Source organism: Cetobacterium somerae ATCC BAA-474 (assembly GCF_000479045.1).
Lineage (GTDB): Bacteria > Fusobacteriota > Fusobacteriia > Fusobacteriales > Fusobacteriaceae > Cetobacterium_A > Cetobacterium_A somerae.
Genome location: NZ_KI518071.1, coordinates 1 through 57,671, shown reverse-complemented (window position 1 = coordinate 57,671; position 57,671 = coordinate 1). Strand labels below are relative to the sequence as shown.

Below are 57,671 nucleotides of genomic sequence, written 5' to 3'. Positions count from 1 at the left end.
AAGATATGAATTTTACAAACGTTGTTATGATAAATCTAAAAATGAAATTTGGAATAAATATTAGAGCAATTATTATTACTTAAACTATTACACAAAGGAGTGAAATTTTAAATGATAAAAAAAGATATCAAAATAGCACCATCAATTCTTTCAGCAGATTTTAGTCAATTAGGCAATGAAGTTATAGCAATTGACAAAGCTGGAGCCGACTATATACACATTGATGTTATGGATGGAATGTTTGTACCAAACATAACTTTTGGAGCACCTGTTATAAAAGCTATTAGAAATAAAACTAGTTTAGTTTTTGATGTTCACCTTATGATTGAAGCACCTGAAAGATATATTGAAGATTTTGTTAAAGCCGGTGCTGACATAATTGTTGTTCATGCTGAAGCTACAAAACATCTTCATAGAACTATTCAATTAATTAAGTCTTTTGGAGTTAAAGCTGGTGTATCTTTAAATCCTGCTACTCCTGTTGAAGCGATAAAATATGTTATCGATGATTTAGATATGGTTTTAGTTATGTCTGTTAATCCTGGATTTGGAGGACAAAAATTTATTGAAAATTCAATCCAAAAAATTCAAGAAGTTCGTAATTTAAATAATACTGTTGATATTCAAGTAGATGGTGGAATAACAAATGAAACAATTGGAAAATGTATAGATGCTGGAGCTAATATTTTTGTTGCTGGTTCTTATGTTTTCTCTGGTAATTATGAGGAGAGAATTAAATCTTTAAAGGAGAGATAATTATGAATAATATAAATAAAGTAAATGATGTATTAGAAAACTTTTACAAGCTTTTCTACGAAACAGAAGATTTAGCATTAAAAAGAGGTATTAAATGTATAACTCATACTGAGTTACACATAATTGAAGCCATTGGAAAAGAATCACTTAGTATGAATGAACTATCTGATAGACTTGGAATAACTATGGGAACTGCTACAGTTGCAATTACAAAACTAAGAGAAAAAGGATTCATTGATAGAGTTCGTTCTGATGCTGATAGAAGAAAAGTTTACGTTTCTCTATCTAAAAAAGGTATTGAAGCATTAAACTATCATAATACTTATCACAAAAATATAATTTCAACTATAACAGAAAATATTCCAGAAAAGGATTTAAATCATTTTACTGAAACTTTTGAATTGATTTTAAAAAATTTAAAAGATAAAACAGAATTTTTTAAGCCTCATTCTGTTACAGAGTTTCCTGTAGGAACTGTAGTATCTATCAATGAGGTTAAAGGAACACCTATTATACAGGATTATTTTGCTAATAATGGAATCGAGCATTACTCAACAGTTAAAATTGTAGAATCTGAAGAAAAAGATAAGGTAGCACTTGAAAAAGAGGATGGTTCTATTTTAAAAGTTAATCTTTTAGATGCAAAAAATCTTATTGCTATAAAGGTTGAAGAATAATGTTGTACCTTGATGGTATATCTTTAAATAAAATTAAAACTGAGCTAGAAACTTCTTTAAAAGGAAAAGGTGTGAATAAAGTGGTTCAAACTAGTTCTCTTGCTGTAAGTATTAATTTTGGGAAACAGAGATTTATACTCTCTTGTTTCCCTTCTCTTTCATTATGCTACCTATCAGATACAAAAGAGGATAATTTATTAGAAGAAAATAGTTCTTTTGCCTTAAACTTAAAAAAATATATTGTTGGCTCAACTTTAATATCTATTAATCAATTGGGATATGATAGAATTCTTATTTTTACTTTTTCTAAACTGAATGAACTTGGAGAAGTAAAAATCTATAATCTATATTTTGAGATGATGGGAAAGCACTCTAATCTTATTCTTACTACAAAAGAAAATAAAGTACTAGACTCTATAAAACGTTTTTCTATTGAAGAGAATCCAAGTAGAGTATTGTTCCCTGGAATTGATTATTCAACACCATCTCTTGAAAAAAAACTTTCTCCCTTAAACTTAAACGAGGAGGAGTTTCTTAAAGAGAAAAATGAAAAATCACTTCTTAAAAACATAGAAGGACTTGGAAAAACTCTCGCTAATTCACTTACATCATTTGAAAATCTAAAAAATATTTTAAAAGATAAAATAGCTCCTAAAATATTTTTTAATGAACATAATGAAATTATCTTAGCTACTGTTTTAAATATAGAGCCTAAAGAATATGATACTGTAATTACATATAGTTCATTCCAAGAGCTGATAAATTTTTATTTAAACAATCAAAATTTATCTAATACTTTTAAAATTTTAAAAGATAAACTTACATCTTGTATAAAAAAAGAGATTAAAAAATCTGAAAAAGTAATTATTTCTATAAAAAAAGATCTTGAAGAGAAAAAAAACTTTGATAGATACAGAGAGCTTGGAGATATATTAGCTGCCTCTTTATATTCTTTAAAAAAAGGCATGACTGAAGTAGAACTTTATGATTTCTATAATGATTGTATGTGCACAATTCCTTTAGATCCATTAGTTACACCTCAGATAAATTTAGAAAAAATATATAAAAAATACAATAAGTTAAAAAAAGGTATGGAATATAATCAAAAAAGATTAATTGAAATATCTGATAATTTAAAATATTTTTTAGGTGTTGAATCTTTTATTAATAATAGTGATTCTAAAGAAAATCTAAAGCTAATTGAAGAAGAGCTTTCTAGTCAAGGTTATTTAAAAGTTCCTTCTAAAACAAAACATAAAAAAAATATTAAAAAACAAGTTATTAAAACTTTTAATTTTGGAGAAATTACTATTGATGGTATTTTAGTTCGATATGGTCGAAATAATTTAGAAAATGATGCTCTAACAACTAAATATTCTCATAGAGAAGATATGTGGTTCCACTGTAAAGATATGCCTGGAACTCATGCTGTTGTGAACGCCAATGAATTATTATCTGAAAAGTCTATTTATGATATTGCTGTATTTTGTGGTCAACAATCAAAGTTACCTAAAGGAACTAAACTTACAGTAGATTACACACAAATTAAATATTTAAATAAACCTAAAGGAGCTAAACCTGGGTTTGTTACTTACAAAATTTTTAAATCAATTGTCGTTACTTTATAAAATATAATGGGAAAATTCTTAGTAAGAATTTTCCTATTTTTTTATTTTTTTCTCTACTTTTTGACCTATTTTTTGTTATAATAAAAAAAACAAAATTCTATTTTTCAGGAGTGGTTTATGAAACAAAAATTATTATTATTATTTTTTATTCTTTATATGACTGTTTTTAGCTCTACTTCATCTCTCTATAAATCATTGGAACTAAAAGATAAAATGAATTATAGTGTATTTAAGAATGCCGTAAAAGGGGCTTCTAAAATTAAAGGGAAAACCTTTCAGTTTTTAACAGTTATTGATTTTACTAAACCATCTACTGAACCAAGATTCTCAGTTATTGACTTAAAGAAAAAAAAGTTACTTTATTATACTTATGTTTCTCATGGAAAAAACAGTGGAAAAGTTCTTGCTACAAAATTCTCTAATGCACCTAACTCTTTCCAAAGTTCTCTTGGATTTTTTATTACTGATACAAAGCCATATTTTGGAAATTACGGTTATTCTTTAAGATTAAAAGGCCTAGAAAATCGTTTTAACTCTAATGCCTATGATCGAGCAATTGTCATACATGGCGCTGATTATGCATCTAAAAAATATATTGATCAAATGGGATTTTTAGGAAGAACTCTTGGATGCCCTGCTATTCCAACTGAACTATCTAAAGAGGTTATTGATCTTTTATCTGACAACTCGATAATTTTTATAGCTGGTGACGATACAAAATATCTAAAAGAAAGCACCTTTATAAATTAAAAAAGGAGAGAATATAATATTCTCTCCTTTTAATATTGATTAATTGTTTTTAACCAATTTTCTTCATTATTTAAAAACTTTTCCACTTCTAGTTCTCCACTCTTATTCATCTTAAAATTTACAACTCCATCAATTTGCTTTTCATTTACCAGAATAGAAAATTTATGAGTTACCCCTTTTAAATCAAACACTGCTTTTTTATTCTTCCCTATTTTTTTATCTTTTTCTCCAGAAATTTTTATCACTATATTTGTACTCATATCTTTATTTTTATAATTATTATTTACAATTAAAGTATGTTCTTGCCCTGTTGAATATAAAATCCAGCCAATTAAACATACAAGAGATAAAAATATCAATATGCTTAATTTTTTTCTCATATAGTTTCCCCCTTGCTATCAGAGATTTCATTTGCTCTTTCTACTCGTCTCTCTCGTTCTCTTCTCCATTCATGCATCACTAAAACTAAAGCTATTATTCCATACGATACAAACACTCTAAAATACTCTCCTATTTGAGCTGATCCCATCAATTCTTTTCCTGCCACAGGAGAAATAATAAACATCATATGAAATAAAATAATTCCCGTTATTGCATTTGGAATACTTGCTTTAACAGCCGATGCTCCTCCAATTAATAAAGCAGCAATAGAAAACATCCCTATTTGTTCATGACTATTGTAAGTATTCATAGTTCCTATATTTTGCAAATATATAATCTGTCCAAATCCTGCAAGCACCGTCGATATTACAATAGCTAAAACTCTTGTTCTATCTACATTTATTCCTGCCGCTCTAGCTATTTCAATATTTTGTCCCACTGCTCTCATATCTTGTCCTAACTTGGTTTTTCTAAACCAAACTATAAATATGCATAAAAGTCCTACTAACAAAAATGTTGCTACAGGTATTTTTTGTCCTAAAACATCTATTTCTAATAGGCTGTCTAATCCTCTTCTAATACCTTGCAAATCTATTGCATTTCTTATTCCACTTCCCCTTGAAAGTATCAATTTTGGATTTGATATCTTTATTATGCTTCCCATTCCATACAAAACAACTAATTGATAAATTCCATTCATAAATAATCCTAAAATCATGGAAGTTATCATCTCTTTTCCTTTAGATTTGTTTAATATATTTCCACTAAAATATCCCAATGCCATTGCTATAGGAGTTGATAAAATCATAGCTAAAAATACTCCTTGATATCCTATTATTCTATACTCTGTTATAAAAATAAGAGCTATTTGTCCAGCCATTGCTCCTAAAACAATACCAAAGTTTAACCCCATTCCAGCTATTATTGGTATTAACAACGATAGAACTAAGAATAAATTTCTATCTAATCTTAATATCATCTCTTGAATTAAGTATTGAGGAGTTAATTTAGATATTGGAATTATTGAAGAAATAAAGATTAAAATAAAAATTGGAACTATATTTTTTTGTAAAAAACTTTTTATTTTTTCCATTATCTCTCCCCTCCTTTTCTAGTTAATGCATAGATTATCATTCCATTTGATATTATAACCCTTATAGTTTCTGACATATCTGTTTTTATCAATCCACTTATTACTATTGGAGTCATTGTTATAACTCCTTGAAACAAAACAGTTCCAACAATAACATTAAATATAGAAGCTTTTCTCACTGAAGCTCCCCCAATTAAAATGGCTGCTATAGCGGGAAATGCCATATAAAAAGGTGCTAAATACAATTGTATAAATCCAAAACTTTGTTGGTAAACAATTATTCCAATTCCTGCTATCATAGTTGACATTATAACTGAATTTATTCTTGCTTTATTAATATCAACACCTATTGATCTAGCAAATTTTTCATTAGATCCAACAGCTTTCATGGCTAATCCATTTCTACTCTTAAAATATTCTTTTATTAAAAATGCCAATAATAAAAAGAATACTATCTCTCCAATATAACTAAAATTTCCTGACGAAGAAAATATTTTACCTAAAATTTTATTCCAATATCCTTCAACACTTATTGTTGTTCTTAATCCCTCTCCACCATATGCCCAAATCATATCAGGTTTTTTAAAAGGTAATACGAGCCACATAATACACATAAATGCAACTGATGAAAAACCAACATATGTTGCTATCATCATCTCTCCACCTTTAACTCTATTTAATATAGAACCATATCCATAACCAAATAGTATTGATATTGGTAATGATATCAATATTGCACCTAAAAATCCAAGTAGTCCAGTTAATCCTAGCTCTATACTTAAAACTGCTCCAAGCAATCCAGCTTCTACACCTAAAGGCATACCAAAGTTTAACCCTGTACCTCCTTGAATCATTGGAATAAGAGACAATACTAATATTATATTCATCCCTACCCTAATTAAAGTATCTTGAAAAGCTACTTTCAGATTAACTCCTACAAAAGGTGCTAGTGTATATAGAGAAAGTAGAAATAAAGCTATTATTATTCTCGGTAATCCTATCTCTTTTATTTTTTTTACTATATTCTCATTCATTTTTGTCCCCCTTAACTCCTGTCATTAATTTTCCAAATTCTAACAGGTCATCCTCTGGAGATAAAATACCTGCAATTTCACCCTCCGTTACAATTGCGATTCTGTCGCAAACTGATCTTAACTCTTCCAATTCTGATGAAGTTAAAATTATTGTCATTCCACTATTTCTATTATATTCTTTCAATGTTTCAAGAACAATTTTTTTTGCTCCAATATCAATTCCTCTTGTAGGTTCTGATATAAAAAGTATATCTGGGTTTATTGTAAAAGCTTTTGCTAAGCAGACCTTTTGTTGATTTCCACCACTTAGCTCTCCTACCCTTTGACTCCCGCTCATACATTTAATCTCTAATTTTTCAATGTAGTGTTGACTATTTTTATCTATTTCTTTTTCATCTATACTTTTTAATAATCCAAAATATCTTTCTTTTAAAAATTTATTTTTTATATATATTGATGGATAAGCTATATTCATACTTATCTTTTCTTCAAGTATAAGTCCCACTTCTTTTCTATCTTCAGATACAAAATACATCCCTTTTTCCAAAGGTATTTTAGGATTATTTAAATTTATTTTTTCATTTTTATATATAACTTCTCCCCCTGCTGGATAAAGCCCCATTACTCCATTCGCTATACCTACCTTTCCTTGACCAGCCATTCCTCCTAATCCTATTATCTCACCTTTTTGAACTTTTAAATTTATATTTTTAGCTTTTTCACCGGGCATATCTACCCATAACTTTTTCATTTCTAAAATAATTTCTGGATTACTCTCTTTTTTTTCTTCTTTTTTAGTTTTCTCTCCTATCTCTCTACCAATCATTAATTTTGTAATTTCATCTACGTTAGTTTCTGATGTTTCTAATTCACTCATCATAATACCATCTCTTAAAACTATAATCCTGTCTGAGACATCCATAATTTCATTTAACCTATGAGTTATAAATATAATTGCTATTCCTTCACTTGCCAACCTTTTCATTGTTTTTAATAAAATTTCAGCTTCTTTTTCTGTTAAAACTGCTGTTGGTTCGTCTAAAACTAATAACCTTACATTTTCTCTCTCTATTTCTCTTGCAATCTCTGTAAATTGCATATGTGCTACAGGCATCTCATTAACTTTAGTATCTACATTCAAATCAACTCCTAAATGTGATATTGCAACCTTTGCTCGTTCTCTATCTTTTTCAAAATCTATTTTACTTATTCTTTCTCCAAATATCTCTTTTACAAAAGATTTCTTTAAACTTTCTCTATTTAGAACTATATTCTCTGAAGCCTTAAATCCTGGAATTAAAGAAAATTCTTGATGAACCATTCCTATTCCCGCATTTAAAGCATCAAAAGAGCTTTTAAAATGTACTTTTTTACCTTGAAAAATCATCTCTCCGTTATATCCACCAGTTTCTTCTATTAGAGACATTCCAAAAATTATCTTCATTAAAGTAGATTTTCCTGCACCATTTTCTCCAACAAGACCTACTATTTCTCCCTCTTTTATTGTAAAATTTATATCTTTTAATACTGTGTTTTCTCCAAAACTCTTAGATACTCCTGACATTCTTAAAAGTTCTTTTTGCATTATATCACTCCCTTTTATACCTCTATCAAAAATTTTGACCACTAGTCAGGTAAAGTCTAGTGGTCAAAAATTTCAATTATTTTATTGAAAAATATTTTTCTGGCACTTCTAGTTCTGTCATTTTTAAATAACCTTTTCCTAAAACATATGTATCTTGGTATAACAAATAGAAATTCTCTCGCTCTACTCCTCTAACATCTACATAATTACTTCCATTCCACTGAGCTCCTGGAGTATTTTTTGCTAAAACTTCTTTTAAAGCATCAAAATCATCTATTTGAGCTTTTCCATCTAGTACTTCTTTTGCTAAATCAACTAAAGAAACTGTAACAGAGAAATTGTATGAATAAGCCCATGTTCCCATTCTTTTTGCTCCACCTTTTTCTCCCACAGTTTTTTCAACTTTTTCTAAAATCTTTGGCCAATTCCCTTTTTCATCCTCTGTAAATTGTATCCCTAAAGCTCCAGGGTATCCCATTGTAGGCGATGGTAAATCCGCCTCAACAAAGTATCCACCTTTCTCTGCAACTCTTTTTAATAAAGGCTCTGTATGAGCATCATTTGTTGCAAAAAAAGCTGTTTTATCTCCATATTTAGTTATCCAATTTGGAACTTGTTCTAAGATAAATTGTTGTGCTCCTGCTACTCCTACATCACTTACAGGATCTGGAGCTGTCATTTCAATAAACTCCATTCCTAAATCATTTGCAGCAACTTTCATTACATTTCTTCTTTTTGACAGAAGCTCATAGCTCATATGTCTAGGAAATGAAATATGCATAAACTTATCTGCTCCCATCTCTTTTGCTGCTTTTACTATTAAATAACCTCTTGCTATACTATCTGGATTCACAACTAAATCCGAAACTTCTCCAATCATTTCAGGATCTTCGTGTGGTGAATTTGCTAAAAGTAAAATATCTGGTCTTTTTTCTCTAATTCTTCTAAACGCTTCCACTGTTCCTGGAATTGCTTCTCCTACAACAATAGCTTTCATTTTAGGATCATCTGCTAAACTTACCATTTGAGAAATTGTCGTTTCCATCTCTTGCATAAAATTATCTGGATAAGTTACATGTACTATCTCTCCACCCTTATCTGCTGGTCCATATAATTTTATGGCCTCTTCAGCTCCTCTTAATCCATCTTCTGATTGAGAAACTGTCCCTGTTATTACTCCAATATGATATGGTGCTTGTCCCATACTAACTACTGATAATAAAAAACTCATTAAAATTAAAAAAATTTTTTTCATAAATCCTTATCCCTCCCTATAACTTTATTTTAATTTTTATTATTTGAATTAATATATTTTATATTATAGTTTTTTAAAAATATATTTTTATTATATATATATTAATATCATATATAGTTATTATTAATATAGATTCTAATTTTTCTTGTATACTATTTTTTTAGTATTTTTGTCTATTTTTTATTTTTACAAAAAATAAAAAAACTGCAATACTGCAGTTTTTTCTTACACTTTTATTTTGCTAAATCATATATTGCTTGAACATATATTTTTAACCAAGTATCTAATTTATCTAATTCTAAATACTCATTTTTTTGATGCATATTATCCTCTTGATCTTTTAATAAAGCTCCAAATGCAACTCCATTTGTTACAGCTCTAGCATACGTTCCGCCACCAATAGAAACTGGTTCTGCATCTACGTCACCTGTTATGTCTTTATATATATCCATTAATGTTGTCACTAAGAAGCTATCTTTAGGAACATATAGTGGATTCTTTGCTGACCTTACTGTAACATTTAAATTTTTAGTTTTTGCTCTTTTTTCTACTTGATCAATTACTTGTTCTTTTGTAAATGTAACTGGATATCTAATATCAAATCCAAACATTACATTTTTACCTTCACACTCAATTTTACCAATAGTTAATGTTAATACTCCAGATGGTTCATCTTCAAAATTAATTCCTAATCTCTCTCCTGAATATTCCATCTTTATATACTCATTGAAGAATTCTACTAAATTTTTTAGTTTTTCATCTTCTATTTTTAAAGTTGACAAGAAACTAAATAAAGCTGATATTGCATTATAACCATTTGCTGGTCTAGCTCCATGAGAAGCTTTTCCTAAAGAAACTATTTCTATTTTTTCATCTTTTTCAGTCGCTACTATCTTAAAATCTTTTCCTTCGTTATATTTTTCTAAATTTAAAAATATTTCATCTTTCATTGACAATGGAAATAACCCTATCGCAGAATCTGGAACTGAATTAAATGCTACTCCACCTTTTATTGAAAAATTTAATTCTTCTTGATACTCTTGACTCAGCATTAAGTGTAAAATTCCTTTTTCGGCATAAGTTACAGGAAATGATGAGTCTGGAGTAAATGCCATTGCTGGTTGTGGCATATTTAATTTTCCAAAATAATGGTTCATACATCCCCAGCCAGTTTCTTCATTAGCTCCCACTATCACTCTAACTTTTCTATTTAATTTAACTCCTGAATCTTTAATAGCTTTTAATGCATATAAGGCAGCAATTGTAGGACCTTTATCGTCTAAAACTCCTCTTCCATACATTTTTCCATCTACTATTTTTGCTTCATATGGTGGATGATCCCATCCTTTTCCCTCAGGTACAACATCCACATGTCCAAGAATCCCTATCATCTCTTCATCTGAACCTACACCAAAATCAATACACCAAAATCAATATGACCTGCATAATTATCAAAATTTTCAACTTCAAAACCTAATTTTTTTCCTAAATCTAACATATGCTCTAGAGCCTTTGCAGGTCCTTCTCCAAAAGGCATTCCTTCTAATGGTGCCTCTTGCACGCTTTTAATTCTAACTGACTCCTGAATTGATTTAACAACATCATCTTTGTAATTTAGTACAAACTCTTGTAAATTCAAAACTATTCACCTCTCCCCTTTACTTTTACATCATTTACATCTATTAATGTATCTCTATATTTAGTATAGAAATATCTTACATACTCATACTCAAAAGGACTTCCAGTCCCATAGTATCTAAAATTCTGATTTTCTTTTCTTGCATTAATTGCTCCCATCGTAGTAACTCCTGGGTTATTAACATCAAAACCAACAGGTTGATCATATGGATTTATCTCTGAAACACTTACTATTCCTGCTGCTTTCCCTGCTGTATCTCTAAGATTGGATGGTCCAAAACCAGGTAATACCAAGTATGGTCCATTTCCAACTCCATATTTTGCTAAAGTTAATCCAAAATCTTCGTATGTTTTTGGTAATTCCAAAGCAGATGCCACATCAAATAATCCTAAAATACCAATTGTTGAGTTTATTCCAAATCTAACAAAAGTTATTGTAGCTTTTCTTCCTTCAAATTGTAATATTGAATTTATAAACGTATTAATTTCTTGTAAATTTGAAAAGAAATTAGACACACCTTTTTGAACAAATTTTGGTGCTATAAATTCATAAGTATTAACAGCTGGAATTAAAACATATTTATCTAAATAATAATTAAAGTAGTATATTCTTCTGTTCAAAGGTTCTAACGGATCATAAACTTCTATAAATTTAGTTCCATTTATCTCCTTCTTTTCTACAACTTCACTTCTTATTCCTTCTGGTTCATATATAATCTCTTTTCCATTTCCTAATTTTAAGTATTCATTACTCTTTAAATGAGTATGTTGATTTAAGCTTTCTTTTTTTTCAAAATTTTTTTCAGAAATATCATTTTTGGTTTTTAAGGGAGAACAGCTAATAAAAAATATGCAACTTATCATTAAGCCTAACTTTTTATAATTCATTGTTGAACACCCCCTTCTCTAAAAACTCTAACATTTTATCCACATTAGTTTGATAAAACATGTTTCCACAATGTCCCCCATAAGGATATATCAAACTTCTTTCTTTAAATACATTTTTTATAAAACTTCTATCCTTATCAGATAAAATAAAATCATCTTCATTGGTTACTGCTACTATTTTATCTTCTTTCTCTAAATAACTTTTAATTATTCTCAAATCTCCATATTTTAAAACATCGTTAAAAGTTAAATCTCCACCTAATATTTTTAAATAATATGGATAAGCTAATTTATTTAAATAATCACTAAAGTTTGCAAAATTAATGCTTTCAAAATAAGGATACATTTTTGAAAACTTTCCCGGAGTTGTATTTGAATACACATGAGTACCATTTATTTGATCTACAATATAGTTTAAATCAATTGATGTTAAATTAAAAGCAAGTCCTATTAATCTTTCCATCTCTTTATTAGATAATTCTTGTTTTTCAAAAATTGAGTATATTCCTTCTTCTGTTATTTGTAAATCACTAGGTGAGATGTTCTTTTTTACTACTTCCATTACTTCATCAATAATTTCTACTATTTGCCCTTTATTTTCTATATTTTTTGATAACATATTATCTAAAGTAGTTGCTGAATAGTATAAATTAACAGATGGATTAACCATATAAACTCTTTTAAAATTAAAATCTTTTCCTTGAGAATCTAAATAAGATAAAATAGCTGAGTGCGTTGCTCCCATACTATATCCCATTAAATAAGTGTCTGTTATTTCAACTTTCTCCTCTTTTTTTACTTTTTCTAACATATCTCCCATAATATTATATAAATCTAAACCGTCCTGAATCAAAACTCCAGGTACCTGACTATTTGATACGTTTAATATAAAATTAGAATTAAACACTGACGTTACAGTTAGTACATGATATCCTGCATTGTAAAATATCTTTTGAAAGTTTTTTGTTCTTGTAGAGTTATATGCAGATCCTGTTCCTGATAAAACAAAAATTAAAGGAGCTTTCCCTTTTTGTTTACTTAAAGAAAAATTAAATCCTTTGTCAAACCACATATTTGCAGGTACTTTATTACTTCTTTCTAACATAATTTTGAATTCCTTAGTTGGCACTTCATTTGGTATTCCTTTTGCCATAATCTTAGAACTTCCAACTATTGTTGCCACATATGGATTTTTCATTGGAAATTTATACTCAGCAAAAATATTTACCGTTAGAATTAACATAAATATTACTCTCATACATCTTCTCATTATAAAAATTCCCCTCCTTAAAATAAGATTAAATAATTTTTTTCAGCTCTTCTAAAACTCCATTTTCATTGTTACTTTTTGCTATAAAATTTGATATTTTCTTTATTTCTTCATGTGCATTTTCCATTGCAAAACTATATTTACCCTTTTTTAGCATTTCTAAATCATTTAAATAATCTCCAAAAATCATAGTTTCTTCATAATTTACTCCCAACTCTTTTTGAAGAGCCTCTAATGCTATCCCTTTATTAGATTCCAAATGACTTATATCTAACCAAATTTCACCTGAAACAACAATTTGGCAATCTTTTTCATTTTCTATATAGGGATACACATTTCTTTCTGTTCCACTTAAGTCACAATAAGTAATTTTTATTATTTCATCATCTATAAAATCTAAAAGATTTGAAACAACTTTTCTTTCCTCATAATATTTTTCTACTTCTGTAACAAATTCTATTTCAGTCGATTCAATATATGCAGATTTCTTACCACATAATACCACATTTGTTGTAGGTATCTTTCTTCCTATTTCAACATATTTTTTTATTATCTCTTTAGATAATATTCTTGAATATATTTCTTTTTCTTTTTCTACAACATAACTCCCATTTTCAGCAATAAAAACTATTTTATTTTTTATCTTATCAAAATTTTTTCTTAAATTTTGATATTGCCTTCCACTAGCTACAACAAATTTAATACCCTTTTTCTCCATTTCTGAATGAATCTCCCAAAATTCATTTGAAAACTCTTTTTTATCATTTAAAAATGTTCCATCCATATCTGTAACAACTAGTTTTATCATCAAAATCTCTCCTAATACTTATTTATTGTCTAATCTATTTCTTACATCATATAAAATAATCCCTGTGGCCATAGCTACATTTAATGATTCTGCACTTCCGTAAATCGGAATTATTACTTTCTCATCACTTTTTAACAATATATTTTGAGAAATTCCATCACCTTCATTTCCAAATACAAATGCATTTTTTTCTTCTAATCTCATTTTTGTATATGGAATAGAATCTTTTTCTAAGGCTGTAGCTATTATTTTATACCCTTTCTCTTTCAATAGATGTATGGTATCTTCCTCTTCTAAATAGTAGATATTTATACTTAAAATTGATCCCATACTGCTTCTTACAGTTTTTTCATTGTAGCAATCTACGCTTCCCTTAGTTAAGATTATATCCTTAAATCCTGCTGCATCTGCTACTCTTATAATTGTTCCTAAATTTCCGGGATCTGCTACTCTATTTAAGACAACAATATTTTTATCTAAATAATCCAATTTTTGTTCTTTAGAATTATAGCAAATGATAACTCCTTGAGAATTTTCTTGTGAACTTAACTCTTTAAATAATTTTTCGCTTAAAATTATTTTTTTACATTGAAATTTTTCAGATAATTTTATACTTTCTTCTGAAACTCCCTCTTTAAATATTATTACTTTAGGAATCTCTTCAAATTCCAAAAATTTTCTTCCTTCTGCCAAAAATAATTTATCCAGTTCTCTATATTTTTTTGCTTTTAACTTTTTTAAACTCTTGAAAAGTTCATTGTCTTTACTTGTTATTATATCCAATATTATATCTCCTAAAACTAATTATATTTTACATAAGATTATACATTAATTTTGTCCTATTTTCTAGTTAAATAATCTTTAGCTGTAATTATTCTTGACTATCTTTAAAAAATATAATACAATTTTTAGCGGTTATATAATTTATATTTTAGGGAGGTTTAAGTGAAAAAAATAATAACTTTATTATCTTTAGTTTTCCTACTACTTTCATGTGGTAACGAAAAACAAAAAAATGAGAATGTTCTTTATCTTTATGGATGGGCTGATTATATTCCCACTAAAATTTATGAAGATTTTGAAAAAGAAACGGGTATTAAAGTAATTGAAGATATTTATTCATCAAATGAAGAGATGTTTGCTAAAATTAAGGCTGGAGGATCTGGATATGATATCTTAACACCTTCAACTGATTATGCTGAAATTTTAATGAATGATGGAATGCTTGAAAAACTTGATAAGTCTAAATTGCCATCATTAAATAATATAGATCCTATGGTATTTGAAAAGCTGCAGTACTTTGATTCTAATAATGATTATGCTTTTCCCTTTGCAATGGGTGCTACAACTATAGCAGTAAACACTAAATACGTTAAAGATTTTCCAAAAGATTTCACAATTTATAACAATGCTGAATATAAAGGAAAAATGACTTTACTAGATGATATGAGAGAGGTTATGACTTCTGCTTTAGGAACTTTAGGATATCCTCAAACAACTGAAGATGAAGCTGCTATATCTCAAGCTGCTAATCTTGTAAAAGAATGGAAAAAAAATATTGCCAAATTTGATTCTGAATCTTTTGGTAAAGGTTTTGCTAATGGTGATTTCTGGGTTGTACATTGCTATCCTGATAATGTTTTAAACGAATTAACTCCAGAACAGTTAGAAACAACTGAATTTATAATTCCGGAAAAAGGTGGTACAGCTTATATTGATTCGTTTGTTATCCCAAAAACTGCACCAAATAAAGAAGCTGCATATAAGTTTTTGGATTTTGTACAAAGACCTGAAAACTATAAGCTAATTGCAGAGCATTTAAGAATTCCATCTATAAATGTTCCTGCTAGAGAACTTATCACTGTTGAACCTCTATATTCAATAGATGATTTAAGACATACTGAAATTTTAAGAGATATTAAAAATACACTAGATCTTCAAAGTAAATATTGGCAAGAAATTCTTATTGATTAATATTAAAAGTCTAACTTAAATTTTTAAGTTAGACTTTTTTATTTCTTGTAACACTCTTATTTATAGTGTATAATTTTAGAAAAGAATACAATTAGGAGGACCCCCTATGAATTTTAATATTAGAAGAAATGAACTAGTTGAAATTTTCTCTGAATTTATTAATATTTTAAAAGATAATCCAATTAAACCGATTATTTCTGGTTTAAAAATAGAATCAAATAGTGGTAAAGTAACGTTTACAGGTACTAACCTTGACATTAACTATATAAAAACTATCTATTGCGAAACAATTGAAGATGGTGTAGTTATTTTTAAACCAAATTTAGCTTTAGAATATATTAAGCTTTTAGATGATGAAACTATTAATTTATCATCTAAAAATGATATTCTTTCTATTCATTTAGCTGAGTTTACTTTATTATATAACGATAATTTTCCTGAAAATTTAAAACTTCCACTTGTTGATGAAATTGCAAAAATTTCACCTCAAGAACTTTATAAAAGTTTTGAAAGAACAAAATTTTCGGTTGCTCCTTCAACAGAAAATTTAGCAATAAATTGTATTAGAACTCTTTTTAGAGAAGATAGAATCTCTTTTGTATCAACAGATTCATATAGATTAACTTATTTAAAAACGGATAACAAATCTCTTTTAGAAAAGGATTTTTCAATTCCTCTTGAATCTGTTAATATTTTGTGTAAATTAATCAAAGATTTAAATGAAGATATAACTATTGGTTCAAATGGTGAGAACCTTATTTTCTTATGGAAAAATACTTACTTCCTTACAAAAGTAACTACTCTTCCATTTCCTAATTTTGATGCTATCCTTTGTGGAAATAGTTTCAGTAAAGAGATGGAGTTTAATTACAATGATTTCAAAAGTGCTTTAAAAAAGGTTTTAACAGTGGCAAGAACTAGTAATGAATCAAAAAATGGCGCTATCTTAGAATTCAAAGGAAAAAAACTTTCTATTTCTGCCTCTTCTGGTAAAGCAAAAATTAATCAAAAAGTTGATATGATTAAAAATGGAGATGATTTTAAATGCTCTCTTAATATAAAATTCCTTTTTGAATTTGTTGAAAATTTAAATAATAATGTTTTTATTAAAGGAAATACTTCTTCAGCTATGTTTGAAATTACTGAAGGAGATAACAGTTCTTATAAATATATTTTAATGCCTCTTGCACTAAGAGACTAACACTCAATTTTAGGCGGTTTTTTATGATAAAAATTTACAAAAGTCATAATGATATTTTAGAAAAAAAACTTTTCTCAATTTCTGAAACACTTGAAGTTGAAAAATTAACTGAAAAAAATACATGGATTCATCTTTCAAATCCTACAGAGGAAGAGATTAGAGTTGTTACTAATAGCTTTGATATTCCTGAAGAACATATTCGAGCAGCTCTTGATGAAGAGGAAAAAGCTCGTTTGGAAATTGATGATGATATAATCTTAGTTATTATTGATGTTCCTATCCATGATGAGAATAATCGTTGTTCTTTCACTACTGTTCCACTTGGAATAATTTTATTGAAAGATCATATTTTAACCGTATCCACTGTCAAACTCTCTCTTATTGAAGAGTTTGTTCAAGGAAGAATTAAAAGTTTTTTTACATTTAAAAAAACAAGATTTATTTTACAAATGCTTTTTAGAAACTCTACATATTTCTTACTTTACCTAAAACAAATTGGAAGAATAAGTGATAACATCGAAAGGCAACTAAAAAATAATCTTAGAAACCAAGAACTTATGCTTCTTCTTGAATTGGAAAAAAGTTTGGTTTATTTTACTACATCTTTAAAATCAAATGAAGCCGTTCTTGAGAGAATGATGAGAACTGAAATTGTAAAAAGATATCCAGATGATTTAGAACTTCTTGAAGACGTTATAATAGAAACTAAACAAGCAATTGAAATGGCCAATATTTATTCAAGTATTCTAGGTAGTACTCGAGATGCTTTTTCTACTGTTATGTCAAATAACCTTAATATAGTAATGAAAAAACTTACTTCTATTACAATTGTGTTTGCTATTCCTACCGTTGTTTCTGGACTTTGGGGAATGAACGTAGGTGGAGTTCCTTTTGCTTCAGATACCTATGGTTTTCTTTGGGTTCTACTTGTAGCATTTGCTTGTGGAATTATAATAACATGGATTTTATTTAAAAAAGAACTATTTTAATTGAAAAGGCTCTGTTAATCAGAGCCTCTTTTATTACTTATTTTTTCTTATTTCTATTATTTTTTGTGCTAAATTTTCTTGAAGCTCCTCATATTTTAAAAAGCTATATTCAAATCTTCCTCTACCCTGAGTTAATGATTTTAAATCTATTGCATATTTTAATATCTCGCTTTCGGGAACTTCTACAATTAAAAGCTGCTCAGAGTAAGCTTTTGGTTCCATTCCTAAAATTCTTCCTCTTCTTTTATTCATATCTCCCATAATATCTCCTATATATTCATCAGGAGCTACTATTTCCATTTTTACAATTGGCTCTAATATGACACACTTAGCTGTCTCCATTCCTTTTCTAAAGGCTAATATGGCTGCTTGTTTAAATGATATTTCATTTGAATCTACAGGATGATAAGACCCATCATACAGTGTTGCCTTTATGTTTATTACTGGATAACCTGCTAATTTACCTTTATTTTTTGCTTCTAACAATCCCTTTTCTACTGCTGGAATGTAAGTTTTAGGAACTACTCCACCATGAATATTATCATAAAATCCAAACTCGTCACTATTAGGTTCGAACTTTATAAATACTTCTCCAAATTGTCCTGCTCCTCCTGATTGTTTTTTATGTCTACCTTGGGCTTCAACACTATTTTTAATTGTTTCTCTATAGGAAACTTCTGGTTCTTTCAATAAAGCATTCACACCAAATTTATTTTCAAGTTTATTAAGAAGTATATTCAGATGTTTTTCTCCTTGTCCACCAATTATTAGCTCTTTTGTTTCATAATTTCTTCCTATTGAAAAAGAGGGATCCTCATCCATTAACCTTTGAAGAGCTCCACTTAACTTATCATCATCACTTTTTTCTTTTGGAACAATGGACATATATAAACATGGCTTTGGAAACTCTATTACTTGATATAAAATGACATTATCTTTATCACATAGGGTATCTCCCGTCTGAGCCTCTTGAATCTTTGTCATAGCACCTATATCTCCTGCTCTTACCTCTTCTGCTGGTAATTGTTTTCCACCTCTAAAGAATGAAATATTTCCTACTTTAACTTTTACTCCTTTATTTGAAATTAATACTTCATCATCTTTTTTAATAACTCCTGAATTAACCTTAAATAACGATATTTTTCCCATATATGGATCTACTATCGTTTTAAATATAACTGCAGAGAACGGCTCATCAACTGCAACTTTTCTTGTTAGCATCTCACTTTTATTTGTCGTATAACCTATTTTAATACCTCCATTTACCTCTAAAGGTGTTGGTAAATAGTTATATAGCATTTCAAAAAGAGTTCGAACACCTATTCCATTACTTGCTGATCCAATGATAACAGGAACAATTTCTCCACTAACAACACCATTATGTAACCCCTGCTTAATTTCTTCCTCAGTAAAATCCTCTCCTGAAAAATACTTATTTAAAAGGTTTTCATCAGTCTCAGCAATTGCCTCTAATAAAAGATTTCTTACTTCTGCCACATCTATATCTTCTGGAATTGGAGCATCTTCACATGACTCACCATTAAAAATTCTCCCTTTTAAATCCACAACATTTACAAAACCTTTAAACTCCTCTTCAAATCCTATTGGTATACAAAATGGTGCTACTTTTTTACCAAATTTTTCTTTCATATCATAAAGAAGTTTCTCATAATTATGGACTCCTTTATTCATCTTATTAATAAAAATAACTCTTGGAATACCAGCTTCTTCAAGCAATCTCCAGGCTCTCTCTGTTCCTACTTCCACTCCTGCTGCACCATTGATAACTAAAACTGCTCCTCCTGAAACTGCCAAAGCTGATGAAACCTCTCCTGAAAAATCTGAATATCCTGGTGTATCTAGTATATTGTATTTATGTCCTAAATATTCAAGAGGTATAACTGACGTATTAATTGAAAATCCCTGTTTCATTTCCTCTTTATCAAAATCTGATATACTTGTTTGAGAGTCAACACTCCCCATTTTAGGGGTTGTATTAGATATGTATAGCATGGCCTCTACTAAGCTACTTTTTCCACTTCCACGATGCCCCAAAAGAGTTATATTTCTTATCTCACTCATTTCATAACTAATCATAATTGTTCCTCCTATTTTAAGAGATTTTTTACGTTAGTACTTATATAGCTAATATTTCTTAATAAGTCAATAGCAATTTCTAAAACATATAAAAAAAGCCGAGAATTAATCTCGGCTTAAATAACTAAATATTAGTTCATTTTGTCTACTAAAGACTTTCCAGCTTTAAACTTTACAGTTTTCTTAGCTTCTATTTTAATTTCTTCTCCAGTTTTAGGGTTTCTTCCAGTTCTTTCAGGTCTTTCAACTACCTCAAATTTTCCCCATCCGATGAAGTTGATTTCCTCTCCAGCTTGTAAAGTCTCCTCTATTGTAACTAGAACTGAATCTAACTTTCTTTCTGCTTCAGCTTTTGAAGAGAATACACCTTTTTCAAATAATACTTTTGCGAATTCTTTTTTTGTCATTATATTTTCCTCCTAAAATGCTTCTATTATTGTAATTAAGTACAGTCATTTATATCATATAAACCAATTAATTTCAAATGTTTTTTAGGTTTTTTTGGATTTTTTTGACAATTTGGTATATAATCAAATCATACCAAAGGAAAGGATGTTCTTAATATGATTAAAAAAATAGTTTTTTTGTTTTTAACCCTTGTTTTATCTTCGTGCACATCGCTAAAATACAGTGTTAATTCGTCTAAATACAAATCAAAATCTTATAATGAAAGAGTTAGATTTGTTATTTTACACTACACTGCTTTAAATGATGAACGTTCAATCACTGCTTTAACAAAAAATAATGTTAGCTCTCATTATCTAGTTACTCAAGAAAGGTATGATTCTGTTTACTCTTTAGTTCCTGATACTCAAAGAGCTTGGCATGCTGGAACTAGTTCCTTTGATGGTTACAAAAATCTAAATGATAATTCAATTGGAATTGAAATCTCTAATTTAGGTTATTCAAGTGCTAGTAAACAAAAAACAGCAAATTTAAAAGAGGGTATTGTTGATACAACTATGTTTTACCCATATAATGATGCTCAAGTTTTTAAAATTGGAATGTTATTAAAAGAACTTACTGCTAAATATAAGATTAATCCTAAATACATTTTAGGACATTCTGATATTGCTCCTACTAGAAAGTTTGATCCTGGTCCAAAATTCCCATGGAAACATCTTTATGACCATTATGGTGTTGGTGCTTGGTTTGAGAAAAAAGATTTTAATGCTTTTTATTCACAAGATCTTTTTAATTCATATTCAGCTAAAGATTTAAAAGATGAATTACGTAAATATGGGTATGATATTAATTCCACTGATAATTGGGATTTACAAAGTAAAAAAGTGGTTTCTGCATTCCAGATGCATTTTAGACCTAGAAAAGTTGATGGTGTTTTTGACCTTGAAACTTTTGCTATTATAAAGGCATTAAATAAAAAATACAAATAATTTTATTGACAAAATAACTATTGATGTTTTATAATCAAGTCAACAATAATAAAATATGATAGATAAACTTCAGGGCAGGGTGAGCTTTTAATTAGCAATTCCCGACCGGCGGTGATAGTCCGCGAAACCTTCGGGTTTGATTTGGTGAAACTCCAAAACCGACAGTATAGTCTGGATGGAAGAAGTGTTTTTTTTATGCACAATTTTCTAATTTATTTATTTTTAAGCCCGAAGTCTATCTTCGGTTTTTTTTTATAAAAAATTTGAGGAGGACTAAAAATGGTAAAAATTTATGAGGGAAATTTTATAGGTGAAAATTTAAAGGTAGGTATCGTTTGTGCTAGATTCAATGAATTTATTGTATCTAAACTTTTATCTGGTTCAATTGATGCTTTAAAAAGACATTCAGTTAACGAGGAAAACATACATGTTTCTTGGGTTCCAGGAGCTTTTGAAATTCCTCTTATTGCAAAAAAAATGGTTGAAACTAAAAAGTTTGACGTTGTTATTGCTCTTGGAGCTGTAATTAGGGGAGCTACTCCACATTTTGATTATGTTTGTTCAGAAGTTTCTAAAGGTGTAGCATCAATATCTTTAGATTCTGGAATTCCTGTAATTTTTGGTGTATTAACAGTTAATTCAATTGAAGAAGCTATTGAAAGAGCTGGTACAAAAGCCGGAAATAAAGGATTTGAAGCTGGACTTTCTGCTATTGAAACTGTTAATCTTATTAGAAGTATTTCAGAGGAATAATTATGCATAATTACTTTATGGAAATAGCTATTAATGAAGCTAAAAAAGGTATAGGTGCTGTTAATCCTAATCCGCTTGTTGGAGCTGTTCTAGTTAAAGATAATAAAATTCTAGCAATGGGACACCATGAGTTTTATGGTGGCCCACATGCTGAAGTTAATACTTTAAATAAATCTAATGACACTGAAGGATGTACTCTCTATGTTACTTTAGAACCTTGTTCTCACTATGGGAAAACACCACCTTGCACCAAACTTATTATTAGCTCTAAAATAAAAAGATGCGTTATTGCAACTTTAGACCCTAATCCATTAGTTAGTGGCCAAGGTGTAAAACAATTAGAGGAAGCTGGTATTGAAGTTATCATTGGGGTTTTAGAAAATGAAGCTAGAAATTTAAATAAAGTTTTCTTTAAGTATATAGAAAATAAAATTCCATATATTTTTATAAAAGCTGGGATAACGCTTGATGGTAAAATAGCCACTCAATCTTTTTCTTCACAATGGATTACAAATTCTTTAGCTCGAAATAAAGTAGAAAAATATCGAAACTTTTTCTCTGGAATTTTAGTTGGAGCCAATACTGTTATTCAAGACAATCCATCTCTTAGATGTAAAGTTCTGGGTAACCGTAATCCTTATAGATTAATTTTAGATAAAGATTTAATTATCTCAGAAAAATATAGTATAATAAGTAATAACGAAGATCAAAAAACTTTTATTATTACATCTGAAAAAAATATTAATTTAGAAAAGTTTCAATTATTTTCAGAAAAATTTTCAATTAAATTTATAACTTTTTCAGAAAATGAAAATTTAAAGGATATTTTAAAAAAAATTGGTTCTTATAATATTGATTCTATATTAGTCGAAGGTGGCTCAGGAGTAATCTCATCTTTTTTTAAAGAAGAGATTTATGATGGTGGAGAAATTATTATTGCTCCTAAAATACTAGGAGATGGTCTTGCTATACCATTTTTAAATGGTTTTTCTCCTAATATGATTGATGAAGGAATTACTTTGAAAAATATTAAAATAAATATTTATGATGATAATGTTGGATTTGAGTTTTATAAGGAGGAAGGATGTTTACCGGTTTAATTGAAGAGCTTGGAAAAGTTATTTCTATTGATAAAACTCCACAAGGTGCAAATATAACTATCTCATGTAATAAAGTTTTACAAAAGGCAGCTATTGGAGATAGTATTGCTACAAACGGTGTTTGTTTAACTGTTGTTAAACTATCTAATACGGCTTTTACAGCTAATATAATGAATGAATCTTTAAAAGTTTCATCTTTAAAAAATTTAAAGATTGGAGATTTAGTCAATTTAGAAAAATCTTTAACTTTACAATCCTATTTAGGCGGACATCTTGTCACAGGAGATGTTGATTGTTGTGGAAAAATAACCTCAATATCCAATGATGGGTTTGCACAAAAATATACAATTGAAATCCCTTTAGAGTTTATGAAATATGTTGTTTATAAGGGACGTATTACTCTTGATGGAGCTAGTTTGACTGTTGCCTCATTAAATGATTCAACTCTAACAGTTTCATTAATTCCTCATACACAAAAATCTATAACTTTAGGTTTTAAAAATGTTGGAGATATTATAAATATTGAAACTGATTTAATTGCAAAACATCTCGAAAAATTACTCCTAAGCAGAGAAAAAACAGATGAAAAATCTAGTTCAAATATTTCCAAAAGTTTTTTAGCTGAAAATGGATTTTTCTAATATTAAGGAGGTTTAACATGTTTAATAAAATAGAAGATGCTATTAATGATTTAAAAAATGGAAAGTTAATAGTCGTTGTTGATAATGAAGATAGAGAAAACGAGGGAGACCTTGTTGGTATTGGAGATATTATCTCTAAAGAAAATATTAATTTTATGATAAAATATGGAAGAGGTTTAGTTTGTGTTCCTCTTGAAGAAAAAAGAGCTAAAGAGCTTGACTTAACTCCTATGGTTTTTAATAATAGTGATTCTCATCAAACTGCTTTTACAGTTTCTGTAGATTCTTTAGCTGGAACTACTACTGGAATCTCTGTTGAAGATAGATATAATACTATAAGAGATTTGGCTTTTAATTCTAAATCTGGCAATGATTTTAAAAAACCAGGTCATATATTTCCTCTAATAGCTAAAAATGGCGGAGTAATCGAAAGACCGGGACACACTGAAGCTTCTGTTGACCTTGCTAAATTAGCAGGTTTTAACGGTTGTGGTGTTATTTGTGAAATTATAAAAGAAGATGGCGAAATGGCACGTGTTCCTGACTTAATTGAATTTTGTAAGCTTCATGATTTAAAGATGATTACAATTGAAGATTTAATTGAATATAGAAAAAAAAATGAGTTCCAAACTGAATTAGTTTGCGAAGCACCTTTACCTACAAAACATGGAACATTTAGACTAATAGGTTTTTCAAATACTATTGATTACAAAGAACATGTTGCATTAGTTTATGGAGATATTGATAATCAAGAGGACGTCCTTTTACGTGTTCATTCAGAATGTTTAACAGGTGATGCCTTTGGTTCATTAAAATGTGATTGTGGTAGTCAATTAGATAAAGCTCTTGAAAATATTGTTAATCACGGATCTGGAGTACTTTTATATATGAGGCAAGAAGGTAGGGGTATTGGTCTTCTTAACAAAATAAAAGCTTATAATCTTCAAGCTCAAGGCAAGGATACTGTTGAAGCTAATACTTTATTAGGGTTTGACCCTGATTTAAGAGATTTTGCTGTAGCTGCTCAAATGATAAAGCTTTTAAATATAAGAAGTATTAATCTAATGACCAACAACCCTAAAAAAATAAATGATTTAGAAAAGTATGGTATTAAAATTAATCATAGAACACATATTGAATTTCCTTCAAATAGCTGTAATTCTAAATATTTAAAAACTAAAAGGGAAAAAATGAATCATTTATTTAAAATAAACTAAAAAAAGGCTTGAGTTTACTCAAGCCTTAATCTTTTAAATCTTCTAAAACCATCAAATAATATTCTATACCACTTTCTAGTTTTTCTTTATCTTTTTTTGAATAATCACTAGTTGAAACTTTTGTCTTTAAGTCTTTAAATTGACTCTCTAACTCTTCTCTCTCTTTTTCTTTAAAAGGTTTTGCTACCATATCATAAAATTCATTTTGATAACTTTTATACTCACCTTTTATTCCTAATGAAAAACATCCTGTAAATAATAACATACTCAATATTAATAAGTATTTCATTATATCTACTTCCTTCTTTTTGTTTCTTCTGTAAAAAACACTAAAAAATTATATATATCTTTCGATATATATTCCCATGTATGATATTCATTTTCATAAATTTTCCCTTTGAAATCTAATCCATATTTTTTGGCTCTACCTACAACATCAAGCCATTGCTGAAACATTAAATAAGGTTTTTTATCTTCTGAACCAACACTTAAATAAAACTTTTTCCCTTTATATCTTTCAGGATTGGTTTTTTTAATTATACTATACGGATCATTTTTTAAAATTTTATATCCCCAAGGACTAAATACTTTCATGAAATGAGCTTTATTTACATCATTAAATAAAAATTTTGGTACATATAAATATCTAAAAATTCTCATAACCCTACGATTTATACTCATTCTAATTAAACTTATAGCCCCTGAAAAACTGGCTATAACATCATACGATTCTAAATTTTTAAGTCCAATTTTTAATGCACCATAGCCACCCATAGAAAATCCACCAATACCTTTTTTAGAATTAGGATATTCTTGTTCGATAAAACTTGTCAAATCTTTTGAAAAAAATTCTTCATATTGATGAGATTTATCATTATAAAAATTAGTATACCAACTTTCACCATTATATCCTGAGTCTGGAAGAATAAAAATAATATCTTTTACTTTTCCTCTTTTCTTTAAACTTAGGTAATTTTCACGTAATTTTGCTTTATATATCCAATCTTCAGCTTTATCTCTTATTCCATGAAGAAGAACTAAACACAAGGGAGTCTCTAATACTCCCTTTGGTTTTACTATTAACACCCTCATCTTTTCAGTTGCGTACTTAGTTTCTAAATATTTTTCTTCTATAGTGAACTCATCTGATAGTTCTTTATGTGAAAAATCTAAATATTTAGATTTTGTATCTATTATTTTTTCAACTTGAGAAAAATTAAGAACTCTTTTTAATTTTCTATTTAATTTAAAATTATATGGATATGTTACAGTATAAAAAAGTAGAGAAATAAAAACTAGAAAAACTAGTATTTCTAATATCATTCTTCTTCCTCAGTAATTAAAACTCAGCGTTATTTGGAGTTCTAGGGAATGGTATTACGTCTCTTATATTTGTTATTCCTGTTACATACATAATCATTCTTTCAAATCCTAATCCATATCCTGAATGAGGGAAACTTCCAAATCTTCTTAAGTCTAAATAGAATCCATAATCATCAGCACTTAATCCAGCTTCTGCCATTCTCTCTTCTAGTACATCTATATTATCTTCTCTTTGAGATCCACCTATTATCTCTCCAATTCCTGGAGCTAATAAATCCATTGCTCTAACTGTTTTTCCATCTTTATTTAATTTCATATAAAATGCCTTAATTTCTTTTGGATAATCTGTTACAAATACAGGTCTTTTAAAATATTCTTCTGATAAAAATCTTTCGTGCTCACTTTGTAAATCAATTCCCCATTCAACAGGATAATCAAACTTCTTTCCTGAGTTTACTAAAATATCTATTGCTTCTGTATATGTTACTCTTCCAAAATCATTATTTAATACATTATTTAATTTATCAAATAATCCTTTTTCAATAAACTGATTGAAAAATTCCATTTCTTCAAGACATTCATCCATTACATACTTAATTATATATTTTACCATTGCTTCTGCTAGTTCCATATTACCCTCTAAATCTGCAAAAGCTATTTCTGGTTCTATCATCCAAAATTCAGCAGCATGTCTCGAAGTATTTGATTGTTCTGCTCTAAATGTTGGCCCAAATGTGTATATATTTCTAAATGCAGAACAATAAGTCTCTCCATTTAACTGACCACTTACTGTTAAATTTGTTTCTTTTCCAAAGAAGTCTTTTGTTACATCAACCTTCCCTTCTTCAGTTTTAGGTACATCATTTAAATCAAGAGTTGTTACTCTAAACATCTCTCCTGCACCCTCACAATCTGATCCTGTAATGATTGGTGTATGTGTATATACAAATCCATTCTCTTGGAAAAACTTATGAATTGCATAAGCTAAAACTGATCTCACTCTAAATACTGCAGAGAATGTATTTGTTCTAGGTCTTAAATGTGCGATTGTTCTTAAGAACTCAAAAGAGTGTCTTTTATTTTGTAATGGATAATCTAAATCAGCTTTTTGGAAAATTTCAATCTCTTTAGCTTGGATTTCAAAATTTTGTCCTGCACCTTGAGATTTAACTACTATACCTTTTACAATTATTGACGATGATATTGAAAGTCTTGAAATTTCGTCAAAATTTGGTAAATTTGTATCAAATACTATTTGTACACCTTTGAAAAAACTTCCATCATTTAATTCTATAAATCCAAAGTTTTTTTGTGATCTTATTTTTCTTACCCAACCTGATAATTCAACTTCCTGGTCTAAATACTTCTCTGTTTCTCTATAAAGAGTTTTAACTAATTGTTTCATCATTTGCCCCCTATATCATCTTTGATTCATCGACAATTTCGATGCTGTCTAATTTTTGTTTTACTTGTGCTTTAAATTGCTCTAAATATAACTTTCTATATTTTTCTCTTTCAAGCTTCTCTTCAGCTGTTAGCTCTCTTTTTTTTGCTTGATTAGAAAAATAATTAACCATCTCTATAATATCTTTCATTTCCATATTGTTCCTCCAAACTACATAACTATATAGTCTTATTAAACTTTTAGAGTAATTATACCGCTTATTTAATATTTTGTCAATTTGCTTGTATTGGTAAAAAGAATATTTTTCTTGTATTAATTTTATATAAAAATTGTTATAATCTAAATACATTTTATTAAAGGAGTTGAAATTTTAATGAATTATTTCCAACCAAACCCAATAACAGATTTCAAAGCTACAATTGATATTCCAGGTTCGAAATCGATAACTAATAGAGCCCTTATTCTTTCAGCTCTTTCAGGAAAGACAATAATTTTAAAAAATATTCTCTTAAGTGATGATACAAAGTATATGATTGATGCTTTAAGAGCCTTAAATAATACTATTGAAATTGATGAGATAAATAAAACACTTAAAATTATAGGAAATAAAAATCCAAAATATGATAATTTAAGTTTATATATTGGAAATGCAGGAACTGCAATGAGATTTTTAAGTTCTTATTTAGCTACTGGAGAAGGAACTGCTACTTTATACGGTAATGATCGTATGAATCAAAGACCAATTAAAGATTTAGTTGATTCTTTAGTTCAATTAGGAATTAATGTTGAATATTTAAGTAATCATGGCTATCCTCCAATTCGTATAACTTCTAAAGGAGTTTTTGCAAGTTATGTTGAAATTGATGGAAGTAAAAGTAGTCAATATATATCATCAATTCTTATGGCTGCTCCTAATTTCAAGAATCCTATAGAAATTGAATTAAGTGGAAGAGTTGTATCAAAACCATATATAGATATGACTCTAGCTATGATGAATGATTTTGGAGTTAACTTTAATTACAATAATAACTCAGTGCATATATCTCCACAGGAGTATAATATAGATGAGTACTTAATTGAAGGTGATATGTCCTCAGCTTCCTACTTTTTAGCTATGGCTTTAATTAGTAATTCCACTATTACATTAAATAATTTTTTCAAAAATAGTATACAGGGAGATTCTAAATTTCTGAATATTTTAGAAAAAATTGGATTAAAAATATTAAATTTTAATGATACTACTATTACTGTAAAAGGGGTTCCAACATATAAAGGAATTGAGTTAAGTATGAATGATATTCCTGATGTAGCTCAAACTTTAGCTGTCGTTGGACTTTTTGCAACTTCTCCAACTAAAGTATGGGATGTTGAGAATATGAGAATAAAAGAAACCGATCGGATATCTGCCTTAAAAAATGAAATCTTAAAAATTCATGGTGATTTTATAGAATTTACTGATGGCTTCTTAATTACTCCAAAACCTTTAGAAAATTACCAAGGTAATTTTTTAAAAACTTATGATGACCATCGAATGGCTATGTCCCTCTCTTTAATTGGATTGAGAGTTCCAGGTATAAAAATTTTAGATCCCAATTGTGTTTCTAAAACATTCCCTAATTTTTTTAAAGAATTTAGTAAAATTTATAAGGAGGAGTGATGATCAAAAAAAGTTTTTTATTATTTCTTTTAATTTTCGTCAATATATTTTCAAGTAATATTTCTCACTCTCCAGAAGATATTGAAATTGAAAAATTAAAGCAAGAAATAAAACTTCTTCAAAATAAAATAAAAAAACTTGAAAATAAAAAAATTGAAAAGTTTAAAGAAGAAGAAAAACAGCCTAAAATTGGACTTGTATTAAGTGGCGGTGGTGCAAAAGGATTTGCTCATATAGGTGTTCTTAAAGTTTTAGAAGCAAATAATATTAAGGTTGATTATATTACAGGAACAAGTATGGGAGCTCTTATTGGTGCTCTGTACTCTGCTGGATATACTCCAAATCAAATTGAAAAGTTAGTTTTAGATATCAATTGGCAAGAAACCTTTAATGATAGTCCAAATATTACTGATATTTCCATTGATCAAAGATCAATGATGAAAAATTATAATCTTTCTTTAAAATACGATAACTCTTTAAATTTTGCGTTACCAAAAGGTATTAGAAATACTCAAAAAATATATCTTACTTTAAAAAATCTTCTTTGGAATGTAGAGCAAACAAGGGATTTTAAAAAATTACCTATTCCTCTTGAGATTATTGCAACTGATTTAAATACAGGAAAAGCCAAAGCTTTTAATAGTGGTGATTTAGCTCAAGTTATCACTGCTAGTATATCTATTCCCACAATTTTTGATCCTGTAAAAATTGGAGATAATTACTATGTTGATGGTCTTTTATCTAGAAATTTCCCTGTGGAAGATGCATTTAATTTAGGAGCTGATATTGTTATTGGTGTTGATGTAGGAACTTCTCTTCAAAAAAAAGAAGATTATGATATTTTAAGTGTTGCCGATCAAATTGTTGCTATTCAAAGTACTAGTTCTACCAAAAAACAAAGAGACTTAGCAACAATACTTATTGATCCTGATATCTCAAACTTTAAAACAACTGATTTTAGTAATTTTAAAGAGATTGAAGCTTTAGGAGAAGCTGCTGCAAAAAAACAACTTCAAAAGATATTAGCTTTTGGACCTAAACCCAACAAAAGAAAGAGCTCTCTTCAATATAAAAATAACTTTGTTTTAGAAAATATTGATGTGATAACTGAAACAAAAAATAATAATCATAAAGAAATTATAGAATCACTCTTCAAAGATTCTATAGGAACTAATATAAATCCAGATACTCTTGAAAAATTAATGTTAAAAACATATAGTTTAAATTTTGTTAATAAGATTTATTATTCTTTTAAAAATAACACTTTAAAGCTTCAAGTGGAAGAAAATCCTACTAATATAGTTGGTCTTGGTGTAGATTATCAAACTGATTATGGAACTACTTTCTCCATTGGAACTGATATTAGTTCTTTTGGTAAAATAGGTAGCTTATCAACTATCGAAGCTACTTTTGGTGATTATCTTGGTCTAGATTTAAAAAACTTTTCGTATTATGGTGTTTCTAATAAGGTTGGTATTTTAAGTAGTATTAGTTATGAAGAAAATCCATTTTTTATATATCACAATAAAAATAAAATTGGTAGTTATAAAAGTCAAGTTACAAAATTAGAAGGAGCTTTCGTTACACAATATTCTAATTTATTTTTATTCTCATACGGTGCTTCTTTAAACTATGCTAGTTTAGATCCTGAAATAAAAAATATTTTTGATTCATCAATACAATACTCCAAAAGTTATGGGGATATTTTCTTTAATATTAACTGGGATAAAACAAATTCTATAGCTTTTCCAACTAAAGGTTTTAAAGGTGAAGTTTCTCAAAGATGGGGAGGTAATCTAGGAAAAGATAATTTAAATTTTTTATCTACTAATTATCTATCTTCAAATTATCTACCTATAACTGAAACAACAAGCTTAACTGCCAAATTTTTTGGTGGAAACATTGCTGGAGATGATATTCTTCCTGATAAATATATAAAACTTGGTGGTTTGTCTGATGACTTATCTCATAATACTTTTGCTTTTAGTGGCTATTATTTCCAAGAAAAATATTTATCCTCTCTTTTTGGAGTAAGTCTTGGAATTCAACAAAAACTTATCGAGAATTTATACATTGGAGCTAATTGGGATTTTGCAACATATAAATTTGCTAACGAAGTTTTTAATGATGATAAAAACTCACTTCTTTGGAAGGATTATTCTCAGGGAGCTGGAATAACTCTTAGTTATTTAAGTCTAATTGGTCCTGTTAAATTTAATATTTCTAAAGCTCAAGAATCTCATGATTTTCTTTTCCAATTTAGCTTCGGATATAAGTTTGATTAAAAAAACACCCTAAATAATTAGGGTGTTTTTTGCTCCATTTTTTTGAGCTAATTTTTCCAATTCTTCTAATTCAATACTAGTTGGAGAGAATAAATTACTCTTCATCTCTTCCCTTACTCCAAAATGTCTATATTTTATTATCTTATATCTAATATCTTTATTGAATATAGCTTTAGCTACATTTTCAACAGTTAATCTATTATTTAACCTATTTGCAACTATAACACTTCTTACTTCAAATAGCTTTCCTATATCTCTTAAAAAATATAAATTTTTTATAACTGGATTAACCTCTTTTTCTGTTAAAAGTAAATGCTCGCTATTATCCCAAGCTTTTACATCTAACATAAAAAAATCTGTATTTTCTACTAACTCTTTATATTCAATATCATCTAAATTTAAACTTCCATTTGTATCCACAAAACAAGTTAAATTAGGCCATTTCTTTTTTACTTCAGAAAAAAGTTTAGCTACAAATTTATACTGTAACGTACTTTCTCCTCCACTTACTGTTATTCCTTTTATAAAAGCTTTTACTTTACTAATTTCAACCAATAAGTCTTCAACTGTATAATCATTTACTTTAGGAGAAGAATCAAATCCACAAATCTTTGTACATTGGTCACACTCACAACATAAATTTTTCTTCCAAATTATTTTAGAATTAGACACTTCTAAAGCTTTTGTTGGACAAGTTTCAACACACTTATAACACTCTTTACAAATATTTATTGTCTCTGGATTGTGGCAATACTCACAATTAAAATTACATCCTTGAAAAAATATAGCCATTCTATTTCCAGGACCATCAACATTAGAAAATTTTATAATTTTATTTATTTTTGCCTTCAATTCCATATTACTCACTTCTCAATTTTCTTCCTAAAGCTTTAGCATTATCTCTAGCACCTTTTCCTAAAATAGTTGTATCTCTTAATACTTGCTCACCTTTATCTAACTTTTCAATCTCTGATTTTTTTACAAGATATCCTGTTACTCTAACTACATCACAAGTATCACTATATAATGAAAAAAATCTCATTTCAGTTTCAAAAGCTCCTTTTATTATATCTAAGATAGCCTCTGGATTTGATTTATATGTCTCATCAAACACGAATATATCACCAATTCCACTTGGACAATATTGATGGAATGGAGCTGATTGAACTATATGATCAAATATCTCTGGTTCCTCTCCAACTGGAATTCTACATCCTGGGCTTTCATTTCTATCAGTATCTATTCCAACTTGTGAGTGTAATAAATGAGTATTTCCAAAGAACTCTCCAGCATACTTTGTCTTATGAGCTGCTATTAGTTTTGACATAGCTTCTACTATTTCAAGTCCTAATTTATTTGCTTTTTCTGAATATCCAAATCTATCTTGTTTTTCTGTTGCACCTAAAAGATTATTTACACATTCAGCTAATCCAACAAAACCAAATAATCCTGTAAATTTTTCCTTTTCTAAAAGTCCCTCTTTTATTAAGAAACTACTTTCATAAAATCCACTTTCTTCGATAATAAATTTAGATCTTTCATCTATATATTCTAACATTTCTTTTGACACTTCAGGTAAAACTCTTGCAAAAAAGTCCTCTTTTGAATTAGCTAGCTTTGATAGAGCTCCTAATCTTACTCTAACTAGAGTATTCGCTCCACCACCTACTTTTAATCCATTGTAGCAACTAACGATTCCGTATTCTCCTTTAAAATCTGCTCTAAAGATTTTATCATTAGCAAAACTTGGTTTAGCTGTTACTAATGCTGTTTTAATCGCTTCTACTGCAATTTTATCTGTTGTTTCTTCAGTATATTTTATTGTTAAATTTGGTGTTGGTAACTCTAGCTCTCTCATAGCTCTTAGTATTAATATTCCAGCCTTTGTTTCTTTCGGTCCAATATTAGCATGACAGAATGAGTCTGTTATTGTTGAATCTATATGTTTTAGAAATAATTTAATTGCTAAATATGCTTCTGCTTCATCTTTAATAAAAGGTTCTAATAAATAATCAATATTCCCTAAATAAACAGGCATTGTTGTTATAGATGGAACATGTTTATAAAGAATTAATAAACCATGTACAGCTTCCCATATATTTGTTGGTTTATCTAAGTTTAAAAACTTACTTCCTTGTTCCATAAATATATCATAATCTGGAACAATATATCTTGGTCTATAAGGAGCATTTCCCTCAAATAAATCACATATAATTCCATCTTCTATATATTTTTTTAAGGCTTCACTTTTATTTAAAACCTCTATACTCCCTTCTGCTAGTCTTGCTAGGGTCACAACTTTTTGTTCAAAAGTTATTTTCTGACTCTTTATTGTTTCTAATATCATTACTTTCTCCCTTTTAATTAAAATATAAATTTCACATATTATATTCAATTTCTACCACTTCTGTCAACTTTTATTATACTTTTTCAAAAAAATAACAACTTTTTTTTTGATTCTTTGAATCGAGTTATCTATTGCCTTTGGCTCCTTCTCTAACTTCTGAGCTATCTCTAAATATCCATATCCCTTTACCATAAATGTAAACACATCTTTTTCTAAACCACTTAGATTATCTTTTAAAAATTTTTTTAAAAGTTTCATTAACTCTTTTCCAATAACAATTTGTTCTGGAGTATAATATCTTAATGAGGGACTATTGTATCTTATTAAATCCTCTAATTCTGAATAACCCTCTCCTTGCATTGCACTATTTAAATTTTTATTTTTTTCAGAATTATAATTTTTTACTGCTGTTATAATTTGTCTCTTTATACAAAGAGATGCAAAAGTACTAAAACAAGCACTTCTATTTTCATCAAAAGATTTTATAGCTTTCATTAGTCCTATCATTCCCTCTTGGACTAAATCCTCTCTTTCTGCACCTTTCAAAAATAATGTTTTATTTCTTATGTATATAAGATTTCTATACTCTGTTACTATTTTTTCTATGGAGTCTATATCTCCTTGCTTAGCTAATAAAATATCCTCTTTGTTAATCATAGTACCCCCTTGTCCTAAAAATTAAACAATAATTTTCTACTAAATAGGTAATAATAACAAACTTCTCTTTCATACTTTATATACCTCTAATATTACAAAAAATCAATTTTTTATTTTAATTTATTAACCTTTATTTTTTCATTATTTTGAGGTACAATTATATCAATGAGATATTTTTCTAATTTATCTTAGAACACTTTATTTTTCAAGGAGGGGTCTATGAAAACAGATATACAAATTGCACAAGAAGCAAAACTATTAAAAATTTCTGAAATAGCTTCTAGGCTAAATATTACTGAGGATTATTATGATACTTACGGAAAATACAAAGCTAAACTTAATCTTTCTTTATTAGATGAACTTGCTAACAAAGAAGATGGGAAATTAGTTCTTGTTACGGCTATTACACCAACACCTGCAGGAGAAGGAAAATCTACTGTTACTGTTGGTTTAACACAAGCTTTAAATAAAATAGGTATTTCTTCAGTTGCAGCTCTTAGAGAACCGTCTTTAGGGCCTGTCTTTGGAATGAAGGGTGGAGCTACTGGTGGAGGTTATTCACAAGTTATACCAATGGAAGATATCAATTTACATTTTACTGGCGATTTCCACGCAATTGGAGTCGCTCATAATCTTGTTTCTGCTTGTATTGATAATCATATTACTCAAGGTAATTCTTTAGGTATTGATAATACTAAGATTACTTGGAAAAGAGTAGTTGATATGAATGATAGAAATCTTAGAAATATTGTTATTGGACTTGGAGGTAAAGCCAATGGGTATCCAAGACAAGATTCTTTTCAAATAACTGTTGCTTCTGAAATTATGGCAACACTTTGTCTTTCAAACTCTTTAAAAGAACTAAAAGAAAATATTGGTAAAATTGTTTTTGGTTACGATTATAATGATAAACCTCTTACAATAAATGATTTAAAAATTTCTGGTGCTGTTACAGCTCTTTTAAAAGAAGCTATAAAGCCAAATTTAGTACAAACTTTAGAAAATACTCCTGTTATAATCCATGGTGGCCCATTTGCTAATATCGCTCATGGATGTAATTCACTACTTGCTACAAAATTAGCTCTTAAGCTTTCAGACGTTGCTGTTACAGAAGCTGGATTTGCTGCTGACTTAGGTGCTGAAAAGTTTTTAGATATTAAATGTAGAAAAGGAGGTTTAAATCCTAATTGTGTTGTTATTGTTGCTACTGTTAGAGCATTAAAACATCACGGTGGTGCTAAAATTCTTAATGAAGAAAATTTAGATGCTTTAAAATTAGGTTTAGCTAACTTAGACAAGCATATTGAAAATATGAAAAAATTTAATTTACCAGTTGTTGTAGCAATTAATAAATTTGTTACTGATACTGATGCTGAAATTAGCTTAATTAAGTCTCACTGTGAAAGTTTAGACGCTCCAGTGGCTTTATGTGAAGTTTGGGCTAAAGGTGGTGAAGGTGGTGAAGAACTTGCCAAGCTAGTTCTTGAGAAATTAGAAGAAAATAATACTAAATATAAACCTCTATATAATCTAGATTTACCTATAAAAGATAAAATTTCAAAAATATGTACAGAGATTTATGGAGCAAATGGAGTTACGTTCTCTGGTGCTGCTAATAAAACAATAAAACAACTAGAAGAACTTGGATATGGATCACTTCCAATTTGTATGTCAAAAACTCAAAAATCAATCTCTGATAAAGCTAATCTTCTTGGAAGACCTAATAACTTTACAGTTGAAATTGATACTATCAAATTAGCTGCTGGTGCTGGTTTTATCATTGCTATGGCTGGTGGAATTATTGATATGCCAGGTTTACCAAAAGTTCCTGCTGCTGAACTTATTGATATTGACGAACATGGTGTTATAACTGGATTATTTTAAAAAATATTTTCCCTTACTTAAATACTAAGTAAGGGTTTTTTATTTTTATAAAATATAGTATAATATATTATAAAATTCTACTACATATGAGGAGTAAATATGAAGATTGGTAAACTTACTATTTCAGATTTAAAAGATTTAATTTTTAATAATATTAAAAATAACAATGATAAAATACTTTCTTTTGGAGAAATTGGTAGTGACTGTGCTGCTATTGAGGTTGGAGATAATATTGTTTATTTATCAACTGATCCAATTACAGGTAGTAATAGTGGTCTAGGTAAGTTGGCTATTAATATTAACTGTAATGATATTGCTACAGAGGGAATCCCTCCTATTGGAATTATGCTTACAATTTTAGCTCCTCCAGAAACAAAAAAGGAGGAAATTGCTGAAATTATGAGAGAAGCTCAGCAAGAAGCTGATAAGCTTGGTGTTTCTATAATTGGTGGACATACTGAAATTACCGCTGCGGTTAATAAAACGATAATATCTGCTACCTCAATTGGTATTGGGACAAAAGATAATTTTAAAAAAAGAGAGCACATTACTGCTGGTGATAGATTAATTATAACAAAAGGAGTTGGAATTGAAGGAACTGGCATTATTGCCTTTGAAAAAGAAAGTGAACTTCTCGATACTTTTTCTAAAGAGCTTGTTAATGATGCAAAAGCACTTTTAGATTTAACTAGTGTTGTAAAAGATGGTATTATTGCCAATAAATTCTCAAAAGGAATGCATGATGTGACTGAAGGTGGCCTTTTAGGTGCGCTTTGGGAGTCTAGCTGCTTTTATAATTTAGGCGTTGAAATTTCATATGAGAAAATATTTATACCTAAATGCACAAAAGAGATTTGTAATTATTTTAAAATTAACCCTTTAAAGCTTATATCAAGTGGAACTATGCTTATGGTAGTTGGAAAAAATAATGCTGTTCCTTTAATTGAAAAATTGAAAGAAAACAACATTCCCGCTTTCGATATTGGAGAGTTTACCACTTCTAAAGAAAAAGTTCTTGTTAAAAATGGTAAGAGGTTGGAAATTATGCCTCCTCAAAGTGATGAGTTATATAAAGTTATATAGTTAGGAGATGTTATATTGAATATAAAACAAAGAATTATTGGTTTATTAAGTGAATTTGAAAAAGGAAAATATTCAAATATTCTTTTAAATGAATACTTTTCAAAAAATAATTTAAGTAAAGGAGAGCGTGGTTTTATAACTGAAGTTTTCTATGGAGTCATTAGAAATGATATTTATTTAAATTACCAATTAGAAAAAAGAACTAAAGCTATTAAAAAAAATTGGATTAAAAATTTATTAAAAATCTCTATCTATCAAGCTACTTTTATGAATAGCGACGACAAAGGTATTGCATGGGAAGCAACTGAATTAACTAAAAATAAATTCGGAATACCCGTTAGTAAGTTTGTTAATGGAGTTATCAGAAGTTATTTAAGAGATAAAGAAGATGAAATAAAAAAATTAAAAGACGAGGATAAACTTGATATTTTATACTCTTATCCTAGATGGTTTTATGAGAAAATAAAAAAAGAGTATGGAGATTCTACTGAACAAGTTTTAATATCATTAAAAAAAGTTCCATACATGAGTATTAGAGTAAATACTTTAAAATACTCTGAAAAAGAGTTTGAAACTCTTTTAAAAGAGTTAAAAATTGACATTATTAAAAAAGTTGATACTATTTATTATGTTGATTCAGGAGTTATATTACATACACCTGAATTTAAAGATGGAAAAATCATTGCTCAAGATGGCTCTTCATATTTAGCTGCAAAAATTCTAAATCCTTTACCTGGAGAAAAAGTTGTAGATACATGCAGTGCTCCTGGAAGTAAAACAGCGGTTTTAGGGGAACTTATGAATAATACTGGAGAAATTTTTGCTCTTGATATTCATCAGCATAAAATAAAAATAATAGAAGAAAACTTACATAAACTAGGACTTAGTAATGTAAAACCAATTAAATTAGATGCTCGTAAACTTAAAGAGCAGGGGCAAAAATTTGATAAAATTCTTGTAGATGCTCCATGTAGTGGATATGGTGTTCTTAGAAAAAAACCTGAAGCACTATATAATAAAAATATGAATAACGTTCATGAATTATCTACACTACAGTATGAAATCCTTGATTCTGCAGCTTTCTCATTAAAAGTTGGTGGAGAACTTGTATATAGTACTTGTACTATATTTTCTGAAGAAAATACAGATAATATCATTAAATTTTTAAATAATCATAAAAATTTCTCTGTTTTAAAATTTGACCTTCCTCAAAATGTAAACGGACATTTTGATTCAATTGGAGGTTTCTTAATTGATTATACTGAAGAAATTTTAGATAATTTTTATATTATTAAACTAAGAAAGGATTTTGAATAATGTTAGACGAATTAAAAGAAGCTAATGAATATGTTGTTAGCAAAATAGAGGAAAAGGATCCTTTAATCTTAGAGATGGAAGCCTTTGCAATTGAAAATAATGTACCTATTGTTACAAAAGAAGTTGCTAAATATCTTGAATTTTTAACTTCTAGTCACAATTTTAAAAATATACTTGAAATAGGAACTGCTATTGGATACTCTGGAACTATTATGGGAAGAGTTGCAAAAAAAAATGGTGGTAAATTAACAACTATCGAAATTGATGAAATTAGATATAATCAAGCTCTTGAAAACTTTAAGAAAGGAGAGCTTTTAAATTCAGTTAATCTGATTTTAGGAGATGGTGTTGAGGAAGTTAAAAAACTTAATGAAAAGTTTGACTTTATTTTTATAGATGCTTCTAAGGGACACTATATGGAATTTTTCACTGATTCTTTTGAGAGACTCGCTGATGATGGAATGATTTTTATTGATAATATAATGTTTAGAGGTTATCTTTATAAAGAATATCCAAAAAGATTTAAAACAATTGTAAGAAGACTTGATGAGTTTATAACTTATCTTTCTAAAAATCACAATTTCGTTTTACTTCCCTTTGGAGATGGAATTGGTCTTGTTCGTAAATAATTAATTAAAAAGTAGGATTGTAATAATCCTACTTTTTTTAAACTCTTTTTCTTTTTTTAAAACTTTTGTACTCACCACTTAATATCCAATTCCAAACCAAAGCTATAATAACTCCTACTATAGTGGTTAGAATTCTTTTTCCAGCCCAAAAGTAAGGATCTCTCCCTTCCATATTAGTTGCTATACCTAAGAAAACAATACATGCTATAGTGCTTGATGCTGGCTTCTTCAAAATATAAGTACATCCAAAAATTATTATAATCATGGATAAAGCCATTATTAAACTTCCTTTAAAATCATTAGCTTCTGTTGTTATAAAGTAGATTGCAAATAATCCTACTACACCACCAAAGATAGTTCCGATTACTCTTTCTACGCCAACTTTAAAAGAATCTTTTATTGTCCCTTGTAAGCAAGATACTGCTGCTATAGCAGCATAAAATGGATTTACATTAAATAACACTTTTAATAAAAAAACACACCAGAAAACAGAAATAGATATTTTTAGACTCTTATTTAAGGTTTCATCGTATTCTTTTCCCATATTTACTTCCCTCTATGCGTATAATTTGGTAATAACATAGGAGATATACTACTTAGTTGAATATTTTCCTTCTTTAACATTTTGTGATACTTTTCAACATGATTTAATGTTAGGTTTGTAATTTCAACATCTTTAGAGATACTTCCTGCTGCTTTTCCCGCCCTTCTTCCAAAGACTATTATATCTAAAAGTGAATTCCCCATCAACCTATTTTTTCCATGAATTCCTCCTGCTGCTTCTCCTGCAACATATAGGTTTTTAATTTCTGTAGCTCCATTTTCATCTATTAGCAACCCTCCATTTTGATAATGAAGTGTTGGATAAATTAAAATCGGTTCTTTTCTCATATCTATTCCAAATTTTTGATACATTCTTAACATTGCTGGAACTCTCTTTTCTATTGTTCCAGGACCATTTAAAATTTCAATTAAAGGTGTATCTAACCAAACACCTTTAACTCCATTTGGAGCTTCAATACCTTTATTTTTTTTATTACACTCTCTTATTATTGCAGATGCTTCCACATCTCTTGTTTCTAAATGATATACAAACTGTTCTCCATCTATATTTAGTGGTGTTGCTCCTAAACTACGAACTTTTTCTGTAACTAACGCTCCAAATATTTGAGCTGGAAAAGCTACACCTGTAGGATGATACTGGATTGTATCTGCAAATGCTAATTTTGCTCCTGCTCTATATCCTAATACTAAACCATCTGCTGTTGCACCATAATGATTTGATGTTGGAAACCCTTGATAGTGTAATCTTCCTGCTCCACCTGTTGCTAATATAACTGTTTTAGCTTTTACTACATGATATTCCTCTGTTTCAATATTATATAAAACTGCTCCTGCAACTTTTCTCTCCTCATCTAAAACTAATTCAACTGCTGGTGAAAATTCTAAAACTTCAATCTCTTGATTTTGAACTTCATCTCTTAACACACGCATTATTTCTGCTCCAGAATAATCTGCTGCTGCATGCATTCTTTTTCTAGATGTTCCTCCACCATGTGTAGTTACCATAGTTCCATCTTTTTCTTTATCAAACATAACCCCCAAATTATCTAACCACTTTATCGCTAAAGGTGCATCCTTCACTAAAGCCGCTGCTAATTCTGGAACATTTGAATAGTGTCCTCCCCCCATTACATCTAAATAATGTTTCGCTGGAGAATCATCTGGTTTATCTGCCGCTTGAATTCCTCCCTCTGCCATCATTGTATTTGCATCTCCAAAACGTAATTTTGTAGCTATTAATACTTTTGCCCCTACTTTATGTGCTTCTAAGGCTGCTGCTGCGCCTGCACCACCACCACCAATAATAAGTACATCTGTTTCATAATCAATTTTGTTTAAATCTATGTCTATATTTTCTAATCTACTTTTTCCATGAAGTAATAATCCCAATTCAGTTGGCACCTTATCTCCTTTATTAGGTCCAATTTTTATTTCAACAAATCCTTCTTCTATATAATCTGGATGATTTTCTTTTAAAACATCAGTTTTCTCATCTGCAGTCATTCTTGGGAAATCCCCTTGAGCTATTCTTTGAGCACGAGTTGCTTCAACTTTCTTTATTAACTCTCTCATTTCTGGTGTATACATTAACTCTCCTCCAAATTTCTATTTTGTGATATCTCTATTATTATATAAATTTTTTAATTCTGATATATCTTTTTTCATAAGCTCCTCTAAAGCTAAATCATGCTCTCCATCTTCTATTTCCTTTACTCTATCATTCAAGTGCTTTGTTTCAGCTGAAATATATTTTCCTGTTAATCTACGTGCTAAAAGTCCAACATTATAATGAGTTATTCCAGCTGGACATCTAGTTGCACATATTCCACAAGACACACAATCAAAAGATGTATGAGCACACTTTTCTAATTCTCCTCTTTGAGCGTAACCAATATACTGCATTACATCCAAACCTTGTGAACACCCTTTTGTACAAGAATTACATCCAATACACTTATAAATTTCAGGATAATATTTCGCAATAGAATCTGCTGTAGAATCTAATTTATCTATATTATATATCCCTTTATCTCCTGGGAAAAATGGAATCTGAGTCAGATACATATTGTCTTCAACCTTACTTTGGCAAGCTAAAACAACTTTCATTTCCTTATTCCCTTTTACTCTATAAACTGTTGCACATGCACCACAAAATCCAGATCTGCATCCACAACCTCTTTTTAACTGATAACCAGCATATTCCATTGATTCCATTATTGTTAACGTATTCGGTACTGTGTATTTTTTACCCAATATATATATATCCACCATTTTTTTATCTGTCACTTTCTTATTCTCCTCCTAATAAAGATTAATATTCGTCTGGAAGCTCTGTTATTTCATCACATCTAAATACAGGTCCATCTTTACATACATATTTATCCCCTATATTACAACGTCCACATTTTCCAAATCCACACTTCATTTTTAATTCTAAAGTTGTATAAACCTGCTCTTTTTTAAATCCCAACTCTTCAAGTCCTTGAAGAACATATTTAATCATTATTGGAGGACCACAAACAAGAGCTACCTTATTAGTATTAAACTCTAATTCTTTTATATAACTTGGAACAAAACCAACATGTCCATTCCAATTTTCTGCCTCTTTATCAACTGTTAAGTATACATCTGTATTTTCCGATTTTGGCCAAACTTCAAATATATCTTTTGGATGAACTAAGTCTTCTGGTGTTCTAGCACCATAAACTATATCAACTTTTCCAAATTCATCTCTTCTATCCATAACATAATTTATAACCGATCTTAAAGGTGCCAATCCAATTCCTCCACCTATAAATAATAAGTCTTTTCCTTTTAGTAATTCCACAGGAAAATTATTTCCGTATGGTCCTCTTATTCCAATTTCGTCTCCTGCTTCTAATGTATGTAAATAATCTGTTACAACACCACATTTTTTTATACTACACTCTATATATCCCTCTTCAGTTGGAGATGACGTTATTGAAAAAATAGCTTCCCCTAGAGGTGGTACAGATATCATTGCACACTGCCCAGGTTTAAACTCAAAAGGTGCCTTTCCATTCTCTGATACTATTCTAAATGTTGTTACATCTGGTGTATCTCTTCTTACAAATTCTAATTTTGCTATTTGTGGAACCAATGGGTCCTTTTCATGACATGTACAAGCCATTATTTATTCACCGCCAATTTTTTTATTACTTTTACTATATCAATATGCACCGGGCACTTTTCTATACATCTTCCACATCCAACACAAGAATAAATTCCATCGTGATTATTTGGATAATATACTAATTTATGCATAAACCTCTGTCTTACTCTTTGCATTTGAGTTGTTCTAGGGTTTCCATGTGCCATTAAAGTAAATTCTGAATACATACACGAATCCCAACATCTAAATCTTTCACCACTATTATTTCCAGCATAATCTTTTACATCATAACAGTGACAAGTTGGACAAACATATGTACACGATCCACAAGCTAAACATCTTCTTGACAACTCTTTCCATACTTTTTCATTTTCAAAAACTTCTTTTAGCTCTCCAATCTTATTTATTTCTAAACTATTCAAAATATTTTCTTCTGATTTTTTTTTGATAATCTCTTTCCTATTTTCATGTAACTCTTTATCTACTTCTTCTATGTTTTCTAAAATATTTTTAAGCTTTTCTGTTAATATCTTACCCTCTTCAGTTACTTCATTCCAATAATAGAAGTCCCCACAATCAACTAGGGATATATCTGTAGATTTAAAAATTGATGTTGGCTCTATTCCAAAAATTTCGCAAAAACAACTACTTTCAATAGTGTTACAAGCTAAAGATATTATAATACCTCTATCTCTATGAGCCTTATAATACGTATCAACTGGTTCTCTTAAAAAAATATTATCTAATATTTCTAATGATTTAATATCGCAAGGTCTAGCACCAAAAATTACATATTTTTCTTCTGAAACCCCTTCTACTTTAAATTTTATTTTTTTATTCTCTGTCTTAAATTTTAAATATGTTTCATTTTGAGGAAATACAAAGTTTTTTAAAGGGACTGTTGTTTTTAAAGTTTCTAAATCTACTTCTCCCTCCTCTATAAAATTTTTAAACTTTAGTATCCCTCTATCTTTTTTAGGAAGAAATAAGTTATACTCTTCATTTATAATTTCCCAAAGGGCATTTAAATTTTTTTTAGATAACTTTTTCATTATTTCCCTCCCTTTTTCTCTGTGAAACTATCTTTATCCTCTATATTATAGTTTGATAACGTATCTTCTTCAGCACCATAAAGTTCATCTAAATCCTTTATTATTTTTCTATTTATCTTTCCTAAAGGAATTCCGACTGGACAAATTCTTTCACACTCACCACAGTCAGAACATCTTCCTGCTACATGATAAGCTCTTATAATTTGATAGAATCCTGTTTCACTTTCATTATTAGCTTTTCCTAGAACATCTTCATTTTTATTCTCAAAAACACAAGTTTCACAATTACAAGCAGGACAAATATTTCTACAGGCATTACATCTAATACATTTAGACATCTCTCCCATCCAATACTCATATCTTTCATCATAACTCATCTCTTCTATCTCTTTGACATCAGAATATTTATCTATCGTTTCATCTAAACATTCTTCACATTTTCTAAATATCTCATTCGTCATAAAATTCTTCATTCCATTACAAGATATTTTATAAGTAACAATATTTTCTTTAACTATTCTATTATCCATTACAATTTGCTCAAAACCTTTTTCATCACATTTTTTTAAGAAAACCCCTACTTTTCTTCCGTTATTTGCTTCATCTATTAAATATTTAGATAAATTATTTACACAGTAATCATCAATTATAAGTGTTTCAAACTCTTCTAAATTCTCTACGAAAGTTGGAATCGATTCAATAGAATTATCCTCTTTTTTCCAACCTATTATCACATCTATTTTTTTTGCTATTAAATCCTCTTTTGCTTCTAATAATATCTCTATCTTTCCCATCTCATATCCCTCAACTTTCTGTTTGGTCCTAATTTATGAACTTTTTCTAAAATATCATTCATAACTGTAGAAAATTTATTTGCTTCTGCTGCTGATATCCAATCAACTTTAAATCTATCTTTCTCTACTCCCATAAATTGAAGAAGATTAGTAAAAACCGAGAAACGTCTTCTTGTATAATAATTTCCTGTTGAATAATGACAATCCCCTGGATGACATCCTGCCATTACAACTCCATCTGCTCCTTTTTGAAAAGCACGAAGAACAAAATTTGGATTAACTCTACATGAACATGGTACACGGATTATTTTTACATTAGCTGGATAATTTAATCTACTCGTTCCTGCTAAATCTGCACCTGCATAGCTACACCAGTTGCAACAAAAAGCAACTATTAAAGGTTTGAACTCTTCTGTTTTATTTATTTCTAAAGACATATTGCGTCTACCTCCGCCATTATCTGTTTATTTGTAAATCCTTTTAAATCTATTGCACCTGGACGACAAGAAACAGTACATCCTCCACACCCTTGGCATAGAGCTTCATTCACTTCAGCCACTTCTTTTCTTACAACTTTCCCATGATCATATATATCCATCATTTTAACTTTTATAGCATCATATGGACACATCTTCGAACAAGCTTTACATCCACTACAAATATTTTTATTTACATTAGACACACAGGCATTATTTGTTAACTCTTTTTTGCTTAATAAAATTATTGCTTTTGCTGCTGCCGCACTAGCTTGTGCTACTGTTTCAGGTATATCTTTTGGTCCTTGACATGCTCCTGCTAAATATATTCCAGCTGAGGCTGTTTCTACAGGTTTTAACTTTGGGTGAGCTTCCGTAAAGAAGTTATTTAAATCCCCACTTATATTTAATTTTCTTTTTAATGCTACTGCGTCTGGCTTAGCTGATGTTGCTGAGGCTAATACTACCATATCTGCATCTATTTCTAATGGTACTCCTGATAACGTATCTACAGCTTGAACCATTAGTTTAGATCCTTCTGGCATAACTTTTCCAACCATTCCTTTTATATAGTGAACCCCGTATTCTTCTACAGCTCTTCTTTGGAATTCATCAAAATTCTTACCAGGAGTACGTACATCTATATAAAATACATAAACTTCTGTATCTGGATATTTATCTTTTATTAACATAGCATGCTTGGCTGTATACATACAACATATCTTCGAGCAATATGATTTTCCTCTTTCACTTTTATCTCTTGAGCCAACGCACTGAACAAAAACAACTTTTTTTGGTCTTTCTCCATTTGAAGGCTTTACAAATTTTCCTTTTGTAGGTCCTGCTGCATTTGTTAATCTTTCAAATTCAAGACCTGTTATAACATCTGGATGATCATAATGATATTCTCCAAATTCATCTAATTTTATTAAGTCAAATCCAGTTGCTAAAACTATAGCTCCATATTTTTGATTAATAATCTCCTCTTCTTGATCAAATTTTATAGCCTTAGTTCCACAAACTATAGAGCATACTCCACACTTTCCAGTTTTGAACTTTAAACATTGTTCCTTATCTATAACTGGAACTTTTGGTACAGACTGAGCAAATGGAGTATAAATTGCTGTTCTTGTGGCTAATCCCTCTTCAAATTCACTTTTTCCTTTTTTAGATGGACATTTCTCTATACAAACTCCACATCCAGTGCATTTATCCATATCTACATATCTTGGTTTTTTCTTTATAGCTACATTAAAGTTACCTACAAACCCACTTACATTTTCTACTTCACTATATGTATATAGTGTTATATTTGGATGTGCTGCTGCATCAACCATTTTTGGCGTTAATATACATGCCGAACAATCTAATGTAGGGAATGTTTTATCTATTTGAGCCATTTTTCCTCCAATTGTAGGAGCTTGCTCAACTATATCAACTAAGTATCCTGCGTCAGCAATATCCAAAGCTGTCTGAATCCCTGCTATTCCTCCACCTATTACTAAAGCTCTTTTTTCAACTGCAGTAGTTCCTGCTATTAATTCTTCATTTAAAGTTGCTTTAGCTATGGCTGCCTTTGTTAAGGATATGGCTTTTTCAGTTCCTACTTCCTTATCTTTGTGAACCCAAGAACAGTGTTCTCTTATATTTGCTATCTCTACTAAATATGGATTCAATCCAGCTGATTCTGCTGCTTTTCTAAATGTTGCTTCATGCATTCTAGGTGAACAAGAAGCAACGACTATTCTATCTAATCCTTTTTCTTTTATAGCATCTTTTAAATAGTTTTGACCTACCTCTGAGCACATATATTGGTAATCTACTGAATGTACTACCCCTGGCATATCTTTCACTGCATCTCTTACTTTTTCTACATCGACAGTACCAGCAATATTACTTCCACACCAACAAACAAATACCCCTACTTTACGCACTGATTTTCCTCCCTTAACAAAAAAAATTATTTACTATATTTACGAAAACCACTTACAACTGCTTGTTGTGGCATATCTCTATCTCTCATTAATTTTGAAACAACTTCAGGAGTCAATCTATCCTCTCCTTGTTTTCTAACAACTGTTTGTCTTACTGCTTCCATTAATTTTGAAACACTTACATCTCTTGGGCATCGCGATTCACAAGTAAAACAAGCTGCACAATTCCAAATAGACTTTGATTCTCTTAATTTTTTTACATCTCCAATTTGCAAAAATCTTATAACTTGATGAGGTAAAATATCCATTCCAGCATTTGCAGGACAACCTGCTGAACACTTTCCACATTGCATACAATCATCTATTTTTTCTTTACTCAGTTCAATTATTTTTTGAACCTCTGAATTTTTTTTAGGATTTTTTTTCTCCCTAATCATTATTCCTCCTCTGTTTTAAGATTTAAAGCTTCTGCTAACAATTCTGTAAAATATGTGACTTTAATTTTAGAATCTTTTTTTTCTAAATTATATTTACAAAGAGGACATGCAGTTATTATTTCCTCTATTTCGCTTAATTCAGCTGATTTAATAATCTTATCACTCATATTTTCAGCTAATTTTTTATTATTTACAGCTAAATACCCTCCACAACATTCAGTTCTATATGGATATTTTATGGCTTTTCCTCCTAGCGCTTCTATAAAATCCTCTATTATAGTTGGATTTTCTGGATTATCAAACGTCATCTCCTTTTGGGGTCTTAACAAAAGACATCCATAATATGCCCCTATTCTTCTTCCATTTAATGAATTTTCAACCTTTTCCTTTAAAATATCAAAAGTTACATCATTTTTTAACATTTCTAAATAATGAACTACCTCAGTTTCTCCCTTATACTCATTTTCAACTTCTAAATATAAATTAGCCTTCTTTCTTACGTTTTCTTTTGTTTTAATATCGTTATTAACTCTTTTAATAACATTGTGACAAGCTGAACAAAGAGTCAAAAGTTTCTCTTCTTTATCTCTTGCTGATATTAAACTTCTAACAGATGAAAGTTTTTGTGCTACTTCCCCATCACTTTGAGGATATACTCCCCCACAGCATTGCCAATTTTCAATCTCTTCTAATGAAATATTTAGCTTTTTTGCTGCTTCTAAAGCATAACTCTCCAATTTAGTTGCTTTAGTTTTTAAAGTACATCCTGGATAGTAACTATACTTCATTTTATCCCTCCATTTTAAAAGTATTTTTTCAAAAATTTTTGTTCTGAAAATAAGTACTATAATTCGTTTAAAGAACAGTTTTTAATTAAAATTATAGTATTACACTAGTATTCAAGTCAACTGTTTTTTTTTATTTTTTAGCTTTTTATAAAAACTTAACCAAAAGTTGATTAATTAGCGGTAAATAATTACCATTTATAATATATATTTTTCATTTATTGACACCTCTAATTAAAGTATGTATAATTAGTGAAAAATGTTCTTAAATTATTTTAACAACACTATTTTTATACACTTTTGTTAAAAAAATTTAGACTTTCAAATATCGAAGGAGGAAACTACTCAATGATTTTTTTCATCACACTTTTTATTATTTTTTTTGTCGGTTACTTTATTGTAAAAAAGTTTTATCCACAAGGAGTTTTATTTGTAGCTGGTTTTTTATTACTTTGTACTGCTATTCTTTTAAAAGATACTCCTATTCTTAATGAGAAAGCTTCAATAGGATCTAATTTTTTAGATATTTTTCAATATTTAAAAGATACTTTTTCTAAAACTACTGCTGGTCTTGGTTTAACTATTATGGTTGTTGGAGGATTTGCTAAATATATGGATCATATTGGAGCCAGTAAAGCACTAGTTAAAATCACAACTAAACCTATGAAAAAATTAAATTCACCATATTTAGTTCTAGCCCTTACTTATATTCTTGGACAAATTTTAAATATTTTTATTCCGAGTGCTTCTGGTTTAGGAGTTTTATTAATGGTTACTGTTTATCCTATTCTTGTTTCTCTTGGTGCTAGTCCACTTTCTGCAACAGCTGTTATTGGAACTACTGCTTGCTTAGATTTGGGGCCTGCATCTGGAAATTCTGTTCTGGCTGCTAAAACAGCAAATTTAGATGCTGCTCTTTATTTTGTTAAATACCAACTTCCTGTTGCTATTTTTGTTATAATTGCAATTGCAATAACGCATTATTTCGTACAAAAAATTGGAGATAAAAATTCAACTTATGATGATTTTGGAGTAAAAACTAAAAGCTCTATAGATGAAGAGGATAGTAATGTTCCTAATTTCTATGCTATTTTTCCCATAATCCCACTTGTTGTTATTTTAGCATTTAGCTCTCTTTTCAAAAGTTCAATAAAAATGAATGTTGAAGTTGCTATGCTCTTAAGCGTTACCGTTAGTATGGTTATTGAAGGAATCAGAAAAAAAACCTTTAAAAATACTATTAGTGAATTAAAAATAATTTTCAACTCTATGGGTTCACAATTTGCTGCAGTTATAACTCTAATAGTTGCTGGTCAATTTTTTGCTTATGGTTTAACTAAAGTTGGAGTTATTAATAGTATTATTGATTGGACTAAAAATGCTGGCTTAGGTGTTCAACCTATGATTTTAGTTATGACGGCGGTTATTTCAGCTTCGTCTGTTATTATGGGTTCTGGAAATGCTCCATTCTTTGCCTTTGCTGCTTTAGCACCAACTGTTGCAGCATCTGTTAATATTGACCCTGTTGTTATTGCCATGCCTATGCAACTTGCGTCTGGTATTGCAAGAAGTGTTTCACCTATTACTGCGGTTATTGTTGCTGTTTGTGGTATTTCAGGTGTTTCTCCATTTTTAGTTGTTAGAAGAACTTTTCTTCCTATGTTAGTTGGACTTGTTGTACTTCTCATCTCTAACATGGTTTTATTTGGTTAATATAAAATTTAAGGAGGATTTTTATGGATTTAAATACTTATTTAAAAAATTTAGAAATACTTGTTAATGTAGACTGTGGAAGCAATACTCCAGAGGGTTTACAATTTGTAACTAATTTTTTTCAAAAACTTTATAAAGATTGGATTGTTGAATATCATGAACTTAATGGAATAAATCCTGTTCTTGTTATTAAAAATAGAGATGTTGATAATTTTGATTTTCTTTTTATAGGTCACAATGACACTGTATTTCCTGAAGGAACTGCAGCTCAAAGACCATTTAAAATAGAGGGTGATATCGCAACTGGGCCTGGAGTTTATGATATGAAATCAGGACTTTTATCTATGTATGAGGTTGCAAAAGAATTTAAAGATAGCTCTTTAAATATATGTATAATAATAAATACAGATGAGGAAATTAGCTCTTTAATATCTAGAGAATTAATTACAGAAATGGGAAAAAAAACAAAATATGCTCTAGTTTTTGAACCCGCTAGAAAAAATGGAAATATGGTTTCAGAAAGAAAAGGGCTAATTAAGTATGAAATTACTTTTAATGGAAAAGCTGCTCATGCTGGAATAGCTCCTCAAAATGGTATAAATGCTATTGTTGAAGCATCTCATTGGGTTTTAGAGATTTCAAAATTACAAAATTTAGAATTAGGGAACTCTATTAACGTTGGAATTATTAATGGTGGATTTGGAGTAAATACAATACCTGATAAAGCTATTATAAAATTTGAAGGGCGATCACATGATATAAATCATTTTGAAAATATAGAAAAAACCTTAAATAGATTAAAAGAAAATCCATATGTTGAAGGTATTAATGTTGAAATAAAAGAGATTGGTTATCGACCTCCTTTAGTTCTTAATCCTTTATCAAAGGAACTTTTAGATAAATTTGAAATAGTTAAAAAACAATTAAAAATTGATTCTAATTGGGAAAAAACTGGTGGTGGATCTGATGCTAATTTTTTAGGAATTCTCGGAGTTGGAGTTCTTGACGGAGTAGGACCTGTTGGTGGAAACTCTCATGAAGCTTCTGAATATTTAGTTATCTCATCTATTGAAAAACGTATTGAGATGGTAAAAGAAGTTTTAAAGATGTTTTTATAAATATTTTCATGGAAAAAAATACTAAAATAATGTATAATTATGAAAAAGAATATATTGGAGGTATTTTTAATGAAAATTAAAGCCTTTCCTTTGGGAAGCTATATGACGAACTGCTATTTGGTTTGGAATGACAACAACGAAGCTTCTCTTTTTGATTGTAGTGATTCTAGATTAGAAAATATTGTATCTTTTATAAAAGATCACAATTTAACTCTAAAAAATGTTATTCTTACTCATGGTCATGGTGATCATATTGGCGGAATAAATGAAATAAAACATCTTTTTCCTAATGTTCACATTTATATTGGAAAAGAGGAAGAGAAATTTTTAACTGATGCATCCTTAAACTTATCTTATGCTATTCAAGGATATGACTTTGCATATACAGGTGATTTTACTCCTATAAAAGAGGGAGATTCTATTTTTGGTTTTGAAGTTATTGATACTCCTGGTCATACAATTGGTTCTAAATGTTTTTATAACAAAGAGTCTAATTTTATGATTTCTGGGGATACACTATTCAGAAGAAGTTATGGTAGATATGATTTACCTACTGGTAACTTATCACAATTACAAAGAAGTTTAAAAAAGATTTGTGAAACTTATCCAGAAGATACTATAGTGTATAGCGCCCATACTGAACCTACTATTTTAGGCGAGGAAAAAAGAGTATTAAAATCCCAAGGAATGTTTTAGGAGGAATTAATATGGAAAACAAAGTTTATGATGTTGTTATTATCGGTGCTGGACCAGCTGGTCTAACTGCAGCACTTTATGCTGGAAGATCTAATCTTTCAGTTTTAGTTATTGAGAAGCCAAATACTGGAAGTCTTCTTATGGCCCATAAAATAGAAAACTATCCTGGTATTTTAGGATCACCTACTGGAAAAGATATCTATACTCTAATGAAAGAGCAAACACTTAAATACAATGTTGAATTTGTTAATGCTACATTTTTAGCATTTGATTTATTTGGAGAGCATAAAATTGTAAAAACAGATATTGAAAATTTCCTAGGAAAAACTGTTATAATTGCAAGTGGATGGGCAAAAAATGGATCTAAAAAACTTCCTGGAGAAGAAAAGTATCTAGGAAAAGGAGTTTCTTACTGTGCAACTTGTGATGGCGCTTTTACAAGAAATATGACTGTTTCTCTTTTTGGAAAAGGTAAAGAAATTGCTGAAGAAGCTCTATTTTTAACAAAGTATTCAAAAGAGATTCATATGTTTATAACTGATAACTGTGATGATAGTTGCGATAAAGCTCTTATGGAAACATTAAAAGCCAACGAAAAAGTTAAAATGTATTATTCAAGTGAACTAGTTGAAATTAAGGGAGATGAATTTGTTGAAGAGGTTATTGTTAAAATCAATGGTACTCATGAAACTTATCCTACTCAGTTTGCTTTCTTATACTTAGGAACAAAATCACTTAAAGAACTTTATGGTGAAGTGGCATCTCTAGATGAGCAAGGTTATATTATTACTAATGAAGCTATGCATACATCTATTGAAGGAATATATGCTGCTGGAGACGTTAGATCTAAACACATTAGACAAGTTACTACAGCTACATCAGATGGTACAATTGCTGCCTTAGAAGCGATTAAACATGTTTTAAAGAAACATAATTTAAAAGCACAATATAGTTAAAAAAAGTCAGAGTAAAACTCTGACTTTTCTATTTATTATAATTTAAATAGCATATCTTCGTAAGTTGGTACAGGCCAAACTTTCTTTTCAACTTGATGCTCTAGTAAATCAATAATATCTCTTAGACATTTAAGCAAAGGAATTATTTCTTTATTTAAATAAACTACTTTTTCATATAAATCTTCAATTTCATTAGCTACTACAAGTTGTGACTCTAATTGAGCTAAATAATCTTTCAAACGATTTTTTCCAGCTAATAGTTTTACTAAATGAGCTTTATCAGCCACTAAGAACTCATCATCTCCTAAAACTTCTCTTAATGACAAGATACTATTTGATATCTTAGCTGCATACTCCATTAAAGCTGGATATATCTCATTTCTAGCTATTCTAACCATTGAGCTTCCTTCGATATTAACTTGTTTAATATAACGCTCACAATAAACCATATATCTTGCCTCTAGCTCTTCTGGTGATAATACCTTGGCATTTTTAAATAACTCTACTATATTTTCTTGTTTATATATTCTCAATCCTTCTAGTGTATTTTTTAAATTTTTTAACCCTCTTTTTTCTGCTTCAATTTTCCAACTCTCATCATAACCATTTCCATTGAATATAATTCTTTTATGCTTTTCGTATCTATCTTTTATAAGTTCGATTATATCCTTTTTTAAATTCTTAGAATCTCTTCCTTCTAAATAATCGGCATACTCTTTTATTATAGTTCCAATAATTGTATTTATTATAAATGTTGGTGTCGATGCCGATGCACTTGAACCTGGCATTCTAAACTCAAATTTATTTCCTGTAAATGCAAAAGGTGATGTTCTATTTCTATCTGATATATCTTTTGGTATTTTTGTAAAGTTTTTTACACCAAACTCCATATTTTCTTGTGCTTCGTTTACAGGAACTATTTTTCCTATATTTTTTAATATTTCTTCTAACTCTTCCCCTATGAAAACCGAAATTATTGCAGGAGGTGCTTCGTGTCCACCTAATCTATGGTCATTTCCAGGAGTCGCACAAGAAGCTCTCAAGACATCTTCATATCTATCAATTCCCTCTAAAACTGCTGTTAAAAATACTAAAAACTGAAGATTATTTTTTGATAAAGAAGATGGATCTAATAAGTTTTCTCCCAAATTTGTTGATAATGACCAGTTGCAATGTTTTCCAGAACCATTAACTCCTTTAAATGGTTTCTCATGTAATAATGCACTTAATTTATGTCTATCTGCAACCTTTTTTATTATATCCATAGTCAATTGATTCTGATCAACAGCTACATTTGCTGTTGTAAACATCAATGCAATCTCAAACTGATTAGGAGCTACTTCATTATGTTTTGTTTTTGCCATTATCCCTATTTTCCATAATTCCGTATCTATCTCATTCATCACTTTTTCAACTTTTTCTTTTATACTTCCGTAGTAATGATCATTTAACTCTTGACCTTTTGGTGGTAAAGATCCAAATATTGTTCTACCTGAAAGCATTAAATCTTGACGTTTTTCCCAAAATTTCTTCTCTATTAAAAAATACTCTTGCTCTAATCCTAGAGTGTTTGTTATTGACGTTACATTTGATTTAGGGTCTAGTATCTTTTTTAATCTTAGTGCTTGCTCTGATATAAAGTCTATTGATCTTAATAAAGGTACTTTTTTATCTAATGCCATCTGGTTATATCCAATAAAAGCTGTTGGAATATATAATGATTTAGATAATCCCTCTCCTCTTAAAAACATTGGTGATTTACAATCCCACGCTGTGTATCCTCTTGCTTCAAAAGTTGATCTAACTCCTCCATTTGGAAATGATGATGTATCAGCTTCACCCTTTATAAGCTCCTTCCCAGAGAATTGCGAAACACAAGTACCATCAGACGACATAGAAATAAACGAATCATGCTTTTCAGCAGTCAATTCTGTCAATGGTTGAAACCAATGTGTAAAATGTGTAGCTCCATTTTCAGTAGCCCAATTTTTAACTGCATTTGCTATTGAGTCAGCAAGTTCTATAGATAACTCTTTCTCTCCATTTTGAACTTTTTTAAACTCTTTAAAATACGATTCTGGTATTCTGCTTTTTAATTTATCCTCTGTAAAGCAAAATTGTCCAAAAATTTCCAGCATGTTGTTCATAAATCCTCCCTTTTTTGTTCTACATTGTCGAACGTCATTCTTCAATAAAAAATTGTTATATTAACAATATACCATTTTTATTTTTTTGTCAATAGGAAAATAAAAAAGAGGAGTTTTCACTCCTCTCGTGCTCCTAATTCGAACGATATTTTTTTACTCATAGCAACCATCTTTGGTGCCAATTTAGGTAAAATATTCATTAATTTTTCTCTTGTTGCCATTATTGATGCTGTTCCAACAAAAACATTATTAACTTTAAAAATTGGAACCGATATACAATAAATTCCTAATTCAACCTCTGATCGCTCTAAAGAATATCCATCTTCTCTAATTTTATAAATCTCTTCTATCAATGTTTCTCTATCTATTATTGTACTATTTGTATATTTATATAATAGATTTTTACTAAATATTTTATCTATATTTACATCTTTAGAATATGCTAATGCTAACTTTCCAGAAGCTGATGCATTTAAAGGAATTTTAGTTATCGATGTACTAATTGTATAATACATCGAGTCAGATTGTACTCTATCAATTAATTTTAAATGCTCTCTCTTAAATAAAAATAAATTCACGGTCACTGAAAACTCTTCTGATATCTTTACTAAATATTTATGCCCAATATTCTTTATTAAAACATCCTCATTTACAATAAAGCTTTTTTCTATAAAGGCTGGTCCTAATGAATAGTTGCTATTTTTTTCATTTTGCTCTAAATACGAGTTTTTTAAAAGTGTTGATACAATTCCATGTGCAGTACTTTTACTTAAACCAACTTTTTCACTAATCTCTTTTAATGAAAGTTCATGCACATTTTCATTAAAACAGTTCATTATATCTATTGCTCTTTGGATAGATTGTATAGTTTTCCCTTCCATAAAATCCCCTTTTATTTTAATCTAAAGAATCCTTCTTCAGTTTTTTCAATTTTTCCCTCTTTTAAAAGTTTTCCTATAGCTCTTTTAAAAGCTTTTTTACTTATTCCAAAATACTCTTTTATAGCTTCTGGTGAACTATCGTCATTAAATCTAAAGTGCGTTTTTAATATCTTCATTTTTCCTAAAATACTTTCTGCATCTTTATCCATCTGAACAAAAGCTAACTCTCTCATTGCTAAGTCTAACTTTCCATCCTCTCTAACTCTGATAACTCTAGCTTGAATCTCTTCACCTACATAGAACTTTTTAAAACACTCACTATTTGGAATTAATCCAAAATATCTATTGTCCACTGCTACGAAAACACCAATTTCAGGATTAATTCTATATACTGTACCTTCTACAAAATCATTTTTTTGATAATCTTTATTTGGCATTAAAAAACTATATATTTTCATTGTCGCAGATAGTCTTCCTTTACTATCCTCATATATTCCAACTAAAACCTCATCTCCTGGTTTAACTTCTCCTACCATTTGGGCATGTGGTAATAGTAATTCTTTTTTTAGTCCCCAATCTAAGAATGCTCCCAATTTTTCATTTGTATCTGTTACATACAGCTTTCCTATTGTTCCAACTGTTAAAGCTGTTTTTCTTAAAGTTGCTGTTAATCTATCTTCCGAGTCTCTATATATCATTACATCTAGCTCATCACCAATATCTAAAACTTTACCCTCTAACTCATTGTTAGGCAGAAGAATATTATCTTTTGAGTCTCCTGTTCCTGCATCTAAATGTGCTCCTTTGCTGCTGAAGTTATTAATCTTCATTGTTTGTCTTTTTCCTACTTTTACCATTTTACCTTTCTCCTTACTATTTTACTCCAAATAGTTTCCAAATAAATTAAATTTCTCTTCCATTTTATGAGGATAGTTTTTATAATAATACTCAAAAAGTTTTATTACAGGTTTAAAATCCTCATAACTTTCTAATATTCTTAAATACTCTTTTTCTATACTAATTAAAGAGTAATAATCACTTTTTTCAAACATTTTAAATAATCTATTAATTATATCTATTACTTCTTTAAGAGGAACTTCTATTCCTTTTCCAATTATAAGTGCCTCTATATAAAAAGTTCTACTTTCATTTTTTTTCTCAAAGTACTCTGATAATTTCCCTAGGTTATATAATAGTTTAAATTTCTCTTCATTATTTTTAATAATTTTCTTTTCATAAATCTTATTTAATTTTAAATAAATATTTTTT

54 protein-coding genes, 2 pseudogenes and 1 riboswitch (1 of these 57 running past the window's edge) are annotated in these 57,671 nt (G+C 29.1%); of the genes and pseudogenes, 23 read left to right on the top strand and 33 right to left on the bottom strand.

What is annotated here, in order from left to right:
• The 5 genes from rsgA to HMPREF0202_RS01535 all read left to right on the top strand — a co-directional run.
• A protein-coding gene (gene rsgA / locus HMPREF0202_RS01555) for a ribosome small subunit-dependent GTPase A (RefSeq protein WP_084537605.1) crosses the window boundary here: on the top strand, positions 1-64 show its 3' end. It extends 803 nt beyond the left edge of the window; the window shows 64 of its 867 coding nt (coding positions 804-867); the start codon falls outside the window, past its left edge; it ends in the stop codon at positions 62-64.
• A gap of 50 nt (positions 65-114) precedes the next feature.
• Positions 115-756, top strand: a complete 642-nt coding sequence (gene rpe, locus HMPREF0202_RS01550) for a ribulose-phosphate 3-epimerase (RefSeq protein WP_170207975.1) — start codon at positions 115-117, stop codon at positions 754-756.
• A gap of 2 nt (positions 757-758) precedes the next feature.
• On the top strand, positions 759-1,433 hold the full coding sequence (locus tag HMPREF0202_RS01545) for a MarR family winged helix-turn-helix transcriptional regulator (protein WP_023049836.1): 675 nt from the start codon (positions 759-761) through the stop codon (positions 1,431-1,433).
• On the top strand, positions 1,433-3,061 hold the full coding sequence (locus HMPREF0202_RS01540) for an Rqc2 family fibronectin-binding protein (protein ID WP_023049835.1): 1,629 nt from the start codon (positions 1,433-1,435) through the stop codon (positions 3,059-3,061). The genes HMPREF0202_RS01545 and HMPREF0202_RS01540 overlap by 1 nt, the downstream gene beginning before the upstream one ends.
• 117 nt (positions 3,062-3,178) lie before the next feature.
• On the top strand, positions 3,179-3,811 hold the full coding sequence (locus HMPREF0202_RS01535; RefSeq protein ID WP_023049834.1) for a murein L,D-transpeptidase catalytic domain family protein: 633 nt from the start codon (positions 3,179-3,181) through the stop codon (positions 3,809-3,811).
• A 29-nt stretch (positions 3,812-3,840) separates the two neighbouring features.
• Here HMPREF0202_RS01535 and HMPREF0202_RS01530 read toward each other — a convergent pair whose 3' ends face one another.
• From HMPREF0202_RS01530 to HMPREF0202_RS01485, 10 genes and pseudogenes are all read right to left on the bottom strand, one after another.
• Complete coding sequence (locus HMPREF0202_RS01530; RefSeq protein WP_023049833.1) at positions 3,841-4,191, bottom strand: DUF6672 family protein; 351 nt, start codon at positions 4,189-4,191, stop codon at positions 3,841-3,843.
• Positions 4,188-5,285: an ABC transporter permease gene (locus HMPREF0202_RS01525; RefSeq protein WP_023049832.1), complete on the bottom strand. Its 1,098-nt coding sequence runs from the start codon at positions 5,283-5,285 to the stop codon at positions 4,188-4,190. The genes HMPREF0202_RS01530 and HMPREF0202_RS01525 overlap by 4 nt, the downstream gene beginning before the upstream one ends.
• Positions 5,285-6,319 (bottom strand): ABC transporter permease subunit, encoded by a 1,035-nt coding sequence (locus tag HMPREF0202_RS01520; protein WP_023049831.1) that lies wholly within the window; start codon positions 6,317-6,319, stop codon positions 5,285-5,287. Before HMPREF0202_RS01520 ends, HMPREF0202_RS01525 begins: the two co-directional genes overlap by 1 nt.
• Positions 6,312-7,904: a sugar ABC transporter ATP-binding protein gene (locus tag HMPREF0202_RS01515; RefSeq protein ID WP_040406044.1), complete on the bottom strand. Its 1,593-nt coding sequence runs from the start codon at positions 7,902-7,904 to the stop codon at positions 6,312-6,314. The genes HMPREF0202_RS01520 and HMPREF0202_RS01515 overlap by 8 nt, the downstream gene beginning before the upstream one ends.
• A gap of 76 nt (positions 7,905-7,980) precedes the next feature.
• On the bottom strand, positions 7,981-9,135 hold the full coding sequence (locus tag HMPREF0202_RS01510; protein ID WP_370523841.1) for a DUF3798 domain-containing protein: 1,155 nt from the start codon (positions 9,133-9,135) through the stop codon (positions 7,981-7,983).
• A 257-nt stretch (positions 9,136-9,392) separates the two neighbouring features.
• Positions 9,393-10,798, bottom strand: a pseudogene (gene pepV / locus HMPREF0202_RS01505) (dipeptidase PepV).
• A 2-nt stretch (positions 10,799-10,800) separates the two neighbouring features.
• Positions 10,801-11,685 (bottom strand): MlaA family lipoprotein, encoded by an 885-nt coding sequence (locus HMPREF0202_RS01500; protein WP_023049826.1) that lies wholly within the window; start codon positions 11,683-11,685, stop codon positions 10,801-10,803.
• A complete protein-coding gene (locus tag HMPREF0202_RS01495) occupies positions 11,675-12,955 on the bottom strand; it encodes a hypothetical protein (protein WP_040406042.1) in 1,281 nt (426 codons plus the stop codon). The genes HMPREF0202_RS01500 and HMPREF0202_RS01495 overlap by 11 nt, the downstream gene beginning before the upstream one ends.
• A 28-nt stretch (positions 12,956-12,983) precedes the next feature.
• Positions 12,984-13,763: a Cof-type HAD-IIB family hydrolase gene (locus tag HMPREF0202_RS01490; RefSeq protein WP_023049824.1), complete on the bottom strand. Its 780-nt coding sequence runs from the start codon at positions 13,761-13,763 to the stop codon at positions 12,984-12,986.
• A gap of 18 nt (positions 13,764-13,781) precedes the next feature.
• Positions 13,782-14,546, bottom strand: coding sequence for a TrmH family RNA methyltransferase (locus HMPREF0202_RS01485; protein WP_023049823.1), 765 nt, complete (start codon positions 14,544-14,546; stop codon positions 13,782-13,784).
• A 162-nt stretch (positions 14,547-14,708) separates the two neighbouring features.
• On the opposite strand from HMPREF0202_RS01485, the gene HMPREF0202_RS01480 reads away from it, so the two are divergent.
• From HMPREF0202_RS01480 to HMPREF0202_RS01470, 3 genes are all read left to right on the top strand, one after another.
• A complete protein-coding gene (locus HMPREF0202_RS01480; RefSeq protein WP_023049822.1) occupies positions 14,709-15,737 on the top strand; it encodes an extracellular solute-binding protein in 1,029 nt (342 codons plus the stop codon).
• Between the two features lie 106 nt (positions 15,738-15,843).
• On the top strand, positions 15,844-16,938 hold the full coding sequence (locus HMPREF0202_RS01475) for a DNA polymerase III subunit beta (protein WP_023049821.1): 1,095 nt from the start codon (positions 15,844-15,846) through the stop codon (positions 16,936-16,938).
• Between the two features lie 23 nt (positions 16,939-16,961).
• On the top strand, positions 16,962-17,927 hold the full coding sequence (locus tag HMPREF0202_RS01470; protein WP_023049820.1) for a magnesium transporter CorA family protein: 966 nt from the start codon (positions 16,962-16,964) through the stop codon (positions 17,925-17,927).
• A 33-nt stretch (positions 17,928-17,960) separates the two neighbouring features.
• Here HMPREF0202_RS01470 and fusA read toward each other — a convergent pair whose 3' ends face one another.
• Positions 17,961-20,024: an elongation factor G gene (fusA, locus tag HMPREF0202_RS01465; protein WP_023049819.1), complete on the bottom strand. Its 2,064-nt coding sequence runs from the start codon at positions 20,022-20,024 to the stop codon at positions 17,961-17,963.
• 131 nt (positions 20,025-20,155) lie between these two features.
• The gene (locus HMPREF0202_RS01460; protein WP_023049818.1) at positions 20,156-20,431 is read right to left on the bottom strand and encodes an HU family DNA-binding protein; all 276 of its coding nucleotides are present in this window, start codon (positions 20,429-20,431) and stop codon (positions 20,156-20,158) included.
• Positions 20,432-20,587: 156 nt separating this feature from the next.
• On the opposite strand from HMPREF0202_RS01460, the gene HMPREF0202_RS01455 reads away from it, so the two are divergent.
• The 5 genes from HMPREF0202_RS01455 to HMPREF0202_RS01435 all read left to right on the top strand — a co-directional run bounded on the left by HMPREF0202_RS01455 (position 20,588) and on the right by HMPREF0202_RS01435 (position 25,129).
• Positions 20,588-21,418, top strand: coding sequence for an N-acetylmuramoyl-L-alanine amidase (locus HMPREF0202_RS01455; protein ID WP_023049817.1), 831 nt, complete (start codon positions 20,588-20,590; stop codon positions 21,416-21,418).
• 61 nt (positions 21,419-21,479) lie between these two features.
• Positions 21,480-21,609, top strand: a riboswitch (FMN riboswitch).
• A gap of 88 nt (positions 21,610-21,697) precedes the next feature.
• On the top strand, positions 21,698-22,171 hold the full coding sequence (gene ribH / locus HMPREF0202_RS01450) for a 6,7-dimethyl-8-ribityllumazine synthase (RefSeq protein ID WP_023049816.1): 474 nt from the start codon (positions 21,698-21,700) through the stop codon (positions 22,169-22,171).
• Positions 22,172-22,173: 2 nt separating this feature from the next.
• Entirely contained in the window at positions 22,174-23,271 is a 1,098-nt protein-coding gene (gene ribD / locus HMPREF0202_RS01445; protein ID WP_245576438.1) for a bifunctional diaminohydroxyphosphoribosylaminopyrimidine deaminase/5-amino-6-(5-phosphoribosylamino)uracil reductase RibD, read from the top strand.
• Positions 23,256-23,912, top strand: coding sequence for a riboflavin synthase (locus tag HMPREF0202_RS01440; protein WP_023049814.1), 657 nt, complete (start codon positions 23,256-23,258; stop codon positions 23,910-23,912). The genes ribD and HMPREF0202_RS01440 overlap by 16 nt, the downstream gene beginning before the upstream one ends.
• A gap of 17 nt (positions 23,913-23,929) precedes the next feature.
• Positions 23,930-25,129 carry a bifunctional 3,4-dihydroxy-2-butanone-4-phosphate synthase/GTP cyclohydrolase II gene (locus HMPREF0202_RS01435; RefSeq protein WP_023049813.1) on the top strand — a complete coding sequence of 400 codons (1,200 nt, stop codon included), beginning with the start codon at positions 23,930-23,932 and terminating at the stop codon, positions 25,127-25,129.
• Between the two features lie 25 nt (positions 25,130-25,154).
• On the opposite strand, the gene HMPREF0202_RS01430 is transcribed toward HMPREF0202_RS01435, so the two are convergent.
• From HMPREF0202_RS01430 to HMPREF0202_RS01415, 4 genes are read right to left on the bottom strand one after another with little or no spacing between them, the layout of a single operon-like run.
• Positions 25,155-25,418: a hypothetical protein gene (locus HMPREF0202_RS01430; RefSeq protein WP_040406041.1), complete on the bottom strand. Its 264-nt coding sequence runs from the start codon at positions 25,416-25,418 to the stop codon at positions 25,155-25,157.
• Positions 25,419-25,423: 5 nt separating this feature from the next.
• Positions 25,424-26,452 (bottom strand): alpha/beta hydrolase, encoded by a 1,029-nt coding sequence (locus HMPREF0202_RS01425; RefSeq protein WP_023049811.1) that lies wholly within the window; start codon positions 26,450-26,452, stop codon positions 25,424-25,426.
• A gap of 16 nt (positions 26,453-26,468) precedes the next feature.
• Positions 26,469-27,860 carry an asparagine--tRNA ligase gene (asnS, locus tag HMPREF0202_RS01420; RefSeq protein ID WP_040406040.1) on the bottom strand — a complete coding sequence of 464 codons (1,392 nt, stop codon included), beginning with the start codon at positions 27,858-27,860 and terminating at the stop codon, positions 26,469-26,471.
• Positions 27,861-27,867: 7 nt separating this feature from the next.
• On the bottom strand, positions 27,868-28,053 hold the full coding sequence (locus tag HMPREF0202_RS01415) for a DUF896 domain-containing protein (protein WP_040406039.1): 186 nt from the start codon (positions 28,051-28,053) through the stop codon (positions 27,868-27,870).
• A gap of 177 nt (positions 28,054-28,230) precedes the next feature.
• Here HMPREF0202_RS01415 and aroA point away from each other — a divergent pair, with 177 nt between their 5' ends.
• Positions 28,231-29,514 (top strand): 3-phosphoshikimate 1-carboxyvinyltransferase, encoded by a 1,284-nt coding sequence (gene aroA, locus HMPREF0202_RS01410; protein ID WP_023049808.1) that lies wholly within the window; start codon positions 28,231-28,233, stop codon positions 29,512-29,514.
• A complete protein-coding gene (locus tag HMPREF0202_RS01405; RefSeq protein ID WP_023049807.1) occupies positions 29,514-31,799 on the top strand; it encodes a patatin-like phospholipase family protein in 2,286 nt (761 codons plus the stop codon). The genes aroA and HMPREF0202_RS01405 overlap by 1 nt, the downstream gene beginning before the upstream one ends.
• A gap of 9 nt (positions 31,800-31,808) precedes the next feature.
• On the opposite strand, the gene HMPREF0202_RS01400 is transcribed toward HMPREF0202_RS01405, so the two are convergent.
• The 3 genes from HMPREF0202_RS01400 to HMPREF0202_RS01390 form a co-directional block, all read right to left on the bottom strand.
• Complete coding sequence (locus HMPREF0202_RS01400; RefSeq protein ID WP_040406052.1) at positions 31,809-32,657, bottom strand: YjjW family glycine radical enzyme activase; 849 nt, start codon at positions 32,655-32,657, stop codon at positions 31,809-31,811.
• A gap of 1 nt (position 32,658) precedes the next feature.
• The gene (locus HMPREF0202_RS01395) at positions 32,659-34,146 is read right to left on the bottom strand and encodes a YjjI family glycine radical enzyme (RefSeq protein WP_023049805.1); all 1,488 of its coding nucleotides are present in this window, start codon (positions 34,144-34,146) and stop codon (positions 32,659-32,661) included.
• A 63-nt stretch (positions 34,147-34,209) separates the two neighbouring features.
• Positions 34,210-34,803, bottom strand: coding sequence for a sigma-70 family RNA polymerase sigma factor (locus tag HMPREF0202_RS01390; protein ID WP_023049804.1), 594 nt, complete (start codon positions 34,801-34,803; stop codon positions 34,210-34,212).
• A gap of 219 nt (positions 34,804-35,022) precedes the next feature.
• Between HMPREF0202_RS01390 and HMPREF0202_RS01385 the strand changes: the two genes are divergently transcribed.
• From HMPREF0202_RS01385 to HMPREF0202_RS01370, 4 genes are all read left to right on the top strand, one after another.
• A complete protein-coding gene (locus tag HMPREF0202_RS01385; protein ID WP_023049803.1) occupies positions 35,023-36,687 on the top strand; it encodes a formate--tetrahydrofolate ligase in 1,665 nt (554 codons plus the stop codon).
• Positions 36,688-36,786: 99 nt separating this feature from the next.
• Complete coding sequence (locus HMPREF0202_RS01380) at positions 36,787-37,770, top strand: AIR synthase family protein (RefSeq protein ID WP_023049802.1); 984 nt, start codon at positions 36,787-36,789, stop codon at positions 37,768-37,770.
• A 15-nt stretch (positions 37,771-37,785) separates the two neighbouring features.
• Positions 37,786-39,087: a 16S rRNA (cytosine(967)-C(5))-methyltransferase RsmB gene (gene rsmB, locus HMPREF0202_RS01375; protein ID WP_023049801.1), complete on the top strand. Its 1,302-nt coding sequence runs from the start codon at positions 37,786-37,788 to the stop codon at positions 39,085-39,087.
• Positions 39,087-39,716, top strand: coding sequence for an O-methyltransferase (locus HMPREF0202_RS01370; RefSeq protein WP_023049800.1), 630 nt, complete (start codon positions 39,087-39,089; stop codon positions 39,714-39,716). The genes rsmB and HMPREF0202_RS01370 overlap by 1 nt, the downstream gene beginning before the upstream one ends.
• Positions 39,717-39,753: 37 nt before the next feature.
• Here the strand turns inward: HMPREF0202_RS01370 and HMPREF0202_RS01365 are convergent, their stop codons facing one another.
• Genes HMPREF0202_RS01365 through HMPREF0202_RS01320 form a run of 10 tightly spaced genes read right to left on the bottom strand, consistent with a single transcriptional unit; the run spans position 39,754 to position 48,894 of the window.
• The gene (locus HMPREF0202_RS01365; protein ID WP_023049799.1) at positions 39,754-40,260 is read right to left on the bottom strand and encodes an FUSC family protein; all 507 of its coding nucleotides are present in this window, start codon (positions 40,258-40,260) and stop codon (positions 39,754-39,756) included.
• Between the two features lie 2 nt (positions 40,261-40,262).
• Complete coding sequence (locus tag HMPREF0202_RS01360; protein WP_023049798.1) at positions 40,263-41,867, bottom strand: FAD-binding protein; 1,605 nt, start codon at positions 41,865-41,867, stop codon at positions 40,263-40,265.
• An 18-nt stretch (positions 41,868-41,885) separates the two neighbouring features.
• Complete coding sequence (locus HMPREF0202_RS01355; protein ID WP_023049797.1) at positions 41,886-42,566, bottom strand: 4Fe-4S dicluster domain-containing protein; 681 nt, start codon at positions 42,564-42,566, stop codon at positions 41,886-41,888.
• Between the two features lie 25 nt (positions 42,567-42,591).
• A complete protein-coding gene (locus tag HMPREF0202_RS01350; protein ID WP_023049796.1) occupies positions 42,592-43,431 on the bottom strand; it encodes an FAD/NAD(P)-binding protein in 840 nt (279 codons plus the stop codon).
• On the bottom strand, positions 43,431-44,465 hold the full coding sequence (locus HMPREF0202_RS01345; RefSeq protein ID WP_023049795.1) for a 4Fe-4S dicluster domain-containing protein: 1,035 nt from the start codon (positions 44,463-44,465) through the stop codon (positions 43,431-43,433). The genes HMPREF0202_RS01350 and HMPREF0202_RS01345 overlap by 1 nt, the downstream gene beginning before the upstream one ends.
• Positions 44,465-45,259: a 4Fe-4S dicluster domain-containing protein gene (locus tag HMPREF0202_RS01340; protein WP_023049794.1), complete on the bottom strand. Its 795-nt coding sequence runs from the start codon at positions 45,257-45,259 to the stop codon at positions 44,465-44,467. Before HMPREF0202_RS01340 ends, HMPREF0202_RS01345 begins: the two co-directional genes overlap by 1 nt.
• Positions 45,247-45,696 (bottom strand): hydrogenase iron-sulfur subunit, encoded by a 450-nt coding sequence (locus HMPREF0202_RS01335; protein WP_023049793.1) that lies wholly within the window; start codon positions 45,694-45,696, stop codon positions 45,247-45,249. The genes HMPREF0202_RS01340 and HMPREF0202_RS01335 overlap by 13 nt, the downstream gene beginning before the upstream one ends.
• Entirely contained in the window at positions 45,687-47,669 is a 1,983-nt protein-coding gene (locus HMPREF0202_RS01330) for a CoB--CoM heterodisulfide reductase iron-sulfur subunit A family protein (protein ID WP_023049792.1), read from the bottom strand. Before HMPREF0202_RS01330 ends, HMPREF0202_RS01335 begins: the two co-directional genes overlap by 10 nt.
• 26 nt (positions 47,670-47,695) lie before the next feature.
• On the bottom strand, positions 47,696-48,106 hold the full coding sequence (locus tag HMPREF0202_RS01325; RefSeq protein ID WP_023049791.1) for a 4Fe-4S dicluster domain-containing protein: 411 nt from the start codon (positions 48,104-48,106) through the stop codon (positions 47,696-47,698).
• On the bottom strand, positions 48,106-48,894 hold the full coding sequence (locus HMPREF0202_RS01320) for a CoB--CoM heterodisulfide reductase iron-sulfur subunit B family protein (protein ID WP_023049790.1): 789 nt from the start codon (positions 48,892-48,894) through the stop codon (positions 48,106-48,108). Before HMPREF0202_RS01320 ends, HMPREF0202_RS01325 begins: the two co-directional genes overlap by 1 nt.
• Positions 48,895-49,239: 345 nt before the next feature.
• On the opposite strand from HMPREF0202_RS01320, the gene dcuC reads away from it, so the two are divergent.
• From dcuC to HMPREF0202_RS01300, 4 genes are all read left to right on the top strand, one after another.
• Positions 49,240-50,604: a C4-dicarboxylate transporter DcuC gene (gene dcuC / locus HMPREF0202_RS01315; RefSeq protein ID WP_023049789.1), complete on the top strand. Its 1,365-nt coding sequence runs from the start codon at positions 49,240-49,242 to the stop codon at positions 50,602-50,604.
• A gap of 23 nt (positions 50,605-50,627) precedes the next feature.
• Entirely contained in the window at positions 50,628-51,722 is a 1,095-nt protein-coding gene (locus HMPREF0202_RS01310) for a M20 family metallopeptidase (protein WP_023049788.1), read from the top strand.
• A 69-nt stretch (positions 51,723-51,791) separates the two neighbouring features.
• Positions 51,792-52,418 carry an MBL fold metallo-hydrolase gene (locus HMPREF0202_RS01305; protein ID WP_023049787.1) on the top strand — a complete coding sequence of 209 codons (627 nt, stop codon included), beginning with the start codon at positions 51,792-51,794 and terminating at the stop codon, positions 52,416-52,418.
• An 11-nt stretch (positions 52,419-52,429) separates the two neighbouring features.
• Positions 52,430-53,374: an NAD(P)/FAD-dependent oxidoreductase gene (locus HMPREF0202_RS01300; RefSeq protein WP_023049786.1), complete on the top strand. Its 945-nt coding sequence runs from the start codon at positions 52,430-52,432 to the stop codon at positions 53,372-53,374.
• 35 nt (positions 53,375-53,409) lie between these two features.
• On the opposite strand, the gene HMPREF0202_RS01295 is transcribed toward HMPREF0202_RS01300, so the two are convergent.
• The 4 genes and pseudogenes from HMPREF0202_RS01295 to HMPREF0202_RS15200 form a co-directional block, all read right to left on the bottom strand.
• Positions 53,410-55,521: a glutamine synthetase III family protein gene (locus HMPREF0202_RS01295; RefSeq protein WP_040406036.1), complete on the bottom strand. Its 2,112-nt coding sequence runs from the start codon at positions 55,519-55,521 to the stop codon at positions 53,410-53,412.
• A gap of 116 nt (positions 55,522-55,637) precedes the next feature.
• Positions 55,638-56,402: an IclR family transcriptional regulator gene (locus HMPREF0202_RS01290; RefSeq protein WP_023049784.1), complete on the bottom strand. Its 765-nt coding sequence runs from the start codon at positions 56,400-56,402 to the stop codon at positions 55,638-55,640.
• An 11-nt stretch (positions 56,403-56,413) separates the two neighbouring features.
• A complete protein-coding gene (locus tag HMPREF0202_RS01285) occupies positions 56,414-57,259 on the bottom strand; it encodes a CvfB family protein (RefSeq protein WP_023049783.1) in 846 nt (281 codons plus the stop codon).
• Between the two features lie 21 nt (positions 57,260-57,280).
• Positions 57,281-57,671, bottom strand: a pseudogene (locus tag HMPREF0202_RS15200) (hypothetical protein); the annotation flags it as partial.

Bases quoted from the DNA above. Each gene is read 5' to 3' on its own strand.
- HMPREF0202_RS01350 (WP_023049796.1), bottom strand. From the start codon at position 43,431: ATGGCTTGTACATGTCATGAAAAGGACCCATTGGTTCCACAAATAGCA.
- HMPREF0202_RS01405 (WP_023049807.1), top strand. From the start codon at position 29,514: ATGATCAAAAAAAGTTTTTTATTATTTCTTTTAATTTTCGTCAATATA.
- HMPREF0202_RS01320 (WP_023049790.1), bottom strand. From the start codon at position 48,894: ATGAAGTATAGTTACTATCCAGGATGTACTTTAAAAACTAAAGCAACT.
- ribD (WP_245576438.1), top strand. From the start codon at position 22,174: ATGCATAATTACTTTATGGAAATAGCTATTAATGAAGCTAAAAAAGGT.
- HMPREF0202_RS01305 (WP_023049787.1), top strand. From the start codon at position 51,792: ATGAAAATTAAAGCCTTTCCTTTGGGAAGCTATATGACGAACTGCTAT.
- HMPREF0202_RS01440 (WP_023049814.1), top strand. From the start codon at position 23,256: ATGTTTACCGGTTTAATTGAAGAGCTTGGAAAAGTTATTTCTATTGAT.
- HMPREF0202_RS01345 (WP_023049795.1), bottom strand. From the start codon at position 44,465: ATGAAAAAGTTATCTAAAAAAAATTTAAATGCCCTTTGGGAAATTATA.
- HMPREF0202_RS01475 (WP_023049821.1), top strand. From the start codon at position 15,844: ATGAATTTTAATATTAGAAGAAATGAACTAGTTGAAATTTTCTCTGAA.
- HMPREF0202_RS01365 (WP_023049799.1), bottom strand. From the start codon at position 40,260: ATGGGAAAAGAATACGATGAAACCTTAAATAAGAGTCTAAAAATATCT.
- HMPREF0202_RS01545 (WP_023049836.1), top strand. From the start codon at position 759: ATGAATAATATAAATAAAGTAAATGATGTATTAGAAAACTTTTACAAG.
- HMPREF0202_RS01500 (WP_023049826.1), bottom strand. From the start codon at position 11,685: ATGAATTATAAAAAGTTAGGCTTAATGATAAGTTGCATATTTTTTATT.
- HMPREF0202_RS01455 (WP_023049817.1), top strand. From the start codon at position 20,588: ATGATTAAAAAAATAGTTTTTTTGTTTTTAACCCTTGTTTTATCTTCG.
- fusA (WP_023049819.1), bottom strand. From the start codon at position 20,024: ATGATTAGTTATGAAATGAGTGAGATAAGAAATATAACTCTTTTGGGG.
- HMPREF0202_RS01400 (WP_040406052.1), bottom strand. From the start codon at position 32,657: ATGGAATTGAAGGCAAAAATAAATAAAATTATAAAATTTTCTAATGTT.
- HMPREF0202_RS01295 (WP_040406036.1), bottom strand. From the start codon at position 55,521: ATGAACAACATGCTGGAAATTTTTGGACAATTTTGCTTTACAGAGGAT.
- HMPREF0202_RS01340 (WP_023049794.1), bottom strand. From the start codon at position 45,259: ATGGGAAAGATAGAGATATTATTAGAAGCAAAAGAGGATTTAATAGCA.
- HMPREF0202_RS01385 (WP_023049803.1), top strand. From the start codon at position 35,023: ATGAAAACAGATATACAAATTGCACAAGAAGCAAAACTATTAAAAATT.
- asnS (WP_040406040.1), bottom strand. From the start codon at position 27,860: ATGATGAAACAATTAGTTAAAACTCTTTATAGAGAAACAGAGAAGTAT.
- HMPREF0202_RS01380 (WP_023049802.1), top strand. From the start codon at position 36,787: ATGAAGATTGGTAAACTTACTATTTCAGATTTAAAAGATTTAATTTTT.
- HMPREF0202_RS01435 (WP_023049813.1), top strand. From the start codon at position 23,930: ATGTTTAATAAAATAGAAGATGCTATTAATGATTTAAAAAATGGAAAG.
- HMPREF0202_RS01520 (WP_023049831.1), bottom strand. From the start codon at position 6,319: ATGAATGAGAATATAGTAAAAAAAATAAAAGAGATAGGATTACCGAGA.
- HMPREF0202_RS01425 (WP_023049811.1), bottom strand. From the start codon at position 26,452: ATGATATTAGAAATACTAGTTTTTCTAGTTTTTATTTCTCTACTTTTT.
- HMPREF0202_RS01430 (WP_040406041.1), bottom strand. From the start codon at position 25,418: ATGAAATACTTATTAATATTGAGTATGTTATTATTTACAGGATGTTTT.
- HMPREF0202_RS01415 (WP_040406039.1), bottom strand. From the start codon at position 28,053: ATGGAAATGAAAGATATTATAGAGATGGTTAATTATTTTTCTAATCAA.
- HMPREF0202_RS01460 (WP_023049818.1), bottom strand. From the start codon at position 20,431: ATGACAAAAAAAGAATTCGCAAAAGTATTATTTGAAAAAGGTGTATTC.
- HMPREF0202_RS01310 (WP_023049788.1), top strand. From the start codon at position 50,628: ATGGATTTAAATACTTATTTAAAAAATTTAGAAATACTTGTTAATGTA.
- dcuC (WP_023049789.1), top strand. From the start codon at position 49,240: ATGATTTTTTTCATCACACTTTTTATTATTTTTTTTGTCGGTTACTTT.
- HMPREF0202_RS01490 (WP_023049824.1), bottom strand. From the start codon at position 13,763: ATGATAAAACTAGTTGTTACAGATATGGATGGAACATTTTTAAATGAT.
- HMPREF0202_RS01535 (WP_023049834.1), top strand. From the start codon at position 3,179: ATGAAACAAAAATTATTATTATTATTTTTTATTCTTTATATGACTGTT.
- HMPREF0202_RS01530 (WP_023049833.1), bottom strand. From the start codon at position 4,191: ATGAGAAAAAAATTAAGCATATTGATATTTTTATCTCTTGTATGTTTA.
- HMPREF0202_RS01515 (WP_040406044.1), bottom strand. From the start codon at position 7,904: ATGCAAAAAGAACTTTTAAGAATGTCAGGAGTATCTAAGAGTTTTGGA.
- ribH (WP_023049816.1), top strand. From the start codon at position 21,698: ATGGTAAAAATTTATGAGGGAAATTTTATAGGTGAAAATTTAAAGGTA.
- HMPREF0202_RS01540 (WP_023049835.1), top strand. From the start codon at position 1,433: ATGTTGTACCTTGATGGTATATCTTTAAATAAAATTAAAACTGAGCTA.
- HMPREF0202_RS01510 (WP_370523841.1), bottom strand. From the start codon at position 9,135: ATGAGTTTTTTATTATCAGTAGTTAGTATGGGACAAGCACCATATCAT.
- HMPREF0202_RS01360 (WP_023049798.1), bottom strand. From the start codon at position 41,867: ATGTATACACCAGAAATGAGAGAGTTAATAAAGAAAGTTGAAGCAACT.
- HMPREF0202_RS01300 (WP_023049786.1), top strand. From the start codon at position 52,430: ATGGAAAACAAAGTTTATGATGTTGTTATTATCGGTGCTGGACCAGCT.
- aroA (WP_023049808.1), top strand. From the start codon at position 28,231: ATGAATTATTTCCAACCAAACCCAATAACAGATTTCAAAGCTACAATT.
- HMPREF0202_RS01395 (WP_023049805.1), bottom strand. From the start codon at position 34,146: ATGATATTAGAAACAATAAAGAGTCAGAAAATAACTTTTGAACAAAAA.
- HMPREF0202_RS01325 (WP_023049791.1), bottom strand. From the start codon at position 48,106: ATGATTAGGGAGAAAAAAAATCCTAAAAAAAATTCAGAGGTTCAAAAA.
- HMPREF0202_RS01285 (WP_023049783.1), bottom strand. From the start codon at position 57,259: ATGGTAAAAGTAGGAAAAAGACAAACAATGAAGATTAATAACTTCAGC.
- HMPREF0202_RS01470 (WP_023049820.1), top strand. From the start codon at position 16,962: ATGATAAAAATTTACAAAAGTCATAATGATATTTTAGAAAAAAAACTT.
- HMPREF0202_RS01525 (WP_023049832.1), bottom strand. From the start codon at position 5,285: ATGGAAAAAATAAAAAGTTTTTTACAAAAAAATATAGTTCCAATTTTT.
- HMPREF0202_RS01390 (WP_023049804.1), bottom strand. From the start codon at position 34,803: ATGATTAACAAAGAGGATATTTTATTAGCTAAGCAAGGAGATATAGAC.
- HMPREF0202_RS01370 (WP_023049800.1), top strand. From the start codon at position 39,087: ATGTTAGACGAATTAAAAGAAGCTAATGAATATGTTGTTAGCAAAATA.
- HMPREF0202_RS01495 (WP_040406042.1), bottom strand. From the start codon at position 12,955: ATGAGAAGATGTATGAGAGTAATATTTATGTTAATTCTAACGGTAAAT.
- HMPREF0202_RS01335 (WP_023049793.1), bottom strand. From the start codon at position 45,696: ATGTCTTTAGAAATAAATAAAACAGAAGAGTTCAAACCTTTAATAGTT.
- HMPREF0202_RS01290 (WP_023049784.1), bottom strand. From the start codon at position 56,402: ATGGAAGGGAAAACTATACAATCTATCCAAAGAGCAATAGATATAATG.